The sequence below is a fragment of the Pirellulales bacterium genome (assembly GCA_035533075.1).
GTDB lineage: Bacteria > Planctomycetota > Planctomycetia > Pirellulales > JAICIG01 > DASSFG01.
Map to the genome: position 1 here is coordinate 1 of DATLUO010000173.1, position 41,005 is coordinate 41,005.

Consider the following 41,005-nt stretch of genomic DNA (forward strand, 5'->3'; position numbering starts at 1 on the left):
TGGCTGGGGCAGAGCTTGGCCATGTTGCGGTTGGCAGTGGTTTACGGTGTCGAGGCCAAGCGATGCCCCGGTTGATTCGGCTTCGGTCCACCACCGGGGCGTCGCCTGGCCGCCGGACGGAATGAACTGCTAGCCTGGCACCGGTCAGGCTCTGCCCCAGCCACCCCCGGTCACCATGCCTATTGACGGGCCAGGAGGCCCTTCCTCCCAGAGACCCAACAAATGAAACAAACTCTGCGATGCGGCCTGCTGGTTTGGGCTGCAATGGTTTCCTTTGCCACCGCGGCCGAAAACGATTTTCCGCGGCCTTACGACAGCGAGACCGACTTGTCGGCCGTGCGGCTGGCGCCCGATGCGGCCGCCGCGGCGTTTCGCGTGTCCGATGGATTTCACGTCGGCGTGTTCGCGGCCGAGCCCGATGTCTGTAACCCGATCGCCGTGACCTGGGACACGCGCGGCCGGCTGTGGGTGGCCGAGAATTACACATACTCGGAGCAACCGAAGAAGTTCGATCTGGAACTGCGCGACCGCGTGCTGATCTTCACCGACCGCGACGGCGATGGCCGCTTCGACGAGCGCCGCGTGTTTCTCGACGACGCCCAACGGTTGACCAGCGTCGAAGTCGGCCGGGGCGGCGTGTGGCTGATGTGCCCGCCGCGGTTGCTGTTTGTTCCCAACCGCGACGGCGACGACCGCCCCGACGGACCGGCCGAAACGGTGCTGGAAGGCTTTGATGTGCCACCCGAAAACTATCACAACTTTGCCAACGGCCTGCGTTGGGGACCCGATGGCTGGCTCTATGGCCGTTGCGGGGCTTCGTCGCCGGGAGAGATACGCCGGGCAGACGCTCCCGAAGCCTATCGCGTGCCGCTGCGCGGCGGCGTGTGGCGCTATCATCCGGTGCTCAAGCAGTTCGAGGCGATTTGCCACGGCACAACGAACCCTTGGGGACACGACTGGGACCGTCTCGGCGAAGCGTTCTTCATCAACACCGTCAACGGGCATCTCTGGCATACGATCGCCGGCGCCCACTTAGAGCGGCCGCACACGATCAACGCCAATCCGCTGGTCTACGAGCCGATCGAAATGCACGCCGACCACTGGCACTTCGACACCGGCAAGGGCTGGACCGACTCGCGCAAGGCCAGCGGCGAGCACGACCGGCTCGGCGGCGGCCACGCCCACGTCGGCATGACCATTTACTTGGGCCAACAGTGGCCGGCGGCTTATCAAGGCCGGCTGTTTACGCTCAATCAGCACGGGCGACGGATGAACGTCGAGCGGCTGGAGCGTGAGGGGAGCGGTTACGTCGGAAGGCACGAACCCGACATCTTGCAGTCCGGAGATCCCTGGTTCCGCGGCGTCGAAGTTACCTATGGACCCGATGGCGGCGTGTATCTCGTCGATTGGAGCGACACGGGCGAATGCCATGAAAACACGGGCGTACACCGCAATTCGGGCCGCATTTACAAGGTCACGTATGGCCGGCCCGAAGCGAAGCCGGCCGATGATCTCACGCGCCTGGACATCGCGGAACTGGTCGCGATCGAGAGTGGTGCGAACGAATGGCTGGTGCGTGCCGCACGCCGCGAACTGACCGATCGAGCGGCCCGTGGCGGCGACGTGCAGCCGGCGGTCGAAGCACTTAACCGGCTGGTCGCATCCGACGATGCTGTGGTGCGCCTACGTGCGATCTGGGCGCTTACATCGCTGGCCGCCACGTCTCGCTCGCAACTCATGGCCATGCTTGCCGACCACGACGAGCACGTCCGCACTTGGGGCGTCCGTTTGCTGACGGATCTTTGGCCGCTCGACACGGCCATGGGTACCTCGCGGGCCGAAGCCGTCGTGCCTGATGAAGAGGTGCTCGCCGCACTGGTCGCGCGAGCTCGCGACGACCATTCCGGCCTGGTGCGTCTGGCGTTGGCATCGACGTTGGGACGCTTGCCGATCGCCCTTCGACCGAAGCTGGCCGCGGCACTGCTGGCGCATGACGAGGACGTGGCCGACCATAATCTGCCGGCGCTGATCTGGCAGACGTTGATTCCGCTGGCCGACCGCCAACCGCGGCAGCTCTTACCGTTGGCCGTCGATGCCCGGCTGCCGCAGTTCCGCGTGTGGACCGCGCGACGCCTGGCGGAGCTGGCCGGCAAACAGCCTGAGCTGCTGGCCGAGTTGTTTCGCCGCGTCGTTGACAAGCAGTATGAAGTGCGGCGCGACGTGGTGTTGGGCGCGGTCGTCGGGCTGGCCGGGCAACGCAAGGCGTCCCAGCCCGATCGCTGGCCGGCCCTACTGGCGTCGTTCTCGCCGCCGCCGGCCGAAGTGCAAGACGCCCTGCGGACGTTGGGCGTGGTGTTTGGCGACGGTCGGGCCTTGGATGAGGTCCGGCGACTGGCGCTCGACGACAAAGCCGAGCTCGACCACCGCCGCGCCGCTCTCGAAACGCTGGTCGAAGCCGGTCCGTCGGACTTGCGCCAGGTCTGCGAAAAGCTGCTCAAAGTGCGGTTTTTGAACACCGCGGCCCTGGCGGGGCTGGCGCGCTTCGACGATCCGGCCATCGGCCGCCAGCTTGCCCGAAGCTATCGAAATTTTCATCATTCCGAACGGGCGGCCGTGATCGAAACGCTCGTCTCGCGGCCGAGTTTCGCCGGCGAGCTGCTCGACCAGATGGCCGCCGGTGCAATCGCCCGCGGCGACGTGAGCGCCGTACAGGCCCGGCAGATTCGCAGCTTCGGCGACGCAAAGTTGACCGAGCGACTGGCCGCCGTCTGGGGCGAGCTGCGCGACTCACCACAGGACAAGCAGCAGCTCATCGACACGCTGAAGCAGCAACTCTCGGCGGCGCGGCTCTCGAACGCCGACAAGAGCCGCGGCCGTGCGATTTTCGCCAAGTCGTGCGCCACCTGTCACCGGATGTTCGGCACGGGCGGCGAGATCGGCCCCGATTTGACGGGCGGCAACCGCAAGAACCTCGATTACTTGCTTTCCAACATCGTCGATCCCAGTGCCGCGGTGAGCAAAGACCATCTCATGTCGGTGCTGCTGCTGAGCGACGGCCGCGTGGTGAACGGCATCGTGCTGGCCGAGACCGAGGCGGCCGTGACCGTGCAGACCGCGCAAACTCGCCAGGTTATCTCGCGGATCGAAATCGAGGAGCGGTCACCCTCGAAGTTGTCGTTGATGCCCGATGGCCTGTTGCAACCTTTGCAGCCGCGCGACATCGCCGACCTGTTCGGCTATCTCATGAGCGACACGCAGGTGGAGATGGCGGCGAGCGCGGGAGCGTCGAGCGCTGGTGCCGGGCCATAGTTATCAGTGTTTTGCCGGCGGAAAGGGACCGTGGACCGCGCAAATGAGTTGCTCGGCAAGAAGCTGCCGGTGCTTAAGCGAATCATTTGTTTCCGGCTCGCCGAATGCAAGACTTGGTATCTCGGCATGTCCTGGCGCATCGTCATCTGGTTTAGGCACGATTTCAATGCCTGCGGCGCGCAAGTCGCCCGCGCGCAGTTCCAAGACATAGTAACCGTGCTTGCTCGCCCCCCGGGCCGTTTCGTCCAGTTTCCTGAACTTCGCGCGAAAGACGGAAAGGCCGGTAGTATCATCACGGCGAGGCTGAAATGCTTCCGGCAATACCTCGTCGACGCTCTTCACCCAGCCTGTTGACACCGGGACGCGACGATAAAGGACCTCGTCATCTGCGATCGTTTCGTGCTCGCCGGGCAGAGGCATGTCGCACGCTATCTTCGCTCGCTTGCCAGGTAGGCTCTGTAGACCAGTGCCGAATTCCTAAACCCAACAACTTCCATTTCACCACGACGATTGACGGTCAGTCTATCGACGCACTGGCCTGATTTCCACTCAAAGACGACGCCGCCGATCGCATCTTGGATGACGTGGGTAGGAGCGACGGCGCCGTTTTTGCGCAACTGTCTTGCAAGGTTAGATGCTGACGCGATTGCCTGCCCGCTCGGAAGCATGTAGCCATCCTCGTCAAGGCGCTCCTCGGGGTCGCTATGCTTTGGACCAAGGTCAATTAGCTGGTCCTGCACGTCGTCCCAATCGTGGTCAATCGATGTCAGTGCTGGGGTGGCCAAGCTCTCCGACAGCGCAACGGTCGTCTTGGCCGCATTGATGGCCGGGCTAGACAGGCTAAGAGCCGACTCGATGGTCTTCATTGCGTTCGATTCCAGATCCGTTGGGCGTATTCAGTCGTCAAATCCGCAAATGCCCTCACAATGGTTTCGTGACCCAAATCGAGACCGGCGAGGAGATCTGTGCCGTCGCTGTGCGCAGGTCCGCGCGCAGTCAACACGAGCAAGAGAATCGCTTCTGGACCGTCGTTCTTACGCCAAGCGCTTTTTAGCTGCACGTGCAGCCTGCCACGCTGTGGCACTATCTCATAGTGCCACTCGCCCCCAAAACTCTCGGCTTTGGTCCCTGCCGGGCTTCCTGGAGAAGCAATCAAATGTCGGAACGGGGCCGCCCATTCGTGAGTGTCCTTCCACACAGTGCCCATGGGGAGATGATTCAGGTAGGTCACCTCCCATTGGTTTGGGCGAAGGTCACCAAGCTGGTGTTCCGATAAGAAGTGGCTTAGGCGTGCTGCCGCAGCTTCGAATTCTGGCCTGACGAAATCGTAGCTCGGATATCCGATGCCAGAATCACCAAGCCAATTAAAGGAAAGACGGCCATTCTGAAGCTGGATCATCCGATCGTTGGAGGCATTGCGCGCTTGCATCCGCAGCGCGATTTCCTGTGTCAACTGGAACTGAACGCCCATGTTTTCCCAGGAAACTACCGGCTCAAATCGCTCGAATTGGGCAGGCAACGGGGGAGCGTCAGATGCATTCGCCCACTCCTTGCCGAGATAATGAAGAAAGAGGCCCAGGTGGGTGTTGTTGAATTTAGGGACCGGGTCGAACTGGACGCTCAAAGCAGTTTCGACAACCGGAGGATCCTTGAACTTCGGCAGTCGCTCGACGTCAGCCATGGTCTCAAGGTCGGGTGTGTTCAGAATGCCTTACCTTAATCGCCGCCCCTCGAAAAGGCAATACATTCGCATGGCGGCTTAATCGATTCTAGCATCCGATGGCATCGAAAGGCGACCTGACGTTTTTCCCTGTATCGCCGCGATGAGCCGCCGTAAGAAGGTGCTCCCCTTCCTGATGGGCATTTGGTGGCTGAGCACCACGGGGTTCCAGACTCACTCGCAGCGCAAGCTCGCTTGTCCCACCCTATGCCCGGCTGCTACGATTAACTCGCAGAGGCCGGCACGACGTAGCGGTCGGCCGCCGATTCATCCTGTTTGGTCCGGACCTGAGTCCGGTGTTCGGCTGTTGACGATTTACCAGCGTCTGGCAAAGGGCGTTTCACGGTGGTGGCTGCCGGTCATGTTGATGTGGCTGGGTGTCGCCGCGGGCGTGCGCTATGCCGCGCCACGATGGGATGACGTCACGCGCGACGGCGACCTGGCTTATCTGCCCGACGAAACGGCCAGCGTTCGCGGCGAGAAACTGCTTCACGAAGCGTTTCCCAACCACCGCTCGAGGAGCCAGATGGTGCTGGTCTGCGAGCGGGCCGACGGACCGCTCACTTCCGACGACCGGCGAGCGCTGTTCGACGTCTCGACGCGGTTGGCCGCCGGCGACGACGAGGAGCTGCCGGTAGTCGATGTCTGGTCGCCCTGGACCGAGGTGATCGGCAAAAAGCTCACCAGCCACGACCGGCACGCGGCCTTGATTGTGCTGCTCATTCGCAATGAATTCATGGCGGTCGACAATATCCGCCTGTTGGCGCGGCTGCGGGCGCTGGTCGACGAGGTGCGGCACGCGCCCGATTTTCCGCAGGGGCTGCGGCTGGAGATCTCCGGCTCGGCGGCAATCGGCGGCGACATGAACGACGCCGCTCAGGAGAGCATCAAGAATACCGAAGCGGCCACGATCGCCCTGGTCGTGGTGATTCTGTTGCTGGTCTATCGGGCACCATTTCTGATCGCCATTCCGCTGATCACGATCGGCGTATCGATCGTGGTGTCGCTGGGAGTGGTGGCGGCGTTGACCGAGCACTGCGCGCTGCCTCGATGGCAAGTGGTGGGCGGAAACCCGACGCTTGAGTGGCTCGACTTCAAAGTGTTCAAGACCAGCAAGATTTTTATCGTGGTGATCTTGTTCGGCTCCGGCACCGATTTCTGCCTGTTTCTGATCTCGCGGTTCAAGGAGGAGCTGCAACGCGGGGTCGATCGTGTGCAAGCCGTGACCAACTCGCTGGCCAATGTGGGCGAAGCCCTGGTAGGCAGCGCCATGACCACGATCCTGGGCCTGGGCACGATGCTCTTCGCCGATTTCGGCAAGTACCGCAACAGCGGACCGGCCATCGCCATCTGCCTGGCCGTGACGTTGGTCGCCTGCTTGACGCTGGCCCCCGCCTTGTTGCGGGCCATGAGCCGTTTCGTATTCTGGCCCTTCACGCCGGCCGTCCGTGCGGCTACTGGGCCGAGCGAAACCGAGACCGAGGGCGTGGCGCTGGGCGGTCTGTGGCAAAAGATCAGCCGCGGCATCATCGCCCGGCCGGGGCTGATCCTGACGGTGAGTTGCTTGGCGATGGTGCCCTTGGCCTATCACGGCCTGTCGGTGCCCGTCACCTACGATCTGTTGGAAGAATTGCCGCGCACTTGCACCAGCGTGGTCGGCACGGAGCTGCTCAAACAGCACTTTCCGGCCGGCGACATGGCGCCGATCACGGTCCTGGCCGAGCGGAGCGACGCCGAATTCGACTCGCGCCAAGGGATGAAGCAGATCGCGGGCCTCACCAAGCTGCTCTACGACCTGCGCGGCGTGGAAAGCGTGCGCAGCCTAAGCGAGCCGCTGGGCGACAAGCCGGGAGCGCTGCGCCTGGCGAAGCTGGCGGTGCTCCGCCATCCGCGCACAAAATCGCTCTACCTGGCCCAGTCGGAAAAGCTGGCCGGACAAGTCACGCGTTTCGACGTCATCACGCATTACGACCCGTTTTCGATCGAAGCCGCCGACCTGCTCGACCGCATCGACCGCCGGCTCGACAAGCTGACTCAGGACGAAGCATCGGTCTGGCACGGCACGAATTTCGTCTATGCCGGAACGACCGCCGGCGTGCGCGATCTCAAGGCGGTGACGCTCAGCGATCAGTGGCTCATCGAACGGCTGGTGGTGATCGCCGTGCTGGCGGTGCTGATCGTCATTCTGAGGCGGCCGTTGATCTGTGTCTATTTGATCGTGACGGTGCTCTTCAGCTACCTGGTGACGATCGGGGCCACGGAGTTGGTGTTCTCCAGCATTTCTCAGCCGTATACGGGCCTCGATTGGAAGGTGCCGATCTTCTTGTTCGTGATCCTTACGGCCATCGGCGAAGATTACAATATCTATCTGGTGACGCGGGTGCTGGAAGAACAGCGCCGGCACGGGCTGGTTGAGGGGCTGCGAGTCGCCGTGGTCCGCACCGGCGGCATCATCACGAGTTGCGGCGTGATTATGTCCGGCACGTTCATTTCGATGATGTTCGGCTCGCTGCGGGGCATTTCGGAGCTGGGTTTTGCCCTGAGCCTGGGCGTGCTGCTCGACACGTTGGTGGTGCGGACCGTGCTGGTTCCGGCGTTCCTGGCGCTGGTTTACCGCTGGCGCGAGGCCGTGCCCGAACCGGCCCTCGAACCGCCTCGCGACGGCGAATGGGCCGGCGGGGGATAGCTGCGGACTTACGTCGGCCGTACAATCCAGGCATCGAAAATCCAAAACTCGAACAAGCCCATGCCCACACCACCCCTCGCTGAAACCCTTGCCGGCGTTCCGCTGTTTGCCGGTTTCAACCCGGACGATCTCGACAGCTTGTTGAAGAGCTTCGAAGAAGTCTCGTACCCGGCCGACGGTATCGTGTTTCGCGCCGGCGAGCAGGATCCGGCGCTCTATCTGATCATCAGCGGCGCGGTCGAAATCGTACTCGACGTGCCGGGCGGCCAGGAAGCGGTGATCGCGACGCTTGAACCGAAAAACGTCTTCGGCGAGAGCAGCTTCTTTCATCCCGCCCCGCACAGTGCCACGGCCCGCTGTCCGCGGGCGAGCACGCTCATGCGGCTGTCGCGCCGCGAATACGAGCGCTTGCTCGATGCCGGATCGTTGGCGGCCTTTCGTTTGGCGACGGCGGCGGCGGAGATTCTGGCGGCCCGGCTGCAAGCCACCGACAAATGGACCGCGGATCTGCTGAGCGAAGAAAACCAGCAACTCGCGGCGACCTGGCGCCGGTTTCGAGAGCAGATCGGCGTCTCGTTCGATTTTCCGCATGGGTTCGTGCATCCGTACTAACCATGGAGCCCTCGATGAAAACCAACCCCGTCAAACGCCTGCTGCGCGAAGGGAAGCCGACGTTCGGCACCTGGCTGTCGCTGGGCGACCTGTATGCCACTCGCGTGCTGGCCCGCAGCGGCTTCGACTGGCTGACGCTCGATATGGAGCACTCGCCGATCGACTGGTCGCAGGCGGCCACGGTTTTTGCCGCCATCGCCGACGCCGGCTGCGTGCCGCTGGCCCGCGTGCCCAAGGGGAACCACGACTACATCAAGCGCGTGCTCGACGGCGGCGCCTGGGGCATCGTGGTGCCGATGGTCGACACGGTCGAGCAGGCCCAGATCGCGGTCCGCGCCGCCAAGTATCCGCCGGTCGGCAATCGCAGCCTCGGCGGCGGCATGCACGCCATGAACTTCGACACTTCGTCGGGCGAATACTTCCGCAAAGCCAACGACGAGATCCTGGTGGTGTTGCAGACCGAAAGCCCCACCGGCGTGCGCAACGCCGAAGCGATCTACAGCCTGCCGGGCGTCGATGCCATCTTCGTCGGCCCCGTCGATCTGCGGGCCAACATGCGGTCGGCCGACGGACGCGAGGCCGGCGACGCCGAACTGGAAGAGATGCTGGCCCGTGTGGTGGCGGCTGGCAAAAAGGTCGGCACGCCGACCGGCATGCATACCATGGATCCCAAAGCGGCTCTGGCCCGCGCCGAGCAAGGGATGCAGTTCATCGCCATCGGCAGCGAATTGCGGTTCATGACGCAGCGTGCCCTGGAGGTGATTCGCGCGGTGCGGCCGGAGCTGGGCGACAAAGACCTGGCGCGATATTGAGCGATGGCCGAGTTCGTTACCATTACGAAAGCCGGCTCGATTCCCGAGGGGCAGGGCGCGACGTTCGTGGTCAACGGCCGGCTGGTGGCGGTGTTCTATGAGAAGGGGCAATATCACGCCATCGACGACCTTTGTCCGCACATGGGGGCGTCGCTGGGCGCGGGCGAGGTCTGCGACGGCGTGGTTACTTGCCCGTGGCACGCTTGGCGATTCAGCGTCTGCGACGGCACCTGGCGCGACAACCCGAAGCTCAAGATCGAGCACTTCGAGGTGCGGGTCGTGGGCGACGAGGTGCAAGTCTACGTGCCAGAGAAGAAGGCGGCGGCGGGGTAGGTCTACTTGCCCAATCAGGCCGCTAGTCCTATCTTAGCGCTATGCCCGACGACTTGCCGAAATTGCGTGCCACGCTGGTGGAACTGCGCCGCGAACTTGAAGCGGCGGGCAGCCTCGACGCCGATTCACTGGCTATGATGCGGCAGGTGATGGCCGATCTCGAGCAAGCCATCGCGCGCAGCGAGGAGGCCGGGCGGCCGTTGGATGCCCAATCGGCGCAGCGCGGCTCCGTCGTGCGACGGCTGGGCGACGCCGCCCGCGGCTTCGAATCGACGCACCCCATGCTCTCCGGCGCCATCGGCAGCGTCATCGACGCCCTGGCCCAGATGGGAATCTAGGGATTGTGGATTTTCGATTTTGGATTTTGGATTGCGAGCACACAAACCCGAAGCGCAAGCGAGGCGCACCCGCTCGTCGTCCTCGCTTGCGCTTAGGGTTTGTGTTTAGCCTGCTGGCCAGTGTGGCTGGTGCGCAAGAGGCGCCGCTCGATGGCCGCGAGGGGCGAGAGCTGCTCTTGGATCGCTTCCGCCCGCGGTCGCAATTGAAGGTCGAGCCGCATCCGTTGACGCGGGCCAAATTTCCGGCCGTCGACGTTCACGTACACCCGCGGATTCGCCTGCGGCACTCGCCCGAAGAACTGGACGACTTCGTGCGCCTCATGGACCGTCAGAACATCGCCGTGTGCGTCAGCCTCGACGGCGGCATGGGCGAGGCGTTCGACGAACACTCCAAGTATCTCTGGACCAAGTACCGCCCGCGGTTCGTGATCTTCGCCAACATCGATTGGCAGGGCGACGGCAAGTCCGGCGAGCCGGCCACCTGGGACTGCCAGCGGCCCGACTTCGGAAGGCGGATGGCCAAAGAGCTCGCGCGGCTCAAAGCGGCGGGCATCAGCGGGCTGAAAGTCTTCAAGGATTTTGGCCTCAAGTATCACAACGCCGATGGCTCGCTCATCAAGATCGACGACCCGCGCTGGGATCCGATCTGGCGGGCATGCGGCGAGTTGGGACTGCCGGTGATCATGCACACCGCCGATCCGGGCGCGTTCTTCGAGCCGCTCGACGAGACCAACGAGCGCTGGGAAGAGTTGCACCGCCATCCCGACTGGAGCTTTTTCGGGCCGCAATGGCCGTCGCGTGCGGAGTTGCACGCGGCGCGAAACCGCGTGATTGCCCGGCATCGGCAGACCACGTTTATCGGCGCCCACCTGGCCAACGACGGCGAAGACCTGGCCCAGGCGGGCCGCTGGCTCGACGAGCACCCGAACCTGGTGCTGGAGATCGCCTCGCGGATCAACGAGCTAGGCCGTCAGCCCTACACGGCCCGCGACTTTTTCCTGAAATATGCCGACCGCATTCTCTTCGGCACCGACGGTCCTCGCTCGCCCGACCGGTTGGTGCTTTATTGGCGGTTTCTGGAGACGCGCGACGAATACTTCCCGTATGCCGAGACGCCGTTTCCGCCGCAGGGCTTTTGGCGAATCTACGGCCTGCACTTGCCCGACGACGTGCTGAAGAAGATTTATTCCGAAAACGCCGCACGAATTATTCCCGGCGTAAAGGAGCGGTTGGCGAAGCGAGCCGGGGAATAAACGGCCCGATGAACCCCATTCCGACTCCGAATCGCCTTCGTTCGCTTCAGCAGGTGTGGCGAGCTCGTCGCACGAAGTCGGCCTGGGGCGGAGCAAGCTGTGCGAGCGATGCCTCGTCGATGCGCGTGCCGATATCGAGCCGGGCCGCGCGGGGCTCGCCGGCAACCGTGAACGTCGCACCAAATAACGACGCTCCCCGAAGGTCGGCGCCGTTCAGGTCGGCGGCACTGAAGTCGGCGCCTTCCAGGTCGGCGGCCGCGAACGTCGCGCCGCGCAGCTCTGCGCCGGCAAAATGGGCGTTCGCCAGATTGGCGCCGTCGAAACTGGCCCGTGCCAGCACGCACTCGCGGAAGTCGGCGTTGCGCAACACCGCGCCCCGCGCGTCAAGGCCGGTCAAGTCGTGGCCACGCGCCTGCAGGCTGAGCAGGTTCAGCCCCGCGAAGCTGCGAGCGGCCAGCAGGCGCCGCATCTCGTGCCGGCTGACGTCGGCCGCGATGTAACGCTCTTCTCGCCACGGGTCGGCCACGTTGTGGTAGCCCGCTTCGCCTTCCCAGTAGCCCAAGCGGTCGGCGGCCAGTAGCTCGATCCGCTGGAGCCATTTGAGGCTTTTGTAGAAATAACGGCCCGGAACCACCAGCCGCACCGGCCCGCCATGCTCCACCGGCAAGGGACGGTTTTCGACCTCCAATGCCACGAACGCCCCCAAATCCAGCGCATCGCTCAGCACCAGTGAAGTCGAGTGGCCGCGATCGCTGCGGGCGACAAACGAGACGAAGCGGGCCAGCGAGGTCGGCTCGGCCGCGGCCAGCAGGTCGGCCAGTTCGACGCCGGCAAAATCGACCGCCAGTTTCGACCACCGCGTCACGCAATGAATATCGACCGGCCGCCGATGCCAGCGCAGCCGCCGCAACGCCGCAAGGTCGTAAACGCGGGGCGTGGCGACGCAGCCGCTGACGGTGACGGTCCAGTCGCCGTCGTGCTGCGCGGGACTACGCTCGCCCACCAGAGGCCATTTGCCGGGCGCGGCGAGTTGTTGACCGGGAGGTAGCGGAGGAGCGTCGGGCATGGGCGGTGGTTTGAAGTTGCCTCCATTCTAGCGACGGTTACGATAAACACTTATGCCAACGATTCAATTCGGCTGTCCTCGATGTCACTCGACGGTACAGGCCGACAGCGCGCAGGTAGGCAGGGCGGTCAGTTGTCCGACGTGCGGCAGCTCGGTGTTCGTCGCCCCGCCACCACCACCTGTGGCTGGCGCTCCGCCCCCTTTGCCGAATAAGGCCCCGCCCGTCGCCGGTGGACCGCCGCCCATCGCCGGTTTTCCACCGCGACCGGGCACGCCGCCGGTTCCGTCGGGGCCGCCGCCGATCGGAGGCGGCGCGGGAGCCGTTTCTTCGGTCCCACCGCCCAGGCCGGGCATGCCGCCGCCGATGGTCCGCTTCCCGCCGCCGCCGGCCGCGGCCCCAGTTGCCAGCGCACCGGCCACGGCTGTGCCGGCCATGGGGCTGGGACGCCCGGACGGTCCGCCTGCGCCGGCACCGATCGCGGCGCCATTCAGGCCCAGCGCCGTGCCCGTTTCAGCGCCAGGACAAGCGCAATCGTTGCCGCGAGAGCGCGATCGCAACATCGAACGGTTGACGATGGAAGAAAAGGAGCAGCGGCGTCTGCGCCGCAACATCATCACCGCTACTGTGGGCGTGGTGTTGTTGCTGATGTTGACGTTGATTCTGATGAAGATCGCGGGGTAGGGATGAGAGATGAGGGACGAGAGATCAGGGACAGGGATGGCCCTCGTCTATCCCTCATCCCTCATCCCTGTCGCAATGCCGTAAAGCTCTTCGGCGTCGAGCAACTGGTCGTTCGTTTCGAACAGACGCTGAATCGCCCGCTTGTGAATCTTCATTTTGAGGCCGCCCACTCCGACCGCTCCGTAGCAGATCACTCGCTCGCGTTCGACGCCGCGGTCCGTGACTTCCACGCCGCCCAACCCGGCGGGCGGCACCGCGTTGAGATCGATCGCCACCTTCAAGCTGCCCGCCCTGTGCCGTGCCTCGCTCGACGCCAACTCCACACCGGCCGCGCCCGTCGCAATCACCAGCGAGGCGTCTGTCAGAGCCGTGATCGTTTCTTCCTCAGAACTGGCCCGTGCGGGGACGATCTTCGCCGCCGGATACCGTGCGGCAACGGCGTCGCAAACGGCCTGAGCCCGTTCGAGGCGACGCGAAACGACGCGCACGGCCGCGCCTTCCAGGGCCAACAGGCGCACGGCGCGTTGGCCCACCGGTCCCGTGGCGGCCAGCACGACCGCGGTGGCGCCGCAAAGCGTGAGGTGCTTGCCCGCCGCCGCCACCGCCGCCGCGGCGGTGGTGTTGGCGCCCGAGGGATCGAGCATCACCGAGACCTTCATCGGTCCGAAAAAGGCGCGGCGAACTTCGGCCAACACCGCTTCGGCGGCGGCGACATTCGAGCCCCCGATAAAAATCGCCGTGTGGTGCAAGTCGCCCGGTCCGCGGGTGAAGATGGCCCCGTGGACGCGGTCGCGCACGTTCTCGGAGGTAATGGCATGCTGGCGCAGCAGGTGATCGGCGCCGGCGTCGATCGCCACCACGCTGTCAAACACGCTCGGCTGCTCGTCGGTGTCGAGCTGCAACAGGATCTTCGGCTTGCTCATCGCAATCCGACGCTAGAACCCGCGGAACGGATGCTTGGCGCTGTCCTTGCCGGCGATCATTTCTTCGACGCTCGGCTTGCTCTTCATCGCGTTGGCGATCGCCATTTTCGTCGCTTCATAGTTGTAGTCGTGGATTTTCTTGTCGTCCTCGGCTGCCGGGTGGATGAACACTCCGCAGACGATCACCAAATCTTCCGCCTGGTCTTTGCGAATGACGCCGGCGGCCACCGAATCGGCCACCGCCTTGGCCACTCCCGACTGGGCCGGGCCGAACATCTGCACGGCCTGCTTCATGCCCTTGATCGTCACCTTGGTGATGAGCACCGTCGCCGGCTTGACCGCCAAGTTGGGGGTTAACACCGCCAGCAGGTTCGAGTGGCCTTCGCTCTGCCGCGCCAGCGCATTGGCAAAGGCGTTGCCGACAGGCCCGTCTTTGCTGCCGATCAACAGGTCGATATGAGCAATTTCGTTGCCGTCGCCCGCCAGAGCCTCACCGATAAACATCGACATCGCCGGATCTCCTTAGTTGCTTGTAAGTGGACCATCGCCGCGCTCGCGATGGATGGCAAGGGGCAACAATAACAAACGCACGGCCAAATGCAATGACCCCGCGGGAAAGCGGGTGCCTCGCCACACCTTCCCCGCCGCCACCCCCTTGCAACCTACCGCCGGGCTGCTACATTAGTCCGCTTCGGCGGAAAACTCCGCTCCCACGGAAAAGGCTTCACAGTCTTCCCACCTTGCCGTCGCTCGCGGCGGCTCATGGATGGCTCGGCCCGGCATCTTCGCCGGGCGGCACTGAGCCTACACACTAGGCACGAAAGTCCTGCTGCGCACTCGTTTTACGTTCGGACGACGGTGTCCGGCCACGCGCAGGACTGCACGAATCGGAACGGCGAACGTTCCACACACCAAGGAGGAGAGCAACGATGCTGTTTGAGTCGCTACTTTTAGTTGCCGCGATCGGCTTTTGTGACGGGCCGCAGGCGGACGTATCGGAGGCACCGAAGGCGGAGACGGCGAAGCCCGTTGAGGCCGTGCCCCTTTTCCCGGCGGAAAATGAAATCGTCCAATGGACGAACGCTCAGCGAAAGCGGCACGGCCTGCCGCCGCTGGTGGTCGATGCGTCGCTGGAGAAGACCGCCCGGAACCACACCTTTTGGATGGCCTCTGTGCAAAGCTTGCAGCACGCGCAGGGAGCGTGGGCCGAAAACATTGCTCAGGGGCAGATTTCTGCCCAGCATGCGGTAAGCTCTTGGATGAACTCGTCGGGTCACCGGGCGAACATTTTGAACCGCCGGCACCGCCGCATCGGCGTGGCCGGCTTTGTGGGCCGCAACGGCCAGGTCTACTGGTGCCAGCAGTTTAAGGAGTAACGGCGGCAAGTGGGTACACCGCTCCTGATCGTGGGGGCGAGCGTGCGGGCCGCCGCCCAGTCGGCGGTCCGGCTGGGGCTGGTGCCCGTCTGCGGCGACCTTTTTGGCGACGCCGACCTGCCCGACGTCAGCGTCGGGCAGGTCGCGCGGTCGTTTCCCCGCGACCTGGTCCGTATCGCGGATCAGGCGCCGGCCGGTCCCTGGATGTACACAGGTGGTCTGGAAAACCATCCGCGCGTCGTCGCCAGAATCTCGCGGCGGCGCGAGCTGCTGGGCAATTCGCCGGCCAACCTGCGCAAGCTACGCGATCCGTTCACGTTGGGCCGCGTGCTCGATGACGCCGGTTTCCTTTTTCCTGAATGTCGCGATTCGAGCGACGGGCTGCCGCGCGACGGCCGTTGGTTGCGAAAGCACCGGCGGTCGAGCGGAGGTCTGCGCGTCGAGCGATGGTCGGGCGAGCGCGGGTCGTCCGAGGCACGCGGCTCCTATTATCAGCGCTACCTCGACGGCCTGCCGCTGGGGGCGGCGTATATAGCCGCGGCCGGGCGATCGCGCCTTCTCGGCGTCAGCGAGCAGGTCGTGGCCGGCACTCCGCAAGCGCCGTTTCGCTATGGCGGGTCGATTGCGCCCATCAAGCTGCCGCCACAGCAGCACGAATATCTGTCGGCACTCGGCGAGGTGCTGGCTCGTCAATTCGACTTGCGGGGTCTGTTCGGCGTCGATCTGATTGCGGCGGCCGACTGTCTTTGGGCCATCGAAGTCAACCCGCGCTACACCGCTTCGGTCGAACTGTTCGAGCGAGCATATTCGTTCAATGCCATTGAACTGCACCTCGCCGCGTGCCGCGATGGTCGGCTGCCGGATCTACAGACGAAGCCGCACGCGCGATGTTACGGCAAGTCGATTCTCTACGCCGACCGTCCGCAACGTGTGACGAATACACTCACATCCGCACTGTGTGGCCTCAACGCATCGGGCATGTGGCCGACAGTGGCCGACATTCCGCGTGCCGGGACGGAGATCACGACGGGTCAACCGGTGGTCACCGTGTTTGCCGAAGCCGCGGACCGGTCGACGTTGGGAGTCGCGCTACACCGCAGGATGGAGGACGTTCGATTCCTACTCGGCGCGTGAGGGTTCGGCATCAGGTTTCAGACGCCTGGCGCCTGATGCCCGACGCCTCAATTCGCGGGCGTGTTTTGTTCGTTTCCGGGCGGCTTGGCGCGCAACGCCAGGTGCGGTTGCGGCCGCGGATGGGGTGCGTCGAAAAGACGCCGCAAGATCAGCCGGCCGACGAGGCGCGGTCGGGCATGGCTCGTACGCATGGTCATGTTGGCACCTTTGCTCTCTGTCTCTCCCTCGCTCCCTCTCCCTTTCTTCCCTCGCCGACCGTCGGCCTCGCACGCCGCCGCCCTCAGGACTGTGGCGGCGGCCGCGCGAGTGCCAAACGCAGGACGACGACCGACCGCTTACAGGGCCGGTTGCACGGTCGTCATCGGACCGGGCAATCCGCTCTCCATGCTCGGAGCGCCCATGCACGGATCGGTATAGGTGCTCGCGGCAGGATAAGCCTCCGTGGCCGGATAGCCGGTCGCGCCAGTCGCGCACGGATTGCACTGCGCGCCGCGATTGAACCAGCGCCAGCAGCCGGCGGTGCTCGCCGTCAGCAGCGCCAAGGCCGTCAAAATCAAGAGCCTCTTCATGGCTTGTCTTCCCTTTCAGAAAAATCGGAACTGCCGGGCGAGGCTGTGGGGTCAAGCAACTCTACAACACGCCGCACGATGTGCAAACGCAACGCACGGATTTTTTTCACCGAGCGTTGCCGTTTGCCATCACGCCCCGGTTTTAGCGGGTACATTTCAATAGCCCGGCGGTTCTCCGGCCGGGCGGCAACCGACGAAGGCATGAATTGGCAACTTCGATGCGGCAGCGTTTCGCTTTGATCCTGATGCTCCAGTTCGCGGCCTGGGCGGTGCTTGGCGGCCGCGCCGCCGCCGTCGAGCGCGCGGCCGACCCACGGAGCGCGGAGACGCCTTCGCAACAAGGCTCTCTAGGGAACGCCCTCCGTGGCGTTCCGCCCTCTGTAGGGAACGCCCTCCGTGGCGTTCCGCGGCCAACCGAGGGATTTTCCCTTGTTTTGCCCCGGAACGCCACGGAGGGCGTTCCCTACACAGCCAGCGACGTTACTCGCGCGGATAGTTATCCGCAGACCGCCGCACCAATGGTCCCCAGCCAGCTCTGGCTGGTCAGCACCCGTTCGTTGCCCCACGGGCCGCCCGGCTCCTCGCGCCGCGCGGTGCCTGAGGTCAGCCGATATGAGCAAGACGTCTGGCAGCCGTCGTCGCTCGACGATCTCATGGCCGCGCGCGATCCGCGGCTGACCACCGTCGTGCTGGTCCACGGCAACGACACCGACGACGACCAGGCGCGCAGCAAAGGACTGGGGGTGTATCCCTCGCTGGTCGAACGGGCCGACCAACCCTTTCGCTTGATCATCTGGTCGTGGCCGGCCGATTACGTCCGCGGCAGTATGCGGCAGGACGTTCGCGTCAAAGCCGAACGGGCCGATTTCGATGCCTTTTATCTGGCGCAGTTCATCGACGAGCTCAACGGCAGCGACCCGGTCAGCCTCGTGGGCTATAGCCTGGGGGCGCGCGTGACTACCGGCGCCTTGCACCTGCTGGGCGGCGGCCCGTTGGCGGGAAGAAGCATGGCTGCCGAGCGCCGCGCGGGTCGGCCTCCCCTCCGCGCGGTGTTGATGGCCGCCGCCGTCGACGAAGACTGGCTGTTGCCCGGTCGCCGGCAGGGCCACGCCCTGGACGTCGTCGAGCGCATGGTGTTGCTGGTCAACCCGCGAGACCGCGTGTTGCGCTGGTATCGCTTCCTTTCTCCCGGCCGCGGGGCCGCCGCGCTCGGCTCGCGGGGATTTACGTCGTTGGCCACGTTGGGCGCGCTGCGTCAAAAAATCGAGCAGATCAACGTCAATCCGATGATCGGCGGCCAGCACGGCTGGGCAAGCTATGCCAGCTCGCCGGAGATTCTGGAACAACTGAAACGCGAGGTGATGATCGGCACCGTGCGGCGGAAGGAGCTGTTGGGCGGGCAGGTGGAAAGCCGGCGGTAGGGAAATCGCGAACGGCACAATGCCTGACGCGATCAAAGAAAACCAATCGTCTCGCTCCTACAATCCAGGACTGACCACCGCGGTGATCATGTTTCTACCCGCTGGGGCCTTTGCCATTCTTGAACTGTAAGTGACCGGCGAGGTTGGCTGGCGTTACCACGTGCTCGGACTACTGACGGCGATTGCGGGCCATGTGGCAATTGTCGGCTACTGTTTGCGCCGTACCAACCCGATGCGCCAGCCAGGAACGTGAAAAAGAGGGCAATACTTCGCTTGCGATTCGCGCATAGGGAAATCGGAACGGATTCAGCGAAGCTTTACGGCCCGCGAGACGTGAATCCCCGAGACCCGCGCTCCCTTCCGCGTTTCCCGTTTACCGTCTACCATTGAGTCATGGGAGTCGCTCAAGTCGTCATCGTCGGCCGCCCGAATGTGGGCAAATCGAGCCTGTTCAACTGGATCATCAACCGGCGCGTCGCCATTGTCGACGACCAGGCGGGCGTGACACGCGATCGTTTGACCCAACTGATGTGCGTCGGCGATCGCTACTTCGAGCTGGTCGATACCGGCGGCATCGGCATCGAAGATGTCGACAACCTGACCAGCCACATCGAAGAGCAGATCGAAACGGCGATTGAGTCGGCCAATATCATCCTGTTTGTGGTCGATACGCGCGACGGCCTGGTGCCGCTCGACGAGGACGTCGCCAAGCGGCTCCGCTACACCAAGGTGCCGGTGATCTGCGTGGCCAACAAGACCGACGCGGAACCGCTCGACGCCCAGGCCAATGAGTTCTATCGGCTGGGCCGGGGCAAGCTGGTCCGCGTCAGCACCCAGCAAAACCGCGGCAAGCAGGAGCTGCTCGATGAAATCTTCGAGCGTTTGCCCGACGAGACGGCCGAGGGACCGCCCCCGGAACCGATGATGAAAGTGGCCATCGTCGGCCGCCGCAACACGGGCAAGAGCACGTTCGTGAACACGCTGGCCCAGGCCGAGCGGATGATCGTCAGCGAGGTGCCGGGCACCACGCGCGACAGCGTCGACGTGCGGTTCGAGCTCGACGGCAAGGCGTTCATGGCCATCGACACGCCGGGCCTGCGCCGCCGCAAGAGCATCTCGACCGACATCGACTTTTACAGCACGCACCGGGCCGAGCGGAGCATTCGCCGGGCCGACGTGGTGTTGCTGTTCCTCGACGCCACCGAGCGAATCAGCAAGGTCGACAAGCAGCTTTGCGGCTACATCGCCGAACAATACAAACCGTGCATCTTCGTAGTCAACAAGTGGGACATGATGGCGGCCAGCCTGCCGACGGAAAAATGGGTCCACTACCTCCGCGACACCTTTCGCACCATGCGCTACGCGCCGATCGCTTTTGTCACCGGCAAGACCGGCAAGAACGTCAAGGCGTTGTTGAATCACGGCCAGATGCTGTTCAAGCAGGCCCGCACGCGGGTGAGCACCTCCGACCTGAACCGCCTGCTGAAAGCGGCGATCGAGAACAATCCGCCGCCCTTGTATCGCAACCGCCAGCCCAAGATCTATTATACCACGCAGGTGGGCGAGGAACCGCCCACGGTAGTGCTGTTTTGCAATCAGCCGCAAGCCATCAGCGAGAACTACCGCCGTTACCTGCTGGGCGTTTTCCGCGACAATCTGCCGTATGCCGAGGTGCCGATCAAGCTCTATTTGCGGAAGCGCGAGAGCGCCGAGCCAGCGGAGGCTGTGGAAGGAGAGAGGCAGCCGGCGGCAAAATAGGTCGGTGGCTGGGGCAGAAGCTGGCCGGGGTGCGGTCGTGCAATCCGTAAGACGCCGTCGGCCAGCGATGCCCCGGTGGTGCTGCTACCGGGGCATCGCTTGGCCGCAGGGCTTGTTGGCAAATCCAGCCCCACCCGGCCAAGCTCTGCCCCAGCCACCACCAATCCAGAATCCAAAATCCAAAATGATCGTCGGCGTTCCCAAAGAGATCAAACGCGATGAATACCGCGTCGCCATTCTGCCGGTCGGCGTCGAAGAGCTGACGCGGGCCGGGCACACCGTGCTGGTGCAATCCGGGGCGGGACTCGGTTCGGGGATTCCGGACGAGCGCTACGCCGAGCAGGGTGCCAGGCTCGTCGATCGGGCGGACGAGATCTTCGCTCAGGCCGAGTTGATCATGAAGGTCAAGGAGCCGTTGCCGGCCGAATGGCCCCTGCTGCGTAGAGGGCAGACCGTGTTCACCTATTTCCATTTTGCCGCCGACCGCGAGCTGACCGAGGCGGTGCTGGCATCGGGAGCGACGGCCGTGGCTTATGAAACGCTGCGCGACGATCGGGGCCGGCTGCCGCTGTTGACGCCGATGAGCGAGGTCGCCGGTCGCATGAGCATTCAAGAGGGGGCAAAGTATCTGGAGCGGCCGCAAATGGGGCGCGGCATTCTGTTGGGCGGCGTGCCCGGCGTGGCGCCGGCCCACATTACGGTTCTGGGTGGCGGCGTGGTGGGGGCCAACGCGGCCAAAGTGGCGGCCGGATTCGGGGCCAGCGTGGGCCTGCTCGACATCAACATGGACCGGCTGCGGTATCTCGACGACGTCATGCCGCCCAACGTCGATTGCCTGTTCAGCGACCGGCACACGATCCGCGAGCAGCTCAAGCGGGCCGACCTGGTGATCGGCGCCGTGCTGATTCCCGGCGCCAAAGCGCCCCGCCTGATCGACTACGACGACCTGAAACTGATGCAGCCGGGCAGCGTGATCATCGACGTGGCGATCGACCAGGGCGGTTGCGTGGCCACCAGCCGGCCGACGACGCACAGCGAGCCGACGTTCATCGTCGAGCAGGTGCTGCATTATTGCGTCACCAACATGCCCGGCGCCGTTGGCCGCACGAGCACCTACGCCTTGTGCAATGTGACCTTGCCGTGGGCCATGCAGATTGCCCGGCGGGGCATCGAAGCGGCCGCGCGGGCGCTGCCTCCCATCGCCAGCGCCGTCAACATTATGGACGGCGAAGTCACCAACGAAGCCGTCGCCGCCAGCTTCGCGTTTCCCTTCCGCCCGCGCTTCGCGGAAGCGTGAGCTATTCGATCGTTCTACGTCGCGCGGCCCGACCCAGGCTGGTCACCTCGCGGAGCGCCGCCCGTCATCGTACTCGGAACTCGGCGAAGGAGTCGGGTCACACGACCACCGCCAGATGGTCGAACTTAACCGTTTCACAGGAGCGACTGGAGCCTTTCAATGGCCTTCCGTTCTTCGCGGCGACGCTTGCTGCGCCGGCGCTTGCGGGAGGTGGTGGCTTTTGCGGCCGCCTCGCCTTTTGGAAGGCTGCCAACCCCGTCGAAGGCCGCAACGCTTGGCGCCGCGTCACGCCGCAGCTCCACCTCCAACACGGCGGAATTTGGAAGGCTGCCAGCCGTTTCGAAGGCTGCCATCCGCGGCGCCGCCGCGCCGTCCGAAACAGTTTGTTCCGCCACGCCCGAATCAGGAAGGCTGCCAACCGTTTCGAAGGCTGCCACGGTTTGCGACGATTCGTAACGCCGGAAGTAGCCGAGCAGTTTTTGGCTAGTTGAAAGCATCGTGATAGTTGCGCGAGCATGATCGAGCACAACAGTAGATGAGATTGTCGTCGCTGTCGTCACCGCCGGCGCACACGCGGTGGTAATGATCGACCGACAATGCGCCGGCCGAATCCGTCTCCGAGACGCCGCAGTAGCCGCACAAATGCGAGAATCTCGCCCTGACCTGCCGGTGTCGCTCGTGGGCCACGCGGCTTCATTCCTTGACGCCAAGCAACTGGCGCGTCCGTTCACTCAAGGCGGCTTCCGTTGCCGAAATCTCGGACTCAAGCTCGTCTCGGCGGGCGCGTAGCGCAGCTTCTTGCTGTTCGAGCTCCGCGATCGCGCGCTTGGCCGCCCCGAGCGCGGGCAACTCAGTGGGGGCGCACTCGGTGTCTTGAAGCCGTCGGAGCCAGTCCGCGTAAAACTGCCGATCGGCGTCAGACAGCGATTGCCCGCGAGTTGCTTTCAAATGCAACGGCCACCAACGGTCGTAATCGTGCTGATTCATAGCTGTCACTCCTCCGGCCATTTTACACCCCGGCGGCACCAACATCAATTTGCGCGGTTCAAGTCTATGGGTTCGCCAATGCGAGCCGCCGAGCCAAAGCAAAACCCGCCTCATTCTTAAGTGCAGAAAGGCCTGTCGATCTTCCGTAGCAGCTCCACGTCTTCAATCCGTCGAACCTCCGGAGGTCACGCGATGATCTCTTCCATCGGCTCGCCGTAATCGATCTCCAGCCGCTTGTGGCCCGGCACTTCCAGCCGCCGGGCGTCGAGACCGAGCTGCCGCATCAGCGTGGCGTGAACGTCGGTCACATAGTGCGGATGCTCGACGGCGTGGAATCCGATCTCGTCGGTCGCCCCGTGAACGACGCCCCCCTTCAGCCCGCCGCCCGCCATCAACACCGAAAATCCATAGGGATGATGATCGCGTCCGTTGCCGCCCTGCGAGCCGGGCGTGCGGCCAAACTCGGTGGCGAACACCACGATCGTCTCCTGCAGCATGCCCCGCTGCTTCAGGTCGGCCAGCAGCCCGGCGAGCGGCAGGTCGACCTGCGCCGCCAGGCCGGCGTGATTGGCCCGCAGGTTCGAGTGCGCGTCCCAGGCGCCCGCGGCGCCGTCGCCGTGCATGATCTGAATGAACCGCACGCCCCGCTCCACCAGCCGCCGCGACGCCAAAAGCTGCATGCCGAAGGGCCGCGTCGTCGGGTTGTCGAGGCCGTACGTTTTCTGCGTGGCCGCCGTCTCGCCGTCGAAGCGGATCACTTCGGGCACGGCCTGCTGCATGCGAAACGCCAGCTCGTAGCTTTTGAGCCTTGCCCGCAGCGATTCGTCGTCGGGATTTTTTTTGGCGGTGCTGCGATCGAGCCGGCCGATCAGGTCGAACTCCAACTCCTGTTCTTCGGGCGACAGGTCGAGTTGCGGCTTGGCGAAGGGGAGCGGGTTGGCCGGATCGACCGCCAGCGGCACCGCGTCGTAGGCGGGGCCGAGATAGTGCGCGTCGCGCGTGTCGAAGAACCGCGGCCCCATCGAAATGAACTGCGGCAGGTTCTCGTCGAGCGTGCCCAGGCCGTAGTTGATCCAGGCGCCGATGGTCGGAAAAAAGCCGTCGAGCATGTGCCGGCCGGAGTGAAACTGCACCTGCGCGCCGTGGTTGTCGTCGGTGGTCCACATCGAGCGGACGACGGCCAGGTCGTCGATGACGCCGCCGAGGCTCGGGAACCAGTCGCTCACCTCGATGCCGCTTTGACCGTGCTTCTTGAAGCCGACTTGCAGTGGATAGAGCACTTTTCGCTGCTGGCCGTTGGCGTCGTTCACCACGACCACGCGGACCTTCTTGAGCCGTTCCGGGTTTTGCACGCCGGCAAACGGCGTTTCGTCGATCGACTTGCCGGCGTACTGGTTGAGCGCCGGCTTCGGATCGAAGCTTTCCAGGTGGCTGACGCCGCCGCGCATGAAGAGCCAGATCACGCTCTTGGCCTTGGGCGGAAAGTGCGGCCGGCCATCGGGCCGCTGAAAGCCTTCGGCACCCTGCCCGTCACGGGCCAACAGCGCGGCCAGCGCGATGCCGGAGATTCCCCGCGCACCGTCAAAGAGGAACGATCGTCGCGACTGGCAGTGACATTGCGGGTGTTGGGGGAGCAGGTTCATGGCGATCAAGTTGAGTCCGGCAGTCATCCCAGCCCCGGCTACGGGGTCCCGCCATTTTTTCTGGAATCCTTCTTTTTCGATTTGCGCGGTTGCTTCACACCCTTCCGAGGCATGAAGTTTTCCAAAATTCGTCGTGCGGAATGCCGCGGCCCTCTCGAATGGATTTTCGAGACTTGTCGAGAATCGCTTGCAGGCGTGGCGAGTACGCCATCAAGAGTCGCTCGATCTCATCCTCATCATCGATGGCAACGAGAACGGCAACTGGCCTGCCGTCCCGCGTCACGACAATCGGCCCGGTTTCACTGGCCTCTACAAATGCATTGAACTGTGATCCTACTTCAGTGACTGACGCAATCTTCATAGCTCGATTTCCTTGCCGCCGATCAGCAGGCGTTCTCTAACTTTCTCCCCGGTAGCCAGGACGTGAACCGATCGGTCTTCTTCATCGACGTCGAGCATAGCTTAAGGCAAAAGGCGGCTTTGCCATATTCCTTTGATTCTGGCGAAGTAGTGCATGGCGTCAAGGCGTGGCAGCAGCATGCGTGTCTCCGGCTTCATGATAACTGCAACCCGGTAGCTCCGACACTCTGTGGCGGAGGTCGACGGTCGCCTTGCGACCGCAGTTTCCCGTCACGGAGTGCCGGGGTTGCTTGGCACGTCGCGCATTGTTGCGAGCGGCAGAGACGTTCGGTAACATGGTGACATGCACATGGATCAGCCGATCATCACCTCATCGCCCGATATTCTGAGCGGGGCGCCGGTGTTTGCCGGAACGCGCGTTCCGGTGCATACGCTCGTGGAGTACTTGGCTGCCGGCGACTCGATCGACGATTTTCTGGATGGCTTTCCATCCGTCTCGCGCGATCAAGTCATCGCATTCTTGAGCCGAGCTGAAGATCTCGTCTGCGGTCCGCGAAGTTGAACGTGCTCCTTGACGAATGTGTCGATGCCCGCCGTGCGCGCGAGATCGTCGGCCATCACGTTCAGACGGTGCCCCAAGTCGGTTGGGCGGGACTTAACGACGGCGAGATTCTCAAGAATGCCGAGAGACGATTCGACGCGCTCGTGACGACCGATGCCAACCTTGAGTTCCAACAGAACCTGGCGAGTTTCAATCTCGCTGTAATCGTGCTTCGTGCGGCAACAAACCGGCTAGCGGACTTGAAACCGTTGGTTCCCGAGTTGCTCTCGGTGCTGCCCACGGCCCCGAAGCGTCAAGCGACCTACGTTCGCGCGTAAACCCTAAGCCGTCATCGGATTGTCACAAAGTCGTTGTGGTTCAGCAACGCATGAACCAAATCTTCGCGAGCGCGCGCTTCGGGCAGCGGGTGATTCTGGGTCGTCAATAACTGCTTGATCCGCGACAAAGATTCTAAACAGGCGGCGCGCTCCTCACCGTCGGGCAAACGGCAAAGAACTGTCTCGAACGCCGCGTCGACGAACAGGGCGTCATCGACCGGGCCAAGTTCCAGGTTCAGCCGCCCGGCGAGTTGCCGGGCCATGGCCAGCGTCAAGCGGCTGTTGGCCATGGTCAGCGCCTGCTGCGGCACAATGCTCTCGGTGCGGCGATAACAGCGGAAAATATCGGCGTCGTCGAACATCGACAGGAACTCATGGCGGTGGTCGCGCGAGTGCGTGAAGTACAGGCTGCGGCGAAAAACGGTCACGTCTTGCTTGGGGTCGAGGGTCGGGCCGCCCATCGCCGGATCGAGCGCGCCGGCAAGCTGCAACAGACTATCTCGAACGACCTGCGACTCCATCCGCATCGGCCGCCGTCGCCAAAAAAAGGCGTTGTCGGGGTCGCTTTTGACCGTGGCTTCCTCCGCGCCGGCAATCGACGTGCTCAGCCGGTAGGCTCGCGACGTCACCATCAGACGGTGCAGGTGCTTCATGCTCCAACCGGCGTCCATCAGCTCCACCGCCAGCCAGTCGAGCAGGTCGATGAGCGGCGGCCGCGGCGCGCGGCGGCCAAAGTCTTCGACCGACTCGACCAGCGGCTGCCCGAAGTGACGCATCCAGATTTGGTTCACCGCCACGCGGGCCGTGAGCGGGTTGTCGCGACGGGCGATCCATCGGGCAAGCGCCGTGCGCCGGCCGGTGCTGGCGTGGGGATAAGGCGCATCGCGGGAGTCGGCCTTTTCATCCGGCCCTTCCAAGGCCTTGAGCGAAGCACGGATCGGGATGTACTTGTCGCCCGGCTGTGCAACCGCCGCCTCAGCTTTGGCGAGCGCCTCACGGGCGGCATGGAGCTGCTTTTCTACTTCGGGCCGGGCCTTGTCGTCGGCCGCAGCCAGTCTCTGCTCGGCCAATGCGAGCTGCTCGGCCGTTTTGGCCAGTTCATATCGCCGGCTGGCCAGCGCGGCGGCGGTCACGAGTTTCATGATCTCGTCGCCCGGCATGTCGCGAGACTGAGCCACCGCGGCGGCATGGGCGGCGCGCAATTGATCCGGCCGCAACTCGGCAGCCAAGAGCGTTTTTTCCGCAACGGCCGCCGCGAGTCGGGCGGCCGCGGTCGTCAGTGGTTGGTCACTGCCGGAAGCCGGGACGAGCGGCGATTGCTCGGCGTCGCGTTGTTCGGCCGCCGCCAAATCGTCGCGGGCCTTGGCCAGCGCGGCCCGCTTCAGGTCGATCTCCCGATCGGTGGCCCGTAATTGATCGTCGAGCACAAACGGCTGCACCGCGGGACTGAACGACTCCGGCGGCAAATCAATCGGCGAAACCGCGAACTCGCCGGCCAGCGCCGCAGGCGCGCCCGGATCGATCGAACGGCTCTTATCGGGATCTTTTTCATTGCCGCGGCGGTGCAGCCAGGTCGTCGCGTCGAGATGGGCGTCGAACGCTCGCGGCAGGCCGTCGCGCTCCAAATCGACCTCGCCGGGGCAAACATCGAGCCGCACCTGGTGTGGTTCGAAGACCGCCCGCAGGCGATAGTAGTCGAGCTGCGAAAGCGGGTCGTATTTGTGGTCGTGGCACTTGGCGCAGTTGATCGTCAGGCCCAGAAACGCTTTGGCCGTGTGTTCGATCGTGTCGTCGAGCCAGGTCGTGCGGTTGAAGAGATAATAGTTGCGGGCCAAAAAGCCCGTGGCCCGCAGCACGTCGCGGTCGGCGGGCGACACTTCGTCGCCGGCCAGCATCTCGACAATCATCCGGTCGTAACCCTTATCGGCATTGAGCGACTCGACGATCCAATCGCGCCAATGCCAGAGATGCTTCTGGCTGTTGCGCAATTGGTCGCCCAGGCCGAACCAGTCGCTGTAACGCCAGACGTCCATCCAATGCCTCCCCCATCGCTCGCCATACCGCGGACTGCCCAGCAGACGATCGACGACCCGCTCGTAGGCGTCGGCCCGCTCGTCCGTCAGAAAGGCGTGCAGCTCGTCGCGCCTCGGCGGCAGGCCGATCAGATCGAGATAGACCCGCCGCAAGAGCAACGACTTCGGCGTTTCGCCCACGGGTTTCAACTCCAGCCGCTCCTGCTCGGCCGCCAGCAGGGCGTCGATCGGGTTTCGCAGGCCGGGCGACTGCGCGGCGGGTGACACTGCCGCATCCGGGCCGGCGGGACGCCGACGCCGCAACGCGGGCCGTTGCGGCCGTTGAAACGCCCAATGTTGTCGCGGATCCGCTTCCGGTTGCTCGTCGGTCGGTGCCGGCGCCCCCGCGGCAATCCACGCCGAGAGCCGGGCGATTTGTTCGGGCGTGAGCGGCTTTCCTTCCGGCGGCATTCGCTCCGCCTCGTCGGCGGCGGCAACGCGCTTCAGCAGCAGGCTTTGCTCGACGTTGCGGGCCACGACCGCCGGCCCACTGTCGCCGCCCTGGAGCAACGCGGCCGCGGTATCGGCGCGCAATCCGCTTTCTTGCTTGAGCGCCCCATGACAGGCGAAACAGCGTTCTTTAAGCAGGGGTTTGACTTCGCGCAAATAATCGACGGCCTTCGCCGCCGGCGAGGTCGAAAGCCAAACCGCGATAGTGATGACCGTCAGGTTTCGCACAAGCAACCCAGGCATGCCCCCATCATCGCCCAAGCGTCCGGCAAAAATCAACTGTCGGATTCCGACAGTTGGCCAATGGTGGGGGCAAGCCCCGTGGTGGCGGGTCCGGATCGACGCCGATCTTCATCGCCGCGCGAATCGCCGCCAGGCAGGCGCCGCGATCGGTGCGGAAATCCAGAAGACCAGCAAGACTTCGACGGAGTATCGCAAAACCGAAAACGAAACGCACGAGGTCGAGCGCGGGGGCGACTACGAAAAAAGCGTCGTTTCCAGCGAGACGCACGAAATCTCCGTCAAACGCAGCGAGACCGTCGAAACCCGCCGCGGCGTAGGTCGGGCCTTCCAGCCTGGTGTGCTTCCCGCGGATTGGCCCGCGGCGCTTCCCGACCAGTTCCGCCTCTCCCTCTCCGGCGTCCGGCCCGAAACCTCCCAGGACGCCGCGCGCTTCGACGGCAATTACATCTTGGACCTCGTCGACCGCGACGCCGCCGTCAGGGGTCCGCCGAGAACACCATGATCAGCGGAACGTCGAGCCGCCAAGGGCCGATGCCCCACGTGGGCGGGCGTATGGTTTTGCTGAATGCGGGCGTTTCATGTTCCACCAGCCAGCGATCGCGCGAGCTCCAAAAGGTGGGCCGGCGCTGAATGACGCGCCAGCGATATTCGCCCGGCTCGCCGCGCCGCCAGCCGCGGCGCAATGTTCCCCATTGCCGCATCAGCGCCAGGTTGTCGTGCGAGGGCACCGAAAACTCGATCTTTTCGTCGGCGGCGGTGTGCGCGTGCAGCCAAGCGAGCACTTCGCCGTCCAAGGCGTCCCAGTAGTAGGTGGCTTCCATTCCGGCGGCATCGGCGCCGCGCAACCCGCCGATGAGCAGATTGTAGTAGCTCAGCCACTGCGGAGCGTACCATATCAGGCTGCTGGCCGAGCCGAGGTAGACGAGTCCGATTCCGGCGAGCACCGTTCGGCGGCTGAGCCACGTTGGGCCCATCTGTACGCAACGCCCTCGCGCGGCGCGCCGGGCCTCCGTGGCGGAGGAATTGACGGACCGATCGCTGGTCCGCGCCCAGCCGAGCAGCGCGTGGCTGCCGACGCCCGCCAGCGCGGCCAGAAAGGCAAAGCTGGGCAGAATCAACCGCTCGGCGTCGTGGACGGGCGTTCCGGGCAACGCACGCACGACGATCAGCACCAGCCAGTTCAGCAAGATCAGCATGCCTTGGCCGTCCGCCGCCCAGCGGCGCAGCACGCTGGCGATGCCCACGCCCGCCAAAAGCAGCGTTCCCACCGGCACGGTGATCGCCGTCCAGACCAGCGTGTTGTACCACGGCAGTCCCGAAAGCGTCGTGTATTGCGTGCCGAAGAACAGCGTCGGAATATCGAGCCCGGTCCCCGCGCGGTTGAGGTTCAAATCGAAGAACATCCGCAGGCCGTCGAGCGGGTGATGCCATAGGCGCGGGTTCGCCAGCCAAAAGGTGGCCAGCGCGGTCACCAGACCGATGGTCAGCGTTCGCGCCGTCCTGCGATTGCCATAGACTGCCGCACAGGCCACAAACGGCAGCGGAGCGAGCCAGCCGGTAAACTTGCAACTCATGGTCGCGCCCAACGCGATGCCCCACACCAACCCGAAGCGTGAGCGAGGCAGGCTGTTCAGTAACCCGAAGCGCCAGCGAGAAAAGGGCCTGCGCGGCAATTCTGTAGGGAACGCGCTCTCCCGGCGCGCCGGGATTCCGTTCGTGTTTGCCTCCTCGGCGGCCGGCGCGAACGTCGCCCAGGCCAGAATCCAGCAAGCCGTCAGCGATCCGTCATACGAAGCGAAATGCGCGTGGGCGAAAAGCCGCGGCATGGTGACCAGCGCCGCCACGCCAGCGGCCGCTGCGACGAGCGAGTATTGCCGGGCCAGCCGATAGAACATGGCACCGGTCGCGAGGGCGAACAGCACCATCGGTCCCAGCCGCGCCGCGGTGAGCGGCGACAGCCAGCCCGCCCCTAGCCATTGGCCAGACGCGATCGCGATCCCATACAGCGCCGGATGCCCTTCGATCGTCACCGTGTACGGCCAACCATCTTTGATCCGCTCCGAAGAAAATGCGCGCGTGTTCCAGCCGGCAACGTCCCTGAACCACCTGCGAACGTGCGCCGCGCGGTCGATCGACATGCCTTCGTCCCACGTCATGGCAAGCATGGGCGACGTCCCAAGAAGGGCCGCTAAGCAGGCGATGGCAACGATGGCCGGTAGCCAGCATTGGGAAGATCGGAAGCTCGCAATGAAAGGCCGCACGTCCCTGCTCAAGAAAGCGTCCAAGCGGTCCTCGCCTCGATTATCGTTATGATTCCCGTCGGTCATGGTTTGCGTAGCACGGCGAGTACGGCAATCAGACTCACACCACAGACCGAACAAATTAGGCCGCAATAAAACGATCGCGGCACATAGGCAAACTCGACCAGGTGCCGCCCCGCCGATAACGGCACGCCCCGGAAAACGCCGTGCGCAGCCTGAATCGCAACGGGATCCCCGTCGACCATACACGTCCAGCCGGGATAGTAAGTATCGGCCACCACTAACATGCCCTTGCGCGCAGACGTCGTCTCCACGAGCAACCCGCGTGGTGTTTCGTCGAGAACACGCACGTTCGGCGACAAGCCGTCGCGCAGGGCAGCCAGCGTTTGTTCGTCGCTTTCTTCGATCGGCAGCGAGCATAGGTGCGCTGCCTGGCTGCCGATAAAACGAATTCGCGGCAGCCGGCCGCGCACTTGCCGCCAGGATCCTGGCGACGGCGTCACATATTGGCAGCCGCTCAGGGGCAATACGGTGTCGGGATGGCGCTCGATGGCAGAGTAGAGTCGATCGAGAGCTTCGGGCAGCACTCCGCCGTCGTTGGTGTTGATGGCCGAGCGCCGCGCGGCGAGCGCCATCGGTGCCACGCTGCTGAACTGGAGCGCTACGCGCGATACTTTTGGCCAGTTGGGCGCGCGGGCGAAGCGCACGCGCGGGCCGACCGCGGCAATCCTCGGCGCCATCGTTTCCGGCACGACGGCGTCGAGCGAAAAGCGGCCGGCCGAGTTGCTTCCCAGATCGACGACCGCCAGCATGAGAACGACCGAGTACATTTCCATTGGCCAACGCTGACCCCAGCGCCGCGCGGCGATGAACGAGCCGCCGGACGCCGCAACGATGACCGCAAATTCGGCATAGCGGCCGCCGAGATTCTCGCGCGCGAAAGCCATATACCTGCGCCAACCAACCTGCTCGAGCCAATCAGCTGCAAAGTAACCGACGAGCACGACCGTGCAGCAAGCGGCCAGTCGCGCCGACCAGCGGCCACGACGCGACGCAGGCGCATCGGCGCGCACCACGGCGTCGAGGCCCCGCGCCGCCATGAGCGGCAGCAGAACCGACGCTAACGCAAGCGCGCGGCCCTGACAGCGGAACCACAGCAAGCCGGGCAAAACTTTGCCGGCGAAGCCCAAGAGCGGCGTACCGTTCCCTAAACCGATCACGAGCGCCAGCGGGAGCAACCAAGCGGCAAAATGCTGCCAGCGCGCGGCCGTCGCGCGTCTTAGCCCTGCGTAGGCCAAGGCGATCGTGATCAGCCCCACGTAGCCGGCGCGTTCGTGCAGCAGACCGTCCGACGCCAGCTCGCGCAGGCCCTCGAGCCGATCGCCTTTGAAAAACGGCACGACAAGCCGCGCAAAATCTCCACCGTCCATCGCAAACAGTCCGGCATAGGCGAGCGTACCGCGGCCCGTCCCGCCAAGTCCGCCGCGCGCCAACTCGGCACCCGGCAGCCATTGAATCGAAGCCGTCAGCAACGCGCAGGTCGCCCCGACCGCCAGCCAGACCACGAGGCGCCGGCGATGGACGGCGCCTTCGCCTACGGCCAGCGAAAACAGCATCCAGGTGGCGCCGGCCAGCAAGGCGTAATACAGCATTTGGGGGTGGCCGACCAGCGCGAAGAGCGCCGTCACCCCCGCAAGCGCCGCGCAGCTTCGCGCCCCGGGCGCGCGGATGAACCGCGCCAGCGCCAACAGGAACCACGCGGTCAGAGGATACCCGAATACCAGCGTGATATGACCCACGAGCAGATGATCGACGAGAAACACGCTCCAGGTGGCAACCAGCGCGGCGAAGCTGGCCGCGGGAGGGCTGACATCGAGTTGCCGCGCCAGCAGGTACTGCCCCGTAAAGCAAATCGCGAGATGCAGAAAGAGACTCAGCTTAATGCCGTCGTTCGCTCCCGCGGCGAGGACAAACGGCATGAGCAGCGGATAGCTCAGCGCGGCCTGCTGGCTGGCGTGCAGCGGCGTACCGCAGCCGAGATACGGCAGCCACAGTGGCAGCCGTCCGGCGAGGATTTCGTCGCGCGCGAATTGCTGGACGGGAATCTGATAGCACGCCACGTCGAAGGCGTTCCATCCGCCGACCACGCGCTCGTCGCCCGCAAGCAGGGCGGCAAACGGTGCCATCGCAATCAGGAAGACGATGGCGGGAAAACATCCGACCGAATTTTTGATTTTCGATTTTGGATTTTGGATTGCCGCAGACGAATCCACCCTGTCCCTGCGGGAGAGGGCCGCGGTGAGGGGCGTCGGAGCATGGGGGGCGTCTTCCATCGTTTCACCACATGACGCGCACGTATCTCGCCAGCAATATGCACGACGCGGCCTGCAAAAACACCAACAGCCCCGCGCACCAGCCGCGCAGGCGGGGCTCGAGTTCGCGGACCGCCTGCGCGGCCAACACGCCGCCGAACGGCATGAAAGGCAGCCAGAGCCGGGCCACCTCGCCCATGTTCAGCCCCGAGAGATTAAGCGCGGCCAGGATGCCCGCCCAACTCAGGGCCAAAGCGTCGAACGAATTGCCGGCCAGGAACCGCCTGAGCTCGCCCGCGACGCGCCACGCCGCGAACACCGTAACGGGCACGCCCATCGCGACGGCGAACTCCAGGGGATTTATCCACAGCCAGCTTTCGTACGTCCGCGGGTTCGCCAGATAAAAAGCGCCATGTTCAGCGAGGTTGTATCGCCATATCGCCACGATGTTACACCGCCAGCCCAGATACAGCACCAGTGGACCGACGAGCCACCCGCCGGCCGCGCATCCGAGCGTGGCGAGTCCCGGCGCGCCGGGACGTAAGCCTCGCGGCAGTACCATCCACCGCATACGCCGGCGCCGACCACCGTTCGGTGCTTGCGAAAGAAGACGGCCGGCGGCTTCACGCGGCCGCGCCGGCGCGCCTGCCTGCAACCACTCCAGCGCCACCATCAAGCCGCCCATCGCCGCCACCACCGCGAAGGCCAGCGAGACGAACATGCCCAGCCAGACGAGCAACCCCGCGGCTGCCGCGGCCAGCGGCGACCGCCGCTCGAACGCACGGCAGACCAGGGCCACGATCAGCGCCGCCAGCGTCGGATAGACCGAATCTTGTCTCGGCGCGAACAGCATCGCGGCAGGTGTCAGCCCAGCCAGCGTCCCCGCCAGCAGTGCCAGCCCACCGCAGCCGTCACGCTCCGCGTGATGATCGCCCCTGGCAAGCCGCATGGCCGCCAACCACACCACGGGCAGCGCGACGGTGATCGCCAGCGCGCGGCTGACGACGGCGACGGTGCATAAGGTCGCTCCGGCGGCGGGCGAAGCCGCGCGCGGATCTTTCGACCCGATGCTGCACAATTCGCGGCGCACACTGGCCGGCTGCGACGCCGCGACTGCTCGCGCAACCGCTCCATGCCCCTCAAAAAAACCCGACAGCGCGCGATACGCCAGTATCAGGCCCGGCGGGTTGTTCGTAATGTGCGTTCCGCGCCCCCGCGCCACCCCCTCGAAGTCGCTCAGAAGGTCACCGTTGGACGCCCCGCGATCGCTGGCCAGCGTGAAGACGCCGTTCACCTGGCGCGAGTGCAACACGCCGATCCATGCCGCCGGGCCGCCTCGCAAGACGAAATCGCCGCCGAGCTGTAGGGAGCCAACCAGCAACAACACGACTAAGAACGCGGCCGTTCGCCGCCTGACGCTCACGCCGCGTCGACCGCGTGCCGACAACGCGCCGACGACCGCCAGTGCGGCGGTCGCGAGGAGCAGCCACAAGCCCACCCCGGTCCAGACCGCACAGTCGCGTATAGGCAGCCGCCGCCAAGTCCACTCGTGCCGCAGACCCAGCGGAACGGCTGGCGAAGCGGCCATCAACGCGCAAACGGCCACAGCCGCGGCGGAGATGCAAACCGCAATGATCGCCGATAATCGACCGTAAGGTTCGTGATTCACTTGATCATTGCATCGTCGATGGGCACGCCGTCTTGCCGGTTGCCCAGCCGCCGATGAACACTGGCGTCGATTTCGAAACCGATCTGCCGCACGGATCCGTCGCAGAGCACGACTTGAAAACCATTGGGGTGGGCGCTGCCGAATTCTTGCACGGGCGTGCCGCCCTGATCGTGCAGCGGCGGGCGGAGGGTCCAGCGGACTGTGTCGTAGTCGTAGCCCGCGTAAAGCCCTTGGTCGTCGCCGTAGTCGACCGGGCCCAAGGTGACGCACTTTTCGCCCACCAGATAGGTGTGGCTGGTGCCGTCGCGGATTTGCGCCAACTCGACCTCGCTGCGCAGGTGAACGACACCGGTACACCTCGACGTGTCCGGCCACTGAAAGGAACCGTTCTCGGCGGCAGTGTAGGACGCAGGCCCCGAGGTCGGTACGACCACGTAGTCCCCCGCGTTCACCGCGTAGTCGCCCTCCGCGATGCCCGGCGGAACGTTAAAGTTTCGCGGCTGGACGTTTGGATCGAACGGGGAGATTTCCAGGGGCCGGCGCGTGGGGCAGTTGAAGACATCCAGCGGAATGGACAGGATGGCGGTCACCGCCGCCTTTTTTTTCTGCTCGTCGGTGATGCCCGCTCCCATTCGCCCGAGGTCGTTGCGTTCCAGATACGGGAGGAGATTGAAGGCCCAGCCGCCGGGCTGATCTACTCCGGTTCCACGATCAGGGTCGCCCACCCAGGCAAGGCCCCAGCCGGTCGAGGGCAGAAATCGTTTGGCCGACTCATGGTTCAGCATTGCCAACCCAAGCTGCTTGACGTGGTTCTGGCACGTGTTCCGCCGCGCCGACTCCCGCGACGCCTGCACCGCCGGCAGCAGCAGCGACATCAGCATTCCGATGATCGAGACCACGACGAGCACTTCCACGAGCGTCATCGCCGAACGCCGACATGCGCGAATCATGTTTTCGTCTCCTTGGCAGGTTTCTCCGGGACAATCAGCAGCGTGGGACGTGACCGCCTTCCCGCACTACGCAGCTTGAGCATATAGCGCATCCTGTTCATGTTCAATCCGGTGCTCGACGAAGTCGTGCCAGTCGCCGTTGAGGTATAATGCGCGGAGGTGAAGCATGGCTGGCGCACCTTCCAAGCTCCAACGCATGCCAGTGCATGCCATACGATCCTTGACAACGTGACCGCAGGCACCTTCGGCCACGCCACTGCCGATGGGATACCCGGCGGCCAGATACTCGTTGTATCGCATGTGCCGCCGGTTGTTCGTGTAGTAGGTGATGGTCGCCGTGAGGCGTTTGAGTTTTTCGCCCGTCAGGTGATGGGTCGTAATCAGCTTCCGGAATGAGCGGATGACCGTGCCGACGCGGCCTTCCAAGATCGTCCGCAGGTAGCGTTCGACAAACCGCTTTGCCTCGTCGCTGTTTTCGGGGTGAAAACATTCGGCCGCTTGCCGAAGCCGCTTCATCACGTGGTAAATGTCCAAGATTCCCACGGCCCGCCTCAGCCAGTCCTCCTGCAGTTCCCAAAATTGTTTTTCGCCGTCCAGCAAGCAGATCAGTTGTTTGTTCTTGCCTGGGTTGCGCGCGTGACATTCGACAGCCAACTCGGCGAACAGGTAAGTCGGGCCGTGCGTTAACAGGCCCTTCTTCGAGTCGTCGCCCGGCCGCGTCATTTTCGCCCAGACGTGCTTGTGCTTTGGAGCGGGCCGATCCTTCGCGCGCCGTTTGCGAAGCAGTTCGTCAAGGATCTCGTCGCTGGTACGGACGAACGGATCGATCGTGTAAATGGCCCCCACGTAGGCCATTTGGTACTTTTGGGCGCCCTCCCCTTTGCTGCCGCGAGAGGGGACGCGGTGCTGCTCCTTGGGATCTAAAGAACGATCTAAAGAACGCCGCATGGGGACCGATGTGCCATCCGCAGTGACCACCAGAAGCGGGCCTTCCTCACGTGCCGGCGGCATGGCTTGCGACGCGCGAAAGGAAGCCGCATGCTGCGCCATCTGGCGGCAATGCTCTTCAGCCGTATCGACGGAAAGCTTCGCGCGAACGCCCAACAGGGCGACCAGCGAATCAACCGAGTCGCGAAACGCATCCTTCACGCACATACGCTCGAGCCAATCCTCCAACACATACGAAATATCTCCCGCCGGGAGCCCCAACCGGGCGTCGAGCGGAACGTGTTTGATCTCTTGCGCTTCCCGCGTCCCATAGACATAACGCGAAATGTCAATCGGCCCGTAGATCGACCGATAACAACGCTTGTGCTGGCCCTTAAGACGCAAGAGAGTTTCACCCCCGCGTTCCAGATGCTTCCCTACATTCCCGTCCCCCTGACGGGCCACGTGAGCCGTCAGGGCCATCAAGCCCATGTCCATCAATACCGTGAACAATTCACGCTCCACTTCGTGAATCGGCAACTCTTCGTCGAACGCCTGATCGACCAACCTCTTCAATTTTGAAACCTGTTCCTCCACCTTGTGCAGGGCGTCTTCCTTTGTGATCATGGCTCGGGTCTCCTGTGCAAAGATTACCAGCCAAGCCAAGTGCTAGCACAACGGCTCGGCTCTTGACGTAGAATCCTATGCACGAAGGCCACTTTTGTCTGCTAGCACCATTCGTAAGTCCTTTAACACAAAGCTTTCTAAAACGCGGAAAGGCGGTCACGTCCTAAGCCACCGTGCCTTACGCAACAACCCCCGCCGGTGCCAGTGGCTTTGGCGCGAGCCCGCAAAGACCCCAGAATCATCTTGCCCCGCCACTGGAAAGCCATCAACTGGGAGATCCCCCGACCGGCTTACTCCGCTGCCTCGCGCGGCGAGCGTACAGCCATGCACCGCATGCTAACGCAACGAGCAGCCAAAAATACGAGCGGTCAAACGGGTACAGGCGCCGCGACCGAGATGGCGGCGCATCAGGAATCCCAAAAGCTGTTAGAGTGAACTGGCTATCGTCGACATCGCCGCGCACCACCCTCATGAATTCAACCTCTGTAAATCGCGGGTTGGCGTTCTTAGAACCCGACAAGATCGTCTCCGTGCGTACAGACTTCGGCACAACCGCCCCGTCCTGCAGGCGCTCGCACTTGACTAGGCCTTTTCGGACAAACCTGACCTTGCTCCCGGGGCGAATGTCGAATGAGATCTCGTACTCGCGCACCGCGAACTCCAGCGAGGGGTCCAGCACGGCGCGCGCCGCGCGCTTGTTGGGGCTCTCTGGAAATGCGAGGTCGAGCTCGTAGCAGTCACGCGCTTCACGGGACACGATATGGACCTTGAACCGCGTCTGCGGGTCGTCTAGGCAAGCCGGAATCGAAAGATCAAATATTTGGAGCGCAGCGTTGACGAATGGGTCGACGTTCACAGCGATGCCCGCATTGACCTGCTCGCGCCGCGCAGCGTCGGTTGATCGGTCGAGTGAGGCAACCTCGTAAGGGCCGTTTGGGTCCGCGCGCCGTAGGTGAAAGCCGATCGCTGGGGCGCTACTTACGACGAGCGAACGCTCCCTGCCGGCATCAGATGGTGATGCACCGTCTTGGACTAGCTGCCGCGATTTCCCTTTTGCGTACATCGCGCCGACTAGTTCCTCGACTTTGCCATCCGTGTCCGTCTTTGAACAACGGAACTCGCAACGGATGTTTGCGGTCGCCTCGTTCAGCCTCGCAGCATGCTTGCGGTACTCGACAAGAAATCGCGCCGTAGAATCGTCCGCGCCGTCCGAATCGCGCGCACGGACTTGCGACAGGCCCGCTAGACATGCCAGAAAAAAAACGAGAGCAGCGCATGGGATACTTGACCGCACCAACGGCATCCATGCGCCACCCTTGAACGAGTCCGGACTCATCATCCTCCTCCGCCGGTGCGACCGCCACAGTCTCCCAGAGGATTGACCCTCCGCATGGTACGGTTCTCGCACGCTGCTGTGTAGGCTGTCACGGTGCGATGGGCGCCGAAAGGTTAGCATCCGATGCCCCCCGCAATACATCCCGCCGATCCGCCGCTGGTTACACAGCAAAGGTACCCAATGCAGTTCGAGCAGGAGCCGCCGCCGCTGTAGCAGTTATGGAAGTATTCGGTCTCCACATCACAGCAGTCCAGTGCGCAGTTCTCGGCGGTCTGAGCCAGTGCCTCACGGACATGTACGACCGTCGCGCAACTGAACAAGAGCACGAGAACCACGGACGCGCAAAGCGAAAGCCCTTTCGCAAACATTTTCATAACATTCTCCTCATTCATGGTGATCAGCCCCTTGTGTCCACTCGCTCGTCAGCGCGAGCCTCCGACACGCGCGGCTGGCGTCACAACGCTCGAGCCGCGTCGGTCGGATCCGCGAAAAACAACAGCGACGCAGTCAGCGCGGCCTCGCCGTCACGGTCAGTCCACACCGTAATCCCCGTCCTCCCGACGCGAAGCGCCTTTTTCTTGATCACAACCGGAAAGCTAGTCGACTCGCCAGGATCAACAACAAGCGGAAAACCCGTCGCCGCGGCGCACGGGCAGCCGCTCGCGGCGCCGAGTAGCCTCACCGGCTGATCGCTGCAGTTATACACGCGAAAGGACTGTCGCACTTCCCGTTCCGGAGGCGAGTGAGGGTCGATCGCGACAGCCACCCGTGAGGGCACAAGGATAATTCGGCGCCCGCCCAGGATCTCGAATGCGGCTTCGCAAGATCCGAAGCGCACCAAGCCCCATGCGGCAACCGCACCCGCTGCAGTAAGCAACAGCCCTAACCATATTAGCACGGCAGGTCGGCGAACGCGCCAACGTGGGCGACTACTGCATGGTTCGCCTTTCGTTAGTGGATTCGTGATTATGTTGGTCATTAGGCCCACCGATTAAGCAGTCGTCTATTTGTAAGCGGAGCGTCGCTGCGCTCCTCAAACGCTTCAAGGCATAATTGGAGTCTCACCTCTCGCGGCTCCTTTTCGCCCGAGCGGTCGCCAGCACGGCGGCCGCGCACGCAAACCAGCAACCTAGCGTCCTGAGCGCGTGTTTTGCTCGCCTCATCGTACCACCTCCTGCGATCGCGAAATGCGGTCAACGTTTCGCGAATGCCCTGGTTCCGCAACCACCTGCACCGCGACGCTGCCAACGAACCGTTCCTTTCCGAACGCGTCGAAACATTGAAACTCCGGACATAGCCCGCCGACGAATTCAGGGTCGTCGGAAAGGTCGATTCTCGCCGTCGCGTGCATGGTGCCGTGCGGTGCGATTCGCACGTTGGCAAGCTCGACGGTCAGGCAAGGGCAGCTTGTCGGAACACGCGAAATCTCGATCCACGAATCGCAACCGTTGGTGAATCGTAGCCGCGCTGCCGCACGGCCGCCCGCCACGACGGTGCCGAGATCGACCGACGCCGAAGCGCCTTCAGCGATGAGATCCCCGACTGGGTACCCAACACCTTGCGCCCGCTCATCGCCGATCGAAGGGCGAGCCAACGTCCGCGTTGCTACCACTGGTATAAGGCAGGCAAGCCCAAGGCCGGCGATACCGATGCCGGCCAAACGAATCAGCCAACGTCGCCATTTCATCCAGGGGGGCCTTGCTTCGTCCATCGGATTCGACCTCGTTCGTCCACAGTGACCCCGCCGCAGTCTGGCGTCCGGCCGTCCTGCATCGCCTCTATTAACCTATACGGAATGGCCTTACACTTCCGCTCCATTTTTTGTCGGATTCGCCAGACCCGGCCCGACCTATTGTTTGTTTGTGTGTGTGTGTGGGGGGGGGGGGGCAAGTCATGCCCACCGTTGGTAGCACGTGCTTTGGGAGCGAGCCCGCGGGCTTCCAGTTCGGGACCGAGCTTTTTTCCCCCACGCGAGCGATGCGTGTAGACGGCGGAGAGGGAGATGCCAAGCTCCTTGGCGAGTTCGGCCGCCGGCGCGATGCCGCCTGGGGAGCGGGCATCCGCCAGCAGAACAGCTCGCTCATGGGACGAAAGACGCTCATCCATCGCTTTCAGTATTTCGGGCCGAATGTCCGTAGCGTCCGTGGCAGCGTCTTCGATGGCGACGTCCGCGTGCGGGTCCGGCAGGGCCTCCTGCCAATCGTCGTTGGCCGCCGTCGCGCGATCGCAGTTTTTGTGCCACGGCGCGCCAAGCTCGTCGAGCGCCAGGTGGTCGGCAATCGTCCAGAGCCAGCCCTTGAGCGTGCCTTTTCCCGTATCGAACGCCGCGCGGCGCTCCCAGGCATGCTCGATGGCCGAGATGGCGATTTGGTCAGCCGCGTCCTGCGACAGTGACGGGCCGTATTTCCGCCATAGCGTTGACGCGAGTTTGGCATGCGCCCACCGCAGGGCCGCGCCCACAAGCCGCACGTTGCCGGCGCGCCATCGCTCGCCTGTTAGCCGTGCGGCAGCACGGCCATTGCGAGCAACCCTGACGCGCTCCGATGAGGCAGCCCAATGGGCCGAAATAACGCCATCCATCACGGATCCTCCGCATTCAGTCGTGAAGGGCGAAGCACCTGGCCGTCGCAGGCTCGTTGATCGCGCGGCAACGACGTAACAATTCGCTCGTGAAATGGGGCCGTGGATCCACCACGCGAACCTCACGGCATGGCCGTCATCCTAATCTTCGCGCCGCGGGTGTCAAGGGTTCCGGCCCGTGCGGCTTGGCCGGAAGGCAGGCAAGTGAGGGGCGCTCCGGTTCGCAAGTCTCGTGGCGGCCGCGGAATCCCGCCGGGCCGGGACTCCGCGAGAACCACGCGGTCGGTTATCATGCGTTGTGAATGAAGCCGCCTCGCCGAATATCGGTTGTCTGCCTGCTGGCCGGCCAGGCGCTCGCGCTGCTCACGAGCGCGGCGCTGCACAGTCCGGTCATGGATGAGGCCGCGCACCTGGCCGCCG

General features: G+C 64.1%; 38 protein-coding genes. 17 read left to right on the forward strand and 21 right to left on the reverse strand.

Annotated elements, in window-relative coordinates:
* Positions 1 to 222 precede the first annotated feature (222 nt).
* The gene (locus VNH11_21240; protein ID HVA48905.1) at positions 223 to 3,309 is read left to right on the forward strand and encodes a PVC-type heme-binding CxxCH protein; all 3,087 of its coding nucleotides are present in this window, start codon (positions 223 to 225) and stop codon (positions 3,307 to 3,309) included.
* Positions 3,310 to 3,312: 3 nt separating this feature from the next.
* On the opposite strand, the gene VNH11_21245 is transcribed toward VNH11_21240, so the two are convergent.
* Genes VNH11_21245 through VNH11_21255 form a run of 3 tightly spaced genes read right to left on the reverse strand, consistent with a single transcriptional unit; the run spans position 3,313 to position 4,990 of the window.
* Complete coding sequence (locus tag VNH11_21245) at positions 3,313 to 3,729, reverse strand: hypothetical protein (GenBank protein HVA48906.1); 417 nt, start codon at positions 3,727 to 3,729, stop codon at positions 3,313 to 3,315.
* 8 nt (positions 3,730 to 3,737) lie between these two features.
* Complete coding sequence (locus tag VNH11_21250) at positions 3,738 to 4,175, reverse strand: hypothetical protein (protein ID HVA48907.1); 438 nt, start codon at positions 4,173 to 4,175, stop codon at positions 3,738 to 3,740.
* Entirely contained in the window at positions 4,172 to 4,990 is an 819-nt protein-coding gene (locus VNH11_21255; protein HVA48908.1) for a TIGR04255 family protein, read from the reverse strand. Before VNH11_21255 ends, VNH11_21250 begins: the two co-directional genes overlap by 4 nt.
* Before the next feature lie 142 nt (positions 4,991 to 5,132).
* On the opposite strand from VNH11_21255, the gene VNH11_21260 reads away from it, so the two are divergent.
* From VNH11_21260 to VNH11_21285, 6 genes are all read left to right on the forward strand, one after another.
* Positions 5,133 to 7,715 (forward strand): MMPL family transporter, encoded by a 2,583-nt coding sequence (locus VNH11_21260; protein HVA48909.1) that lies wholly within the window; start codon positions 5,133 to 5,135, stop codon positions 7,713 to 7,715.
* A 60-nt stretch (positions 7,716 to 7,775) separates the two neighbouring features.
* Positions 7,776 to 8,327: a cyclic nucleotide-binding domain-containing protein gene (locus tag VNH11_21265; protein ID HVA48910.1), complete on the forward strand. Its 552-nt coding sequence runs from the start codon at positions 7,776 to 7,778 to the stop codon at positions 8,325 to 8,327.
* Positions 8,328 to 8,341: 14 nt separating this feature from the next.
* Positions 8,342 to 9,139 (forward strand): aldolase/citrate lyase family protein, encoded by a 798-nt coding sequence (locus VNH11_21270; protein ID HVA48911.1) that lies wholly within the window; start codon positions 8,342 to 8,344, stop codon positions 9,137 to 9,139.
* A 3-nt stretch (positions 9,140 to 9,142) separates the two neighbouring features.
* Positions 9,143 to 9,472, forward strand: a complete 330-nt coding sequence (locus tag VNH11_21275) for a Rieske (2Fe-2S) protein (protein HVA48912.1) — start codon at positions 9,143 to 9,145, stop codon at positions 9,470 to 9,472.
* Positions 9,473 to 9,513: 41 nt separating this feature from the next.
* Positions 9,514 to 9,810: a DUF4404 family protein gene (locus tag VNH11_21280; protein ID HVA48913.1), complete on the forward strand. Its 297-nt coding sequence runs from the start codon at positions 9,514 to 9,516 to the stop codon at positions 9,808 to 9,810.
* A 101-nt stretch (positions 9,811 to 9,911) separates the two neighbouring features.
* A complete protein-coding gene (locus VNH11_21285; GenBank protein HVA48914.1) occupies positions 9,912 to 11,063 on the forward strand; it encodes an amidohydrolase family protein in 1,152 nt (383 codons plus the stop codon).
* Between the two features lie 46 nt (positions 11,064 to 11,109).
* Here the strand turns inward: VNH11_21285 and VNH11_21290 are convergent, their stop codons facing one another.
* The gene (locus VNH11_21290) at positions 11,110 to 12,129 is read right to left on the reverse strand and encodes a molybdopterin-dependent oxidoreductase (protein HVA48915.1); all 1,020 of its coding nucleotides are present in this window, start codon (positions 12,127 to 12,129) and stop codon (positions 11,110 to 11,112) included.
* An 84-nt stretch (positions 12,130 to 12,213) separates the two neighbouring features.
* Positions 12,214 to 12,564, reverse strand: a complete 351-nt coding sequence (locus VNH11_21295) for a hypothetical protein (protein HVA48916.1) — start codon at positions 12,562 to 12,564, stop codon at positions 12,214 to 12,216.
* A 67-nt stretch (positions 12,565 to 12,631) separates the two neighbouring features.
* On the opposite strand from VNH11_21295, the gene VNH11_21300 reads away from it, so the two are divergent.
* Positions 12,632 to 12,811 carry a hypothetical protein gene (locus tag VNH11_21300; GenBank protein HVA48917.1) on the forward strand — a complete coding sequence of 60 codons (180 nt, stop codon included), beginning with the start codon at positions 12,632 to 12,634 and terminating at the stop codon, positions 12,809 to 12,811.
* A 47-nt stretch (positions 12,812 to 12,858) separates the two neighbouring features.
* On the opposite strand, the gene VNH11_21305 is transcribed toward VNH11_21300, so the two are convergent.
* The gene (locus tag VNH11_21305) at positions 12,859 to 13,734 is read right to left on the reverse strand and encodes a methylene-tetrahydromethanopterin dehydrogenase N-terminal domain-containing protein (GenBank protein ID HVA48918.1); all 876 of its coding nucleotides are present in this window, start codon (positions 13,732 to 13,734) and stop codon (positions 12,859 to 12,861) included.
* 12 nt (positions 13,735 to 13,746) lie between these two features.
* Positions 13,747 to 14,244 carry a formaldehyde-activating enzyme gene (fae, locus tag VNH11_21310; GenBank protein HVA48919.1) on the reverse strand — a complete coding sequence of 166 codons (498 nt, stop codon included), beginning with the start codon at positions 14,242 to 14,244 and terminating at the stop codon, positions 13,747 to 13,749.
* Positions 14,245 to 14,663: 419 nt separating this feature from the next.
* Between fae and VNH11_21315 the strand changes: the two genes are divergently transcribed.
* Together VNH11_21315 and VNH11_21320 are read left to right on the forward strand one after the other, a co-directional pair.
* Positions 14,664 to 15,110 carry a CAP domain-containing protein gene (locus tag VNH11_21315; protein ID HVA48920.1) on the forward strand — a complete coding sequence of 149 codons (447 nt, stop codon included), beginning with the start codon at positions 14,664 to 14,666 and terminating at the stop codon, positions 15,108 to 15,110.
* A 9-nt stretch (positions 15,111 to 15,119) separates the two neighbouring features.
* Entirely contained in the window at positions 15,120 to 16,244 is a 1,125-nt protein-coding gene (locus tag VNH11_21320) for an ATP-grasp domain-containing protein (GenBank protein HVA48921.1), read from the forward strand.
* A gap of 47 nt (positions 16,245 to 16,291) precedes the next feature.
* Here the strand turns inward: VNH11_21320 and VNH11_21325 are convergent, their stop codons facing one another.
* The 3 genes from VNH11_21325 to VNH11_21335 form a co-directional block, all read right to left on the reverse strand.
* Positions 16,292 to 16,441 (reverse strand): hypothetical protein, encoded by a 150-nt coding sequence (locus VNH11_21325; GenBank protein HVA48922.1) that lies wholly within the window; start codon positions 16,439 to 16,441, stop codon positions 16,292 to 16,294.
* Positions 16,442 to 16,579: 138 nt separating this feature from the next.
* Positions 16,580 to 16,813 carry a hypothetical protein gene (locus tag VNH11_21330; GenBank protein HVA48923.1) on the reverse strand — a complete coding sequence of 78 codons (234 nt, stop codon included), beginning with the start codon at positions 16,811 to 16,813 and terminating at the stop codon, positions 16,580 to 16,582.
* On the reverse strand, positions 16,810 to 17,016 hold the full coding sequence (locus tag VNH11_21335) for a hypothetical protein (GenBank protein HVA48924.1): 207 nt from the start codon (positions 17,014 to 17,016) through the stop codon (positions 16,810 to 16,812). The genes VNH11_21330 and VNH11_21335 overlap by 4 nt, the downstream gene beginning before the upstream one ends.
* Before the next feature lie 42 nt (positions 17,017 to 17,058).
* On the opposite strand from VNH11_21335, the gene VNH11_21340 reads away from it, so the two are divergent.
* From VNH11_21340 to ald, 3 genes are all read left to right on the forward strand, one after another.
* A complete protein-coding gene (locus tag VNH11_21340) occupies positions 17,059 to 18,234 on the forward strand; it encodes a hypothetical protein (GenBank protein HVA48925.1) in 1,176 nt (391 codons plus the stop codon).
* A 393-nt stretch (positions 18,235 to 18,627) separates the two neighbouring features.
* Positions 18,628 to 19,992: a ribosome biogenesis GTPase Der gene (der, locus tag VNH11_21345; protein ID HVA48926.1), complete on the forward strand. Its 1,365-nt coding sequence runs from the start codon at positions 18,628 to 18,630 to the stop codon at positions 19,990 to 19,992.
* Between the two features lie 184 nt (positions 19,993 to 20,176).
* Positions 20,177 to 21,289 (forward strand): alanine dehydrogenase, encoded by a 1,113-nt coding sequence (gene ald, locus VNH11_21350; GenBank protein ID HVA48927.1) that lies wholly within the window; start codon positions 20,177 to 20,179, stop codon positions 21,287 to 21,289.
* Between the two features lie 134 nt (positions 21,290 to 21,423).
* Here the strand turns inward: ald and VNH11_21355 are convergent, their stop codons facing one another.
* The 4 genes from VNH11_21355 to VNH11_21370 all read right to left on the reverse strand — a co-directional run bounded on the left by VNH11_21355 (position 21,424) and on the right by VNH11_21370 (position 24,280).
* Complete coding sequence (locus VNH11_21355) at positions 21,424 to 21,816, reverse strand: hypothetical protein (protein ID HVA48928.1); 393 nt, start codon at positions 21,814 to 21,816, stop codon at positions 21,424 to 21,426.
* Between the two features lie 166 nt (positions 21,817 to 21,982).
* Positions 21,983 to 22,276 (reverse strand): hypothetical protein, encoded by a 294-nt coding sequence (locus VNH11_21360; GenBank protein ID HVA48929.1) that lies wholly within the window; start codon positions 22,274 to 22,276, stop codon positions 21,983 to 21,985.
* 185 nt (positions 22,277 to 22,461) lie between these two features.
* Positions 22,462 to 23,919, reverse strand: coding sequence for a DUF1501 domain-containing protein (locus VNH11_21365; GenBank protein HVA48930.1), 1,458 nt, complete (start codon positions 23,917 to 23,919; stop codon positions 22,462 to 22,464).
* A gap of 94 nt (positions 23,920 to 24,013) precedes the next feature.
* Positions 24,014 to 24,280, reverse strand: a complete 267-nt coding sequence (locus tag VNH11_21370) for a type II toxin-antitoxin system Phd/YefM family antitoxin (protein HVA48931.1) — start codon at positions 24,278 to 24,280, stop codon at positions 24,014 to 24,016.
* 342 nt (positions 24,281 to 24,622) lie between these two features.
* On the opposite strand from VNH11_21370, the gene VNH11_21375 reads away from it, so the two are divergent.
* Positions 24,623 to 24,841, forward strand: a complete 219-nt coding sequence (locus VNH11_21375; protein HVA48932.1) for a DUF433 domain-containing protein — start codon at positions 24,623 to 24,625, stop codon at positions 24,839 to 24,841.
* Between the two features lie 2 nt (positions 24,842 to 24,843).
* Positions 24,844 to 25,158, forward strand: a complete 315-nt coding sequence (locus VNH11_21380) for a DUF5615 family PIN-like protein (GenBank protein ID HVA48933.1) — start codon at positions 24,844 to 24,846, stop codon at positions 25,156 to 25,158.
* Positions 25,159 to 25,169: 11 nt separating this feature from the next.
* Here VNH11_21380 and VNH11_21385 read toward each other — a convergent pair whose 3' ends face one another.
* Positions 25,170 to 27,923, reverse strand: coding sequence for a DUF1553 domain-containing protein (locus VNH11_21385; GenBank protein ID HVA48934.1), 2,754 nt, complete (start codon positions 27,921 to 27,923; stop codon positions 25,170 to 25,172).
* Here VNH11_21385 and VNH11_21390 point away from each other — a divergent pair.
* The gene (locus tag VNH11_21390) at positions 27,922 to 28,425 is read left to right on the forward strand and encodes a hypothetical protein (GenBank protein ID HVA48935.1); all 504 of its coding nucleotides are present in this window, start codon (positions 27,922 to 27,924) and stop codon (positions 28,423 to 28,425) included. The two genes, VNH11_21385 and VNH11_21390, sit on opposite strands and share 2 nt — an antisense overlap.
* On the opposite strand, the gene VNH11_21395 is transcribed toward VNH11_21390, so the two are convergent.
* The 6 genes from VNH11_21395 to VNH11_21420 form a co-directional block, all read right to left on the reverse strand.
* The gene (locus VNH11_21395) at positions 28,400 to 30,088 is read right to left on the reverse strand and encodes a hypothetical protein (protein ID HVA48936.1); all 1,689 of its coding nucleotides are present in this window, start codon (positions 30,086 to 30,088) and stop codon (positions 28,400 to 28,402) included. The genes VNH11_21390 and VNH11_21395 overlap by 26 nt on opposite strands.
* A gap of 158 nt (positions 30,089 to 30,246) precedes the next feature.
* Positions 30,247 to 32,370 carry a YfhO family protein gene (locus tag VNH11_21400; GenBank protein ID HVA48937.1) on the reverse strand — a complete coding sequence of 708 codons (2,124 nt, stop codon included), beginning with the start codon at positions 32,368 to 32,370 and terminating at the stop codon, positions 30,247 to 30,249.
* Positions 32,371 to 32,521: 151 nt separating this feature from the next.
* Positions 32,522 to 34,165, reverse strand: a complete 1,644-nt coding sequence (locus VNH11_21405; protein HVA48938.1) for a hypothetical protein — start codon at positions 34,163 to 34,165, stop codon at positions 32,522 to 32,524.
* Complete coding sequence (locus VNH11_21410; GenBank protein HVA48939.1) at positions 34,162 to 35,115, reverse strand: DUF1559 domain-containing protein; 954 nt, start codon at positions 35,113 to 35,115, stop codon at positions 34,162 to 34,164. Before VNH11_21410 ends, VNH11_21405 begins: the two co-directional genes overlap by 4 nt.
* A gap of 66 nt (positions 35,116 to 35,181) precedes the next feature.
* The gene (locus VNH11_21415) at positions 35,182 to 36,669 is read right to left on the reverse strand and encodes an ISKra4 family transposase (protein HVA48940.1); all 1,488 of its coding nucleotides are present in this window, start codon (positions 36,667 to 36,669) and stop codon (positions 35,182 to 35,184) included.
* 265 nt (positions 36,670 to 36,934) lie between these two features.
* Positions 36,935 to 38,008: a hypothetical protein gene (locus VNH11_21420; GenBank protein ID HVA48941.1), complete on the reverse strand. Its 1,074-nt coding sequence runs from the start codon at positions 38,006 to 38,008 to the stop codon at positions 36,935 to 36,937.
* Between the two features lie 1,974 nt (positions 38,009 to 39,982).
* On the opposite strand from VNH11_21420, the gene VNH11_21425 reads away from it, so the two are divergent.
* Complete coding sequence (locus VNH11_21425; GenBank protein HVA48942.1) at positions 39,983 to 40,399, forward strand: hypothetical protein; 417 nt, start codon at positions 39,983 to 39,985, stop codon at positions 40,397 to 40,399.
* Positions 40,400 to 41,005: the final 606 nt, after the last annotated feature.

Excerpts from the sequence above, each read along its gene's own strand:
- VNH11_21240 (HVA48905.1), top strand. The coding sequence starts at position 223 with ATGAAACAAACTCTGCGATGCGGCCTGCTGGTTTGGGCTGCAATGGTT.
- VNH11_21245 (HVA48906.1), bottom strand. The coding sequence starts at position 3,729 with ATGCCTCTGCCCGGCGAGCACGAAACGATCGCAGATGACGAGGTCCTT.
- VNH11_21250 (HVA48907.1), bottom strand. The coding sequence starts at position 4,175 with ATGAAGACCATCGAGTCGGCTCTTAGCCTGTCTAGCCCGGCCATCAAT.
- VNH11_21255 (HVA48908.1), bottom strand. The coding sequence starts at position 4,990 with ATGGCTGACGTCGAGCGACTGCCGAAGTTCAAGGATCCTCCGGTTGTC.
- VNH11_21260 (HVA48909.1), top strand. The coding sequence starts at position 5,133 with ATGAGCCGCCGTAAGAAGGTGCTCCCCTTCCTGATGGGCATTTGGTGG.
- VNH11_21265 (HVA48910.1), top strand. The coding sequence starts at position 7,776 with ATGCCCACACCACCCCTCGCTGAAACCCTTGCCGGCGTTCCGCTGTTT.
- VNH11_21270 (HVA48911.1), top strand. The coding sequence starts at position 8,342 with ATGAAAACCAACCCCGTCAAACGCCTGCTGCGCGAAGGGAAGCCGACG.
- VNH11_21275 (HVA48912.1), top strand. The coding sequence starts at position 9,143 with ATGGCCGAGTTCGTTACCATTACGAAAGCCGGCTCGATTCCCGAGGGG.
- VNH11_21280 (HVA48913.1), top strand. The coding sequence starts at position 9,514 with ATGCCCGACGACTTGCCGAAATTGCGTGCCACGCTGGTGGAACTGCGC.
- VNH11_21290 (HVA48915.1), bottom strand. The coding sequence starts at position 12,129 with ATGCCCGACGCTCCTCCGCTACCTCCCGGTCAACAACTCGCCGCGCCC.
- VNH11_21295 (HVA48916.1), bottom strand. The coding sequence starts at position 12,564 with ATGGCCGGCACAGCCGTGGCCGGTGCGCTGGCAACTGGGGCCGCGGCC.
- VNH11_21305 (HVA48918.1), bottom strand. The coding sequence starts at position 13,734 with ATGAGCAAGCCGAAGATCCTGTTGCAGCTCGACACCGACGAGCAGCCG.
- fae (HVA48919.1), bottom strand. The coding sequence starts at position 14,244 with ATGTCGATGTTTATCGGTGAGGCTCTGGCGGGCGACGGCAACGAAATT.
- VNH11_21315 (HVA48920.1), top strand. The coding sequence starts at position 14,664 with ATGCTGTTTGAGTCGCTACTTTTAGTTGCCGCGATCGGCTTTTGTGAC.
- VNH11_21325 (HVA48922.1), bottom strand. The coding sequence starts at position 16,441 with ATGACCATGCGTACGAGCCATGCCCGACCGCGCCTCGTCGGCCGGCTG.
- VNH11_21330 (HVA48923.1), bottom strand. The coding sequence starts at position 16,813 with ATGAAGAGGCTCTTGATTTTGACGGCCTTGGCGCTGCTGACGGCGAGC.
- VNH11_21335 (HVA48924.1), bottom strand. The coding sequence starts at position 17,016 with ATGCCTTCGTCGGTTGCCGCCCGGCCGGAGAACCGCCGGGCTATTGAA.
- VNH11_21340 (HVA48925.1), top strand. The coding sequence starts at position 17,059 with ATGCTCCAGTTCGCGGCCTGGGCGGTGCTTGGCGGCCGCGCCGCCGCC.
- der (HVA48926.1), top strand. The coding sequence starts at position 18,628 with ATGGGAGTCGCTCAAGTCGTCATCGTCGGCCGCCCGAATGTGGGCAAA.
- ald (HVA48927.1), top strand. The coding sequence starts at position 20,177 with ATGATCGTCGGCGTTCCCAAAGAGATCAAACGCGATGAATACCGCGTC.
- VNH11_21360 (HVA48929.1), bottom strand. The coding sequence starts at position 22,276 with ATGAATCAGCACGATTACGACCGTTGGTGGCCGTTGCATTTGAAAGCA.
- VNH11_21365 (HVA48930.1), bottom strand. The coding sequence starts at position 23,919 with ATGAACCTGCTCCCCCAACACCCGCAATGTCACTGCCAGTCGCGACGA.
- VNH11_21370 (HVA48931.1), bottom strand. The coding sequence starts at position 24,280 with ATGAAGATTGCGTCAGTCACTGAAGTAGGATCACAGTTCAATGCATTT.
- VNH11_21375 (HVA48932.1), top strand. The coding sequence starts at position 24,623 with ATGCACATGGATCAGCCGATCATCACCTCATCGCCCGATATTCTGAGC.
- VNH11_21390 (HVA48935.1), top strand. The coding sequence starts at position 27,922 with ATGCCCCCATCATCGCCCAAGCGTCCGGCAAAAATCAACTGTCGGATT.
- VNH11_21385 (HVA48934.1), bottom strand. The coding sequence starts at position 27,923 with ATGCCTGGGTTGCTTGTGCGAAACCTGACGGTCATCACTATCGCGGTT.
- VNH11_21395 (HVA48936.1), bottom strand. The coding sequence starts at position 30,088 with ATGCTTGCCATGACGTGGGACGAAGGCATGTCGATCGACCGCGCGGCG.
- VNH11_21400 (HVA48937.1), bottom strand. The coding sequence starts at position 32,370 with ATGGCACCGTTTGCCGCCCTGCTTGCGGGCGACGAGCGCGTGGTCGGC.
- VNH11_21410 (HVA48939.1), bottom strand. The coding sequence starts at position 35,115 with ATGATTCGCGCATGTCGGCGTTCGGCGATGACGCTCGTGGAAGTGCTC.
- VNH11_21415 (HVA48940.1), bottom strand. The coding sequence starts at position 36,669 with ATGATCACAAAGGAAGACGCCCTGCACAAGGTGGAGGAACAGGTTTCA.
- VNH11_21420 (HVA48941.1), bottom strand. The coding sequence starts at position 38,008 with ATGATGAGTCCGGACTCGTTCAAGGGTGGCGCATGGATGCCGTTGGTG.
- VNH11_21425 (HVA48942.1), top strand. The coding sequence starts at position 39,983 with ATGCGTGTAGACGGCGGAGAGGGAGATGCCAAGCTCCTTGGCGAGTTC.